Origin of the sequence: Nocardioides sp. (assembly GCF_050246775.1) — a bacterium.
Taxonomy (GTDB): Bacteria; Actinomycetota; Actinomycetes; order Propionibacteriales; family Nocardioidaceae; genus Nocardioides.
Genome location: NZ_JBFWVK010000002.1, coordinates 168,198 through 225,429, shown reverse-complemented (window position 1 = coordinate 225,429; position 57,232 = coordinate 168,198). Strand labels below are relative to the sequence as shown.

At 69.3% G+C, this 57,232-nt stretch carries 49 protein-coding genes (2 of these 49 only partly in view); 36 read left to right on the top strand and 13 right to left on the bottom strand.

The window, feature by feature from the left end; all coding sequences use genetic code 11:
• The 3 genes in view from cutA to AB7I40_RS10945 are tightly spaced (each overlapping or abutting the next) and all read left to right on the top strand, a layout consistent with a single transcriptional unit that may run on beyond the window.
• A protein-coding gene (gene cutA / locus AB7I40_RS10955) for an aerobic carbon-monoxide dehydrogenase large subunit (protein WP_428346240.1) crosses the window boundary here: on the top strand, positions 1-2,311 show its 3' portion. Its footprint begins 80 nt before the window's first position; 2,311 of the gene's 2,391 nt are visible here — the last part of the coding sequence; its start codon lies off the left edge, out of view; the stop codon is at positions 2,309-2,311.
• A complete protein-coding gene (locus AB7I40_RS10950) occupies positions 2,305-2,919 on the top strand; it encodes an SRPBCC family protein (RefSeq protein WP_428346239.1) in 615 nt (204 codons plus the stop codon). Before cutA ends, AB7I40_RS10950 begins: the two co-directional genes overlap by 7 nt.
• Positions 2,916-4,307: an amidase gene (locus AB7I40_RS10945; protein ID WP_428346238.1), complete on the top strand. Its 1,392-nt coding sequence runs from the start codon at positions 2,916-2,918 to the stop codon at positions 4,305-4,307. The genes AB7I40_RS10950 and AB7I40_RS10945 overlap by 4 nt, the downstream gene beginning before the upstream one ends.
• Before the next feature lie 455 nt (positions 4,308-4,762).
• On the opposite strand, the gene AB7I40_RS10940 is transcribed toward AB7I40_RS10945, so the two are convergent.
• Positions 4,763-5,503, bottom strand: coding sequence for a GntR family transcriptional regulator (locus AB7I40_RS10940; protein WP_428346237.1), 741 nt, complete (start codon positions 5,501-5,503; stop codon positions 4,763-4,765).
• A 147-nt stretch (positions 5,504-5,650) separates the two neighbouring features.
• Here AB7I40_RS10940 and AB7I40_RS10935 point away from each other — a divergent pair, with 147 nt between their 5' ends.
• The 7 genes from AB7I40_RS10935 to AB7I40_RS10905 all read left to right on the top strand — a co-directional run bounded on the left by AB7I40_RS10935 (position 5,651) and on the right by AB7I40_RS10905 (position 13,950).
• The gene (locus tag AB7I40_RS10935; protein ID WP_428346236.1) at positions 5,651-6,655 is read left to right on the top strand and encodes a Gfo/Idh/MocA family protein; all 1,005 of its coding nucleotides are present in this window, start codon (positions 5,651-5,653) and stop codon (positions 6,653-6,655) included.
• The gene (gene iolC / locus AB7I40_RS10930; protein WP_428346235.1) at positions 6,652-7,611 is read left to right on the top strand and encodes a 5-dehydro-2-deoxygluconokinase; all 960 of its coding nucleotides are present in this window, start codon (positions 6,652-6,654) and stop codon (positions 7,609-7,611) included. Before AB7I40_RS10935 ends, iolC begins: the two co-directional genes overlap by 4 nt.
• Positions 7,608-8,498 (top strand): Cgl0159 family (beta/alpha)8-fold protein, encoded by an 891-nt coding sequence (locus tag AB7I40_RS10925; protein ID WP_428346234.1) that lies wholly within the window; start codon positions 7,608-7,610, stop codon positions 8,496-8,498. The genes iolC and AB7I40_RS10925 overlap by 4 nt, the downstream gene beginning before the upstream one ends.
• Positions 8,495-9,430, top strand: coding sequence for a 5-deoxy-glucuronate isomerase (gene iolB, locus AB7I40_RS10920; RefSeq protein WP_428346233.1), 936 nt, complete (start codon positions 8,495-8,497; stop codon positions 9,428-9,430). Before AB7I40_RS10925 ends, iolB begins: the two co-directional genes overlap by 4 nt.
• Positions 9,430-11,376, top strand: coding sequence for a 3D-(3,5/4)-trihydroxycyclohexane-1,2-dione acylhydrolase (decyclizing) (gene iolD / locus AB7I40_RS10915; protein WP_428346232.1), 1,947 nt, complete (start codon positions 9,430-9,432; stop codon positions 11,374-11,376). Before iolB ends, iolD begins: the two co-directional genes overlap by 1 nt.
• The gene (locus tag AB7I40_RS10910) at positions 11,373-12,368 is read left to right on the top strand and encodes a Gfo/Idh/MocA family protein (RefSeq protein ID WP_428346231.1); all 996 of its coding nucleotides are present in this window, start codon (positions 11,373-11,375) and stop codon (positions 12,366-12,368) included. The genes iolD and AB7I40_RS10910 overlap by 4 nt, the downstream gene beginning before the upstream one ends.
• Before the next feature lie 79 nt (positions 12,369-12,447).
• Positions 12,448-13,950, top strand: coding sequence for a CoA-acylating methylmalonate-semialdehyde dehydrogenase (locus AB7I40_RS10905; protein WP_428346230.1), 1,503 nt, complete (start codon positions 12,448-12,450; stop codon positions 13,948-13,950).
• 102 nt (positions 13,951-14,052) lie between these two features.
• On the opposite strand, the gene AB7I40_RS10900 is transcribed toward AB7I40_RS10905, so the two are convergent.
• Positions 14,053-14,886 carry a sulfite exporter TauE/SafE family protein gene (locus tag AB7I40_RS10900; RefSeq protein ID WP_428346229.1) on the bottom strand — a complete coding sequence of 278 codons (834 nt, stop codon included), beginning with the start codon at positions 14,884-14,886 and terminating at the stop codon, positions 14,053-14,055.
• On the opposite strand from AB7I40_RS10900, the gene AB7I40_RS10895 reads away from it, so the two are divergent.
• Positions 14,885-15,664: a PIG-L deacetylase family protein gene (locus AB7I40_RS10895; RefSeq protein WP_428346228.1), complete on the top strand. Its 780-nt coding sequence runs from the start codon at positions 14,885-14,887 to the stop codon at positions 15,662-15,664. The genes AB7I40_RS10900 and AB7I40_RS10895 overlap by 2 nt on opposite strands.
• A gap of 6 nt (positions 15,665-15,670) precedes the next feature.
• On the opposite strand, the gene AB7I40_RS10890 is transcribed toward AB7I40_RS10895, so the two are convergent.
• Together AB7I40_RS10890 and AB7I40_RS10885 are read right to left on the bottom strand one after the other, a co-directional pair.
• The gene (locus AB7I40_RS10890; RefSeq protein ID WP_428346227.1) at positions 15,671-16,450 is read right to left on the bottom strand and encodes a TIM barrel protein; all 780 of its coding nucleotides are present in this window, start codon (positions 16,448-16,450) and stop codon (positions 15,671-15,673) included.
• A complete protein-coding gene (locus AB7I40_RS10885) occupies positions 16,447-17,472 on the bottom strand; it encodes a Gfo/Idh/MocA family oxidoreductase (protein WP_428346226.1) in 1,026 nt (341 codons plus the stop codon). The genes AB7I40_RS10890 and AB7I40_RS10885 overlap by 4 nt, the downstream gene beginning before the upstream one ends.
• Positions 17,473-17,751: 279 nt before the next feature.
• On the opposite strand from AB7I40_RS10885, the gene AB7I40_RS10880 reads away from it, so the two are divergent.
• From AB7I40_RS10880 to AB7I40_RS10850, 7 genes are all read left to right on the top strand, one after another.
• The gene (locus tag AB7I40_RS10880) at positions 17,752-18,633 is read left to right on the top strand and encodes a TIM barrel protein (protein WP_428346225.1); all 882 of its coding nucleotides are present in this window, start codon (positions 17,752-17,754) and stop codon (positions 18,631-18,633) included.
• Between the two features lie 106 nt (positions 18,634-18,739).
• Entirely contained in the window at positions 18,740-19,726 is a 987-nt protein-coding gene (locus AB7I40_RS10875) for a substrate-binding domain-containing protein (protein WP_428346224.1), read from the top strand.
• 83 nt (positions 19,727-19,809) lie between these two features.
• Positions 19,810-20,889, top strand: a complete 1,080-nt coding sequence (locus AB7I40_RS10870) for an ABC transporter permease (RefSeq protein WP_428346223.1) — start codon at positions 19,810-19,812, stop codon at positions 20,887-20,889.
• Positions 20,886-21,815, top strand: coding sequence for an ATP-binding cassette domain-containing protein (locus AB7I40_RS10865; RefSeq protein ID WP_428346222.1), 930 nt, complete (start codon positions 20,886-20,888; stop codon positions 21,813-21,815). The genes AB7I40_RS10870 and AB7I40_RS10865 overlap by 4 nt, the downstream gene beginning before the upstream one ends.
• A gap of 91 nt (positions 21,816-21,906) precedes the next feature.
• Positions 21,907-24,006: a hydantoinase/oxoprolinase family protein gene (locus AB7I40_RS10860; protein WP_428346221.1), complete on the top strand. Its 2,100-nt coding sequence runs from the start codon at positions 21,907-21,909 to the stop codon at positions 24,004-24,006.
• A complete protein-coding gene (locus AB7I40_RS10855; RefSeq protein ID WP_428346220.1) occupies positions 24,006-26,003 on the top strand; it encodes a hydantoinase B/oxoprolinase family protein in 1,998 nt (665 codons plus the stop codon). Before AB7I40_RS10860 ends, AB7I40_RS10855 begins: the two co-directional genes overlap by 1 nt.
• 85 nt (positions 26,004-26,088) lie before the next feature.
• Complete coding sequence (locus tag AB7I40_RS10850) at positions 26,089-27,900, top strand: amino acid permease (RefSeq protein ID WP_428346219.1); 1,812 nt, start codon at positions 26,089-26,091, stop codon at positions 27,898-27,900.
• Between the two features lie 89 nt (positions 27,901-27,989).
• On the opposite strand, the gene AB7I40_RS10845 is transcribed toward AB7I40_RS10850, so the two are convergent.
• A complete protein-coding gene (locus AB7I40_RS10845) occupies positions 27,990-28,610 on the bottom strand; it encodes a LysE family translocator (protein ID WP_428346218.1) in 621 nt (206 codons plus the stop codon).
• A 149-nt stretch (positions 28,611-28,759) separates the two neighbouring features.
• Between AB7I40_RS10845 and AB7I40_RS10840 the strand changes: the two genes are divergently transcribed.
• From AB7I40_RS10840 to AB7I40_RS10800, 9 genes are all read left to right on the top strand, one after another.
• The gene (locus AB7I40_RS10840) at positions 28,760-29,332 is read left to right on the top strand and encodes a TetR/AcrR family transcriptional regulator (protein ID WP_428346217.1); all 573 of its coding nucleotides are present in this window, start codon (positions 28,760-28,762) and stop codon (positions 29,330-29,332) included.
• A 25-nt stretch (positions 29,333-29,357) separates the two neighbouring features.
• Positions 29,358-31,604 (top strand): MMPL family transporter, encoded by a 2,247-nt coding sequence (locus tag AB7I40_RS10835; RefSeq protein WP_428346216.1) that lies wholly within the window; start codon positions 29,358-29,360, stop codon positions 31,602-31,604.
• A 17-nt stretch (positions 31,605-31,621) separates the two neighbouring features.
• Complete coding sequence (locus tag AB7I40_RS10830) at positions 31,622-32,368, top strand: SDR family oxidoreductase (RefSeq protein WP_428346215.1); 747 nt, start codon at positions 31,622-31,624, stop codon at positions 32,366-32,368.
• A gap of 100 nt (positions 32,369-32,468) precedes the next feature.
• On the top strand, positions 32,469-32,939 hold the full coding sequence (locus AB7I40_RS10825; protein WP_428346214.1) for a hypothetical protein: 471 nt from the start codon (positions 32,469-32,471) through the stop codon (positions 32,937-32,939).
• Positions 32,939-33,709, top strand: a complete 771-nt coding sequence (locus AB7I40_RS10820) for an ATP-binding cassette domain-containing protein (protein WP_428346213.1) — start codon at positions 32,939-32,941, stop codon at positions 33,707-33,709. The genes AB7I40_RS10825 and AB7I40_RS10820 overlap by 1 nt, the downstream gene beginning before the upstream one ends.
• Positions 33,706-34,953, top strand: a complete 1,248-nt coding sequence (locus AB7I40_RS10815; protein WP_428346212.1) for a hypothetical protein — start codon at positions 33,706-33,708, stop codon at positions 34,951-34,953. Before AB7I40_RS10820 ends, AB7I40_RS10815 begins: the two co-directional genes overlap by 4 nt.
• A 44-nt stretch (positions 34,954-34,997) precedes the next feature.
• On the top strand, positions 34,998-35,522 hold the full coding sequence (locus AB7I40_RS10810) for a hypothetical protein (protein ID WP_428346211.1): 525 nt from the start codon (positions 34,998-35,000) through the stop codon (positions 35,520-35,522).
• Positions 35,523-35,621: 99 nt separating this feature from the next.
• Entirely contained in the window at positions 35,622-36,581 is a 960-nt protein-coding gene (locus AB7I40_RS10805) for a carbamate kinase (RefSeq protein WP_428346210.1), read from the top strand.
• An 18-nt stretch (positions 36,582-36,599) separates the two neighbouring features.
• Complete coding sequence (locus tag AB7I40_RS10800) at positions 36,600-37,694, top strand: ring-opening amidohydrolase (protein WP_428346209.1); 1,095 nt, start codon at positions 36,600-36,602, stop codon at positions 37,692-37,694.
• Positions 37,695-37,784: 90 nt separating this feature from the next.
• Here AB7I40_RS10800 and AB7I40_RS10795 read toward each other — a convergent pair whose 3' ends face one another.
• A complete protein-coding gene (locus AB7I40_RS10795) occupies positions 37,785-38,942 on the bottom strand; it encodes a CaiB/BaiF CoA transferase family protein (RefSeq protein ID WP_428346208.1) in 1,158 nt (385 codons plus the stop codon).
• A 4-nt stretch (positions 38,943-38,946) separates the two neighbouring features.
• Positions 38,947-39,726 (bottom strand): hypothetical protein, encoded by a 780-nt coding sequence (locus AB7I40_RS10790; RefSeq protein WP_428346207.1) that lies wholly within the window; start codon positions 39,724-39,726, stop codon positions 38,947-38,949.
• A gap of 42 nt (positions 39,727-39,768) precedes the next feature.
• Here AB7I40_RS10790 and AB7I40_RS10785 point away from each other — a divergent pair, with 42 nt between their 5' ends.
• Together AB7I40_RS10785 and AB7I40_RS10780 are read left to right on the top strand one after the other, a co-directional pair.
• Entirely contained in the window at positions 39,769-42,999 is a 3,231-nt protein-coding gene (locus tag AB7I40_RS10785; RefSeq protein ID WP_428346206.1) for an ATP-dependent helicase, read from the top strand.
• Positions 42,996-46,178 carry a UvrD-helicase domain-containing protein gene (locus AB7I40_RS10780; protein ID WP_428346205.1) on the top strand — a complete coding sequence of 1,061 codons (3,183 nt, stop codon included), beginning with the start codon at positions 42,996-42,998 and terminating at the stop codon, positions 46,176-46,178. The genes AB7I40_RS10785 and AB7I40_RS10780 overlap by 4 nt, the downstream gene beginning before the upstream one ends.
• A gap of 4 nt (positions 46,179-46,182) precedes the next feature.
• Here AB7I40_RS10780 and deoD read toward each other — a convergent pair whose 3' ends face one another.
• Positions 46,183-46,887 carry a purine-nucleoside phosphorylase gene (gene deoD / locus AB7I40_RS10775; RefSeq protein WP_428346204.1) on the bottom strand — a complete coding sequence of 235 codons (705 nt, stop codon included), beginning with the start codon at positions 46,885-46,887 and terminating at the stop codon, positions 46,183-46,185.
• 35 nt (positions 46,888-46,922) lie between these two features.
• Between deoD and nudC the strand changes: the two genes are divergently transcribed.
• On the top strand, positions 46,923-47,831 hold the full coding sequence (gene nudC, locus AB7I40_RS10770; protein WP_428346203.1) for an NAD(+) diphosphatase: 909 nt from the start codon (positions 46,923-46,925) through the stop codon (positions 47,829-47,831).
• A gap of 24 nt (positions 47,832-47,855) precedes the next feature.
• On the opposite strand, the gene AB7I40_RS10765 is transcribed toward nudC, so the two are convergent.
• The 3 genes from AB7I40_RS10765 to AB7I40_RS10755 all read right to left on the bottom strand — a co-directional run bounded on the left by AB7I40_RS10765 (position 47,856) and on the right by AB7I40_RS10755 (position 52,024).
• Complete coding sequence (locus AB7I40_RS10765) at positions 47,856-49,778, bottom strand: ABC transporter ATP-binding protein (RefSeq protein ID WP_428346202.1); 1,923 nt, start codon at positions 49,776-49,778, stop codon at positions 47,856-47,858.
• Positions 49,771-51,675: an ABC transporter transmembrane domain-containing protein gene (locus AB7I40_RS10760; protein WP_428346201.1), complete on the bottom strand. Its 1,905-nt coding sequence runs from the start codon at positions 51,673-51,675 to the stop codon at positions 49,771-49,773. Before AB7I40_RS10760 ends, AB7I40_RS10765 begins: the two co-directional genes overlap by 8 nt.
• Positions 51,676-51,778: 103 nt before the next feature.
• Positions 51,779-52,024, bottom strand: a complete 246-nt coding sequence (locus tag AB7I40_RS10755; protein ID WP_428346200.1) for a mycoredoxin — start codon at positions 52,022-52,024, stop codon at positions 51,779-51,781.
• 90 nt (positions 52,025-52,114) lie between these two features.
• Between AB7I40_RS10755 and AB7I40_RS10750 the strand changes: the two genes are divergently transcribed.
• From AB7I40_RS10750 to AB7I40_RS10730, 5 genes are all read left to right on the top strand, one after another.
• Complete coding sequence (locus tag AB7I40_RS10750) at positions 52,115-54,154, top strand: ATP-dependent DNA helicase UvrD2 (RefSeq protein WP_428346199.1); 2,040 nt, start codon at positions 52,115-52,117, stop codon at positions 54,152-54,154.
• A gap of 152 nt (positions 54,155-54,306) precedes the next feature.
• Positions 54,307-54,507, top strand: coding sequence for a hypothetical protein (locus AB7I40_RS10745; protein ID WP_428346198.1), 201 nt, complete (start codon positions 54,307-54,309; stop codon positions 54,505-54,507).
• 113 nt (positions 54,508-54,620) lie between these two features.
• A complete protein-coding gene (locus AB7I40_RS10740; RefSeq protein ID WP_428346197.1) occupies positions 54,621-54,947 on the top strand; it encodes a WhiB family transcriptional regulator in 327 nt (108 codons plus the stop codon).
• A gap of 68 nt (positions 54,948-55,015) precedes the next feature.
• The gene (locus AB7I40_RS10735) at positions 55,016-55,180 is read left to right on the top strand and encodes a hypothetical protein (protein WP_428346196.1); all 165 of its coding nucleotides are present in this window, start codon (positions 55,016-55,018) and stop codon (positions 55,178-55,180) included.
• Positions 55,181-55,318: 138 nt separating this feature from the next.
• A complete protein-coding gene (locus AB7I40_RS10730; protein ID WP_428346195.1) occupies positions 55,319-55,480 on the top strand; it encodes a hypothetical protein in 162 nt (53 codons plus the stop codon).
• A gap of 1 nt (position 55,481) precedes the next feature.
• Here the strand turns inward: AB7I40_RS10730 and AB7I40_RS10725 are convergent, their stop codons facing one another.
• Positions 55,482-56,408: a hypothetical protein gene (locus AB7I40_RS10725; RefSeq protein WP_428346194.1), complete on the bottom strand. Its 927-nt coding sequence runs from the start codon at positions 56,406-56,408 to the stop codon at positions 55,482-55,484.
• Between the two features lie 159 nt (positions 56,409-56,567).
• Positions 56,568-56,726 carry a DUF5679 domain-containing protein gene (locus AB7I40_RS10720; protein WP_091026547.1) on the bottom strand — a complete coding sequence of 53 codons (159 nt, stop codon included), beginning with the start codon at positions 56,724-56,726 and terminating at the stop codon, positions 56,568-56,570.
• A gap of 167 nt (positions 56,727-56,893) precedes the next feature.
• On the opposite strand from AB7I40_RS10720, the gene AB7I40_RS10715 reads away from it, so the two are divergent.
• Positions 56,894-57,232, top strand: the beginning of a protein-coding gene (locus tag AB7I40_RS10715) for an enoyl-CoA hydratase/isomerase family protein (protein ID WP_428346193.1). Its footprint extends 459 nt past the window's final position; 339 of the gene's 798 nt are visible here — the first part of the coding sequence; its start codon is at positions 56,894-56,896; its stop codon lies beyond the right edge, outside the window.

Below are 57,232 nucleotides of genomic sequence, written 5' to 3'. Positions count from 1 at the left end.
CGACGTGGCCGTGGGTCCCGACACCTTGCACGCCGCCGTCCTCCGTTCTCCGCACGCCCACGCCAGGATCCTCGACATCGACGTCGACGCGGTGCTCGACCTGGACGGGGTGCATGCCGTCTGGACGTACGACGACCTCCACGGCGCCATGGCCGAGCCGTTGCCGCTGCTCATCCCGCACCCGGCGCTGACCCACGGGCGGACCCAGTTCGCACTGGCCAACGGTGAGGTCAACCATGTCGGCGAAGCCGTCGCGTTCGTGGTCGCCGAGGATCGCTACCTCGCCGAGGACGCTCTGGACCGGATCCGCGTCGACTACGAGATCCTCACGCCGGTCGTCGGGGTCGAGGCTGCCCGCGCCGCCGTCCACCTCGTCCACGAGGATGTGCCCGGCAACGTCGGGGCCCGGATGGAGCAGGAGCACGGCGACGCCCGGACCGCGATCGCCCTGGCGCCCCACCGCCTCGAGCTCGACCTGCGTATCGAGCGCAGTGCCTGCACCCCGCTGGAGGGCCGAGGCACCGTCGCGCGCTGGGACGCCGACACCGGTCGCCTCCAGGTCTGGACCTCCACCCAGACCTCCACGGGCGTCCGCGCCGCCGTGGCCGCGAAGCTGGGACTGGATCTGGGACAGGTCGACGTCATCACCCCCGATGTCGGGGGTGGCTTCGGGGTGAAGATCAACCACCCCTGGCCCGAGGAGCTCCTCGTCCCGCTGGCGGCCCGGCTGCTGCGCCGCCCGGTGAAGTTCACCGAGGACCGTCGCGAGCACTTCATCTCCTCGGCCCACGAACGCGGCCAGGTGCACCACGTCGAGGTCGGCTTCGACGACGACGGACGGCTGCTCGGGCTCGACGTGGAGTTCTGGCACGACCACGGCGCCTACATCCCCTACGGCCTCATCGTGCCGATCATCACCTCGACCCAGCTGCTGGGACCCTACAAGCCAGCCAACTACCGGGTGGTCTTCGAGAGCCTCTACACCAACACGGTGATGGTCACGCCTTACCGCGGTGCCGGTCGCCCCCAGGGGTGTTTCGTGATGGAGCGCACGATGGATGCGATCGCCGCTCATCTGGGCCGGGACCGGACCGAGGTCCGCAGCGTCAACTTCATCCAGCCCGACGAGTTCCCCTACGACCAGGGCCTGATCTTCCAGGACGGCCGCGAGCTGGAGTACGACTCCGGTGACTACCCGGCGTCCCTGGCGAAGCTCAAGGCGCTGGTGGGCTGGGACGAGTTCCCGGCCTTCCGGGCCGAGATGGCGGCTGCCGGACGACAGGTCGGCATCGGGTTGGCCTGCTATGTCGAAGGCACCGGGGTCGGTCCCTACGAGGGAGCCCATGTGCACGTGGAGACCTCCGGCAAGGTCAAGGTCGCGACCGGATTGACCACCCAGGGCCAGGGCCATCAGACGGCCTTCGCGCAGATCGTGGCCGACACGCTCGGCGTACCCCTCTCCGACGTGGAGGTGACCACCGGCGACACCCGCCGGATGCCCTACGCCGTGGGCACGTTCGCGTCCCGCGCGGCAGTGATGAGTGGCTCGGCCATCCATCTGGCCGCGTTGCGGACGAAGGAGAAGGCGCTCCGGATCGCGGCCGACGCGCTGGAGGTCGACGAGGCGGACCTGGAGGTCGTCGACGGACTGGTCCGGGTCAAGGGGTCTCCCGAGCACCACGTGTCCCTCGGCACCGTGGCCGTGCTCTCCAACCCCCTGCGCTATGCCTTCGACGAGGCCTCGAAGGCGGCCACCCAGTTCAGCGTGGGCGACCCCGGCCGACCCCCGGTCGCCGAGGACGACGAACCCGGCCTGGAGGGCAGGGACTTCTACTCACCCGAACGCTCCACGTTCGCCTCCGGGATGCACGCGGTGATCGTGGAGACCGATCCGCTGACCGCCGAGGTGAGCATCCTGAAGTACGCCGTGGTGCACGACTGCGGGCGCCTGATCAACCCGATGATCGTGGAGGGTCAGATCCACGGCGGGGTCGCCCAGGGGATCGGCGGTGCGCTCTACGAGCGGATGGCCTACGACGAGCACGGGCAGCTCCAGAACGCCTCGTTCATGGACTTCCTGATGCCCTTCGTCACCGAGATCCCCGACGGGATCGACATCGATCATCTCGAGACCCTGTCGCCGCTGAACCCGCTGGGCATCAAGGGGGCAGGTGAGGCCGGGGTGATCCCCTCCGCTGCCGTGTTCGCCGCAGCGATCGAGGACGCCGAGGGCCTGAGCATCTCTTCCATGCCGATCTCACCGTCCGAGCTGTTCGAACTGCGCCAACTCCGGAAGGACCCGACATGTTGATCACCGGCGAGAGTTCGCTGCCCTTCCCGGTCGCGCAGGTGTGGGAGGCCCTGCTGGACCCGCAGGTCCTGGTCGCGACCATCCCGGGCTGCGAGCGCCTCGAGACGGCCGGCGAGCATGCCTACGAGATGACGGTGAGTGCGGGGGTCGCTGCGATCAGGGGGACCTACGACGGCTCCTGCGTCCTGAGCGATCTGGTGCCGCACGAGTCCTTGGTGATGTCCCTGCGGGGCGCCGGTGCCCCCGGGACCATCGATGCCTCGGTGCGGGTGCGCTTCTCGGAGTCCGAGGGCTCCCACACCGTGATCGGCTACGAGGCCGACGCGGTCGTCGGCGGCATGGTGGGCGGGGTCGGCCAGCGGATGCTGACCTCGGTGTCGAAGCGGATGGCGGGTGAGTTCTTCGACAACGTGGGGAACGCCCTGGCTCGACCGCCGGTGCCCGGGAGCGCCTCGGCGCCCGAGCCAGGCCACACCGTGCCCGGCCAGGTCTTCACCGCTCCCGCGCCAGCGCACTCCCGCGACGACTTCCTGAAGGGGATCGCGGTGGGTGCCGGGCTGGTGCTGATCGGTGTGGTGGCGGGGTCCGTCCTCGGTCGACGCAGATGATCGAGCTGTCGGTCGACTCCTCGGCCCGCGAGCAGCTGGCCGCGCTGCGTGGACGACGGATCTCGGCGCGCGAGCTGATGGAGCTGCACCTGTCGCGGATCGCCGAGCGCAACCCGGAGCTCAACGCGATCGTCTCCCTGGACCAGGAGCGGGCCCTGGCAGGTGCCCTCGACGCCGACGAGGCGCTCGCCTCGGATCGGCCGCTCGGCACCCTGCACGGGCTGCCCTTCGCCTTCAAGGACACCCACGCTGTCGCGGGCTGGCGCACCACCTACGGCTCGCCGCTGTTCGCCGACAACGTGCCCAGGCGCGACGAGCTCATCGTCGAACGGCTGCGTGGGTCCGGCGTCGTGCCACTGGGACGGACCAATGTGCCGGAGTTCGCGGCCGGTTCGCACACCTTCAACCGGCTTTTCGGCACCACGCTCAACCCGGTGGACCCCACCCGTTCGGCGGGCGGGTCGAGCGGCGGGGCGGCCTGCGCCCTGGGGTCGGGGATGGTGCCCCTGGCCGAGGGCTCCGACATGGGCGGTTCGCTGCGCAACCCGGCGTCCTTCTGCGGGGTGGTGGGCCTGCGGCCTTCTCTCGGACGGGTGCCCGACTGGCCGTCGTCGTTGCAGTCGGTGTCGATGTCCATCGGCGGACCGATGGCTCGCAACGTGGGAGACCTGGCCCTCCTGCTGTCCGTCCTGGCCGGTCCTGACCCGCGCGTCCCGCTGGCGCTCGGCGAGCCGGGCTCCGACTTCCGTCCCCCGTTGACCGGCTCGCTCGCCGGGCTCCGGGTGGCGGTGTCGGTGGACCTCGGAGGAGCTTTCGAGGTGGACGGGGAAGTGGGTGCGGTGGTGGAGCGTGCCGCCGACCAGTTCGCTCGCGCCGGGGCTCACGTCGCCGGGGAGTTCCCTCGGCTGACGTCGGCCGAGGACACGTTCCGCACCCTGCGCGCCTGGGAGTTCCAGGCCTCCCGCGGAGCCCTGCTCGCTCGCCATCCCGGGGAGCTGAAGGCGACCCTGGCCGACAACATCCGCGCCGGGGAGTCACTCACCGGGGCTGACGTGGCCCGCGCACTCACCCAGCGCACCGCCCTCGAGCAGCGGATGAGGATCTTCTTCGAGTCCCACGACGTGCTGGTCCTGCCGGTCTCCCAGGTACCACCGTTCCCGGCCGACCAGGAGTTTCCGACGGTGATCAACGGCAAGCCGATGGCGAGCTACCTGGACTGGATGCGCTCGGCGTACTTCATCACCGTCACGGGCTGTCCAGCCATCTCGGTCCCGGCGGGAACGACCCGCGACGGGTTGCCGGTGGGGATCCAGATCGTGGCGGCACACGGTGCCGACCGGCGCCTGCTCGAGGTCGCGAGCGCCTTCGAGGCGCTCGCCCCTCGTTGAATCGTGCGCGGCGGCCGCTCGAGTGGGGTGTGGTGGCCCCGATCCATGGCCGGAGTCCCCATGGAACGGGCCGGGGACACACGGGTGAACGATCGGGGGAGTTCTCCACAGGAGAGACCACAGCCTGTGCATGAGGGCCCGATTCCTGTGGACGAAGACCCGACTTCTGTGGGTAACCGAAATAGTTGATTCCAAGCCCTTGTGCTGGGCCGAAGACAGGCATACAACTGTCCTACGCACTCCTCCGGGAGCGCGGATCTCTCGGAGACAAAGGCACATCCGGCGGGGCAACTCGTCGCATCGGCAGGATGACATTGTCGGTGGGGCCGGAGTCAACGGGGGATCGATCGGAGTGTCATCGGCCGGTCAAACAGAAGGGCTCCCGCACCTCATACGTGCAGGAGCCCTTCGCCTTTGTCTGACACTGTCAGGCGCGACCAGCGTGACCGATCTCGTCAGCGCTCGTCAACCATGAGATCGATGGTGTAGTCGGCGGCCCGATAGCAGTGATCACCGAACTCGACCGCCCCTCCGGAGGCGTCGAAGGCCATCCGGGTCATGGTCAGCACCGGCTGTGACCCACCCAGCTCGAGGTGTCGCTTCTCCCAGGCCGTGGGCATCCGTGCCGCAATGCTCTGCTGCGCCACCACCGGCTTGATGCCCCGATCCCGCAGGGCCGCGTAGAGGCCCTTGGTCTCGAGTTCGGCGCGGGTGAGGTCCTCGGAGGACGGCGGCAGCCAGTTGTGCAGCAACGCCAGGGGGCGGTCGTCGGCGAGCCGCAGCCGGATCACGTGCAGCAGCAAGGCGTCGGCAGGCAGGTCCAGCCCCGCGGCTGCCCGCTCATCTGTCTCGTGACGGAACTCCAGCACCACCGTCCGTGGGTGCCGACCGTCACGCTTGAGGTCGTCGTACAGGCTGGTGAGCTTGAAGTTGCGGTGCACCTTCTTGTTGGCGACGGTCGTGCCGAGGCCGCGGCGGCGGACCAGGAGGCCCTGATCGACGAGTTCCTGGATGGCTCGACGCACGGTGGGTCGCGACAGCTGGAGACGCTCGGCGACCGCCACCTCGTTCTCGAACGGGTCACCTGGCTGGAGGGTTCCGTCAGCGATGGCGGCGCTCAACTGCTCGGCCAACTGGTGATAGAGGGGCACGGGCGAGGCGCGGTCGATCGTGACGTGGATCTGCTGAGCCTGCATGCCGGAAGGGTAGCGTGAAACCATGCGTAACTCATTAAGTAAGAATGTCAGGACAAACTATTGACGCCACCTCAGGAACCCGGCAAGGTTGTCCCGGACGGCCGACGTGGTCCGTCCTCGACGCGAGACAGAGATAGGACCACCTGAATGCGCATCGGACTGGCCGGGGCGGGGCGCATCGGCGCCTTCCACGCTGCCACACTTGCTGAGCTCTCCGCGGTGGACCAGATCGTCGTCACCGATGCGATGCCCGGGACCGCAGCCCGCCTCGCCGCGGAGCAGGGGTACGTCGAGGCGGCCGACGTCGACGAGCTGCTCGCCCAGGTGGACGCCTTCGTGATCACCACCCCGACCAACAGCCACGCCACGCTGCTGCGCCAAGCCGTGGCAGCAGGCGTCCCCACCTTCTGTGAGAAGCCTCTGGCCTCGACGGTCGAGGAGACCTCCGAGCTCGTGGCCCTGGTGGAGGCCAGCGGTGTCGCGGTCCACGTCGGCTTCCAGCGTCGCTTCGACGCGGGATACCGCCGCGCCCGGGCTGCGGTCCAGTCCGGAGAGCTGGGCTTCGTGCACACGATCCGGGCCAACACCCACGATCAGGCTCCGCCGCCGGCGGCGTACCTCCCGACCAGTGGCGGGTTGTTCCGCGACTGCAGCGTGCACGACTTCGACATCATCCGGTTCGTCACCGGTCGCGAGGTCGTCAGCGTGTTCGGGACCGGCGCCAACAAGGGAGCCTCCTTCTTCACCGAGGCAGGGGACGTCGACACGGCAGCCGCCGTCCTCACTCTCGACGACGACACCCTGGCTGTCGTGACGGCCACCCGCTATGGCGGTGGTGGGCACGACGTCCGCATGGACGTCATGGGCTCCGAGGGCACGCTGGGAGTGGGGTACGACGACTCACTGGCCGTGCTCTCGGCCGAGGCGGACGTCGACTACCCGCGTGGGCCGCAGAAGTGGTCGTTCATGGAACGCTTCCAGCCTGCCTACGTCAGTGAGCTCACCGCGTTCTGCGAGGTCGCCACGGGCGCGATCCCCAGCCCGTGCACGGTGCGGGACGCCTTGGCGGCCTTCCGGATCGCCGAGGCCTGTGACATCTCCCGGCTGCAGGGCCGCCCAGTCCTGCTGGACGAGATCGGAGTCGGGGAGTGAACCCCTACGACCTGGTCGCGATGGGTCGCACCGGAGTCGACATCTACCCCCTGGACCATGGGGTCGGTCTTGAGGACGTGAAGACGTTCGAGAAGTTCCTCGGAGGCAGCGCGACCAACGTGGCGGTGGCCGCCGCCCGCTACGGCCGGACGACGGCCCTGGTCACCCGGACCGGCAAGGATCCGTTCGGCAACTACGTGCGGCTCGAGGCCCAGCGTCTGGGCGTCGACCCGACCTTCATCACCTCCCACGACGGGCCACCGACACCCGTGACGTTCTGCGAGGTCTTCCCACCCGACGACTTCCCGTTGTACTTCTACCGCTATCCCACGGCCCCGGACCTGCAGCTCGAGGTCTCCGACCTGCCACTCGACTCGATCCGGGAAGCCTCGGTGTTCTGGTCCACCGTCACCGGCCTCTCCCAGGAACCCAGCCGAAGCGCGCACTTCGCGGCGTTCGAGGCCCGCGGTCGGCGCGAGCACACCATCCTCGACCTGGACTACCGCCCCATGTTCTGGGCCGACCCGGCCGAAGCAAGCTCCCAAGTGTCGGCAGCCCTCGAGCACGTCACCGTGGCCGTGGGCAACAAGGAGGAGTGCGAGGTCGCCGTGGGGGAGACCGACCCGCAGCGCGCCGCGAGTGCACTGCTTGACCGCGGCCTCGCCCTCGCCGTCGTCAAGCAGGGACCGAAGGGAGTGCTCGCCGCGACCGCTGACGTGCGTGTCGAGGTGCCGCCGTTCCGGGTGGAGGTCGTCAACGGCCTGGGCGCCGGGGATGCCTTCGGCGGCGCCCTGGTCCACGGACTGCTCAACGGCTGGGACCTGCACAGGATCCTCGAGTTCGCGAACGTCGCCGGGGCGCTCGTGGCGAGCCGCCTCGAATGCTCCACCGCCATGCCCGAGGAGGGCGAGGTCCTCGAGGCTCTCGCCCGACGCAACTCCGAGAGGTCGTCATGATCGAGACGCACACGGTGGACCTGACCGAGATCCGCGCTCGCGAGCCGCACCGCATCGGCGAGGCGTGGGCGGCCCGCACCCACCGCCCGTTGCTGGGCCAGGACGGTCGGCTGCTCATCGTCGCTGCTGATCATCCGGCCCGCGGCGCGCTCGGGGTCCGCACCGACGCGCTGGCCATGGCCAGCCGCGGCGACCTGCTCGGACGGCTGGCCACCGCGCTGTCGCGCCCGGGTGTCGACGGGGTGCTCGGCACCCCCGACATCCTCGACGACCTGCTCCTGATGGGCGCACTCGAGGGCAAGCTCGTCTTCGGTTCGATGAACCGCGGTGGCCTGCAGGGCGCCGCCTTCGAGTTCGACGATCGGTTCACCGGCTACTCGGCCGCCGAGATCGCCGCCCGGGGCCTGGACGGCGGGAAGATGTTGACCCGGATCTGCCTCACCGATCCCGGCACCGTGGCGACGCTGGAGGCTTCCGCCCACGCGGTGACCGAGCTGGCCAGCCGCCGGCTGGTCGCGATGGTCGAGCCGTTCCTGTCGGTGCGTGACGGCGGACGGGTGAAGAACCTGCTGGATGCCGAGAGCACCATCAAGTCGATCCACATCGCCTCGGGACTGGGTGCCAGCAGCGCCTACACCTGGCTGAAGCTGCCGGTCGTGGAGGACCTGGCGCGAGTCATGGAGGCGACCACCATGCCGACGCTGCTGCTCGGAGGCGACCCCCAGGGCGACCCGCAGGACACCTACGCGTCGTGGGGCAAGGCGCTGGAGCTCGGTCCGGTCCGCGGCCTGGTCGTGGGGCGAGCACTGCTCTTCCCGCCCAACGGTGACGTGGCCGCTGCCGTCGACATCGCTGCCGAACTGGTCCACGGGATCCAGGCACGATGAGCACGGGAGGCAACCGGTGGGTCCTCCCGGTCGGCTCCACTGGGCGCGATGGGTGGGAGACCGTCATCGACGACACCCCGCACGACTGGCAGCACACCGGGCTGCGCATCGCCGTACTCCGCGACGGCGAGGAGCTGTCGGTGGACGCCGGCCCCTGGGAGTACGTCGTCGTGCCCCTCGCCGGAGCGCTGCGCGTGCGGGCCACCGGTCCCGATGGGGACGTCGGGGTCGCTGAGCTTGCGGGACGTGCCTCGGTCTTCGCCGGTCCGAGCGACGTGGCCTTCGTCCCCGCCGGGTCGCGGATCACCCTCACCGCCACCTCGGGCAGGGTGCGGGTGGCCGTGTGCGCGGCCCGGGTGCCCAGCCTGCCCAGCACCCGGACGTTCCGGCACGTCACGACCGACGAGATCCCGGTCGAGCTGCGCGGCGCCGGCATCGCCTCCCGTGAGGTCCGCAACTTCGGGGTGCCCGCAGTCCTCGACGCCGACGCGATCATCGCCTGCGAGGTGATCACCCCGGCCGGGAACTGGAGCTCCTACCCGCCGCACAAGCATGACGAGGAGCGCCCCGGGGTCGAGACCGAGCTCGAGGAGATCTACTACTTCGAGACCCAGGTCGAGGGTGCCGCAGCGGGTGGCGCCGTACCGCCCGGTGCCGACCCGGTCGGCTACCAGCGCGTCTACGGCACCGAGGAGCGTCCGATCGACGTCTTTGCCGAGGTCCGCACCGGCGACGTCGTCCTCGTGCCGCACGGCTGGCACGGCCCCGCCATGGCTGCGCCCGGTTACGACCTCTACTACCTCAACGTGATGGCCGGCCCAGGGCCCACCCGGGCCTGGCTGATCTGCGACGACCCCAGTCACGGCTGGGTCCGAGACACGTGGGCGGACCAGCCCACCGACGTACGGCTGCCCCTGGGAGGGACGCACTGATGAGCGAGACGATCCGGATGACCGTGGCCCAGGCGGTCGTGGAGTTCCTGGCCGTGCAGTTCTCCGAACGCGACGGCGAACGACAGAAGCTGTTCGCGGGCTGCTTCGGCATCTTCGGGCACGGCAACGTGGCCGGCATCGGGCAGGCGCTGCTGCAGCACGAGACCCGCGCCATCGAGGCCGGCGTCGCCCCCGGCCTGCCCTACGTGCTGGCTCGCAACGAGCAGGCCATGGTGCACACGTCGGTGGCCTACGCACGCCAGAAGGACCGCCTGCAGACCTGGGTGTGTACGGCGTCCGTGGGTCCCGGTTCGACCAACATGCTGACCGGTGCCGCCCTGGCCACCATCAACCGTCTCCCGGTGCTGCTGCTGCCCTCGGGCACCTTCGCCACCCGGCGTTCCTCTCCGGTGCTTCAGGAGCTTGAGGCGCCGTACGGCGGGGACCTGACCGTGAACGATGCCTTCCGGCCGTTGTCGCGCTTCTTCGACCGGGTCACCCGAGCCGAGCAGCTCCCCTCGGCCCTGCTCGCGGCGATGCGGGTGCTCACCGATCCGGCCGAGACCGGTGCGGTCACGCTGGCGTTGCCCCAGGACGTCCAGGCCGAGGCCCACGACTGGCCGGCGGAGCTCTTCGCGCAGCGCACCTGGCACGTCGCCCGACCTCCGGCGGAGGCAGCCCGCATCGCGGGAGCCGCCGAGATCATCCGAAGCGCACGACGCCCCCTGATCGTGGCCGGAGGAGGGGTGCACTACTCCGGCGCGGAGGCTGCGCTCCGGGCCCTGTGCGAGGCCACCGGGATCCCGGTCGGCGAGACCCAGGCCGGCAAGGGCTCGCTGCCGCACGGGCATCCGCAGGAGATGGGGGCGGTCGGTTCCACCGGGACCACGGCCGCCAACCACCTGGCGCGCACCGCTGACGTGGTGATCGGTGTCGGCACGCGGTGGAGTGACTTCACGACCGCCTCACGCACCGCTTTCCAACACGACGGCGTGCGGTTCGTCAACATCAACATCGCCAACTTCGATGCGGGCAAGCACGCCGGCTACTCCGTGGTCGCCGACGCCCGCGAGGCCCTGACCGCACTGGCCGACGCCTTGGCCGATCACCGGGTGGACGAGGCCTACGTGAGTGAGCAGAGCGAGCTCTGGCGATCCTGGGACGACCAGGTCGAGGCGGCGTACCACCCGCCGGCCTCGGTCACCGACGCCCTCGCCGACGGCCTGCTCACCCAGGGCACCGTCCTGGGGTGCGTCAACGAGCTCAGTGACCCCCGCGACGTCGTGCTGTGCGCGGCCGGCTCGATGCCGGGGGACCTGCACAAGCTGTGGCGAGTGCGTGATCGCAAGGCCTACCACGTCGAGTACGGCTTCTCCTGCATGGGCTATGAGGTGCCTGCCTCCCTCGGGGTCCGGCTCGCCGACGAGACCCGCGACGTGTTCGCGCTGGTCGGCGACGGCGGCTACCTGATGATGCCGACCGAGCTGGTCACCGCTGTGCAGGAGCGGATCAAGGTGATCGTCGTCCTGGTCCAGAACCACGGCTTCCACTCGATCGGCTCGCTGTCGCAGGAGCTCGGTTCCCAGCGTTTCGGCACCAGTTATCGCTATCGCGGTGCCCAGGGTCGCCTGGACGGCGACGTCCTGCCCGTCGACCTGGCCGCGAACGCCCGCAGCCTCGGGGTCCACGTCATCGAGGTGGCCTCCCGTGCCGAGCTCGAGGCAGCGATCGGCACCGCCAAGGCAGCCCCTGCCGACGGTGGACCGATCGTGATCCACGTCAACACCGACCCGCTCGTCCACGCCCCGGACAGCGAGGCGTGGTGGGACGTCCCGGTCAGCCAGGTCGCGGAACTGGCCTCGACGCGCGAGGCCTACGACCGCTATCTCGGGCACCGAACGGGCCAACGGACCTACCTCGGCGCCGCTGGTGAGGAGCTGTCGTGACCGGCGCGGCGCTCCGGGTGGGCGTGATCGGCGTGGGGCGGATGGGCGCGGACCATGCACAGCGGGTGGCCCACAGGATCGCGAACGCGACGTTGGTGGCCGTGGCCGACCCGGACCGGGTGCGTGCCGCCGAGCTGGCTGCGCAGTACGACGACGTCCGGGTCTTCGCCGACCCCCTCGACCTCATCGCCGACCCGCGGGTGGACGCCGTGCTCATCGTCTCGCCGGGCTTCGTGCACGAGGAACAGGTGCTGGCCTGCATCGCGGCCGGCAAGTTCGTCCTGTGTGAGAAGCCGCTGACCATGGACGCCGCCTCGTCCCTGCGGGTCGTCGAGGCCGAGCGCGCCGGTGGTCGAGCCTTGATCCAGGTCGGTTTCATGCGCCGCTTCGATCCCGAGTACGCCGCGATGAAGGCGATGCTGGACTCCGGCGACCTGGGCCGGCTGCTGTTGGTGCACAACATCCACCGCAACAAGGACGTCCCCGCCGGCTTCACCTCCGAGATGATCGTGCGCGACTCCCTCGTGCATGAGGTCGATGTCTGCCGCTGGCTGTTCGGTGAGGAGATCACCGAGATCACGGTCCTCTCGCCGGCCCCGACGTCGTACGCCGGCGAGGGCGTCGTCGACCCGCAGGTGGCGATCTTCCGCATGGAGAGCGGCGCCCTGGCCACCACCGAGGTGTTCGCCAAGTCCGGGCTCGGCTACGAGGTCCGCTGTGAGGCGAGCGCCGAGCGGGGCAATGTCACCGTCGGCCTGGGTTCCGGCGTCTTCGTGAGGGCGGCCAACGCCTGGGGCGGTGCCATCCCCGATGACTTCCGGGCTCGGTTCGCCACCGCCTACGACGATGAGGTCCAAGCCTGGGTCGACGCGTCCCGACGGGGCGTCGTGGTCGGTCCGAGCGCGTACGACGGCTACGCGGCCAGCGTGGTCTGCGAAGCCGGGCTCGAGTCCCTGGCATCCGGCTCGCCCATCAAGGTGGTGCTGTCATGACGCCGCCCCCGCCCCTCATCTGAACCGATCGGGACGACGCTCGTCTCGCCTCGACGCCCACCACTGCTAGGAGACCGCCATGTCCCGTCCGTCCCGCATCACCCACCTGATCGCCGGCCAGCCCTGGGAGGGCACGGCCGAGCGCACCAGCGAGGTCTTCAATCCCGCCACCGGCGAGGTCACCGGTCGCCTCGACCTGGCCTCGGCCGACCTGGTCGGCGAGGTCGTCACCGGGGCGAAGCAGGCCTGGGCGGACAGTTGGGGCAACATCTCCCTGGCCAAGCGCACCCAGGTCCTCTTCACGTTCCGCGAACTGCTCAACCGGGACAAGGAGAAGATCGCGGCCCTGATCACCGCCGAGCACGGCAAGGTGCTCGACGATGCCTTGGGTGAGGTCGTGCGCGGCCTGGAGGTGGCGGAGTTCGCGTGCGGCATCCCGAGCCTGCTGAAGGGCGGCTACAGCGAGAACGCCTCGACCAACATCGACGTCTACTCCATCCGGCAGAGCCTCGGCGTGGTTGCCGTGATCTCCCCGTTCAACTTCCCGGCCATGGTCCCGCTGTGGTTCGTGCCGGTGGCGCTCGCCTGCGGCAACGCTGTCGTGATCAAGCCCAGTGAGAAGGACCCCAGTGCCACCATCGCGGTGGCGAGGCTCTGGACGGAGGCCGGGTTGCCGGACGGCGTACTCAGCGTCGTCAACGGTGACAAGGAGGCGGTCGACGCCCTCCTGGTCCACCCCGACATCAAGGCGGTCTCGTTCGTCGGCTCGACGCCGATCGCGCGCTACGTCTACGAGACCGGCACCGCGCACGGCAAGCGGGTCCAAGCCCTCGGCGGCGCGAAGAACCACATGTTGGTGCTGCCCGACGCCGACCTGGACCTCGCTGCCGATGCGGCCATCAACGCCGGCTTCGGCTCGGCCGGTGAGCGCTGCATGGCGATCTCGGCGCTGATCGCGGTCGAGTCGATCGCCGACGAGCTGGTCGCCAAGATCACCGACCGGATGGGCAAACTGCGCACCGGCGACGGCACCCGCGGTTGCGACATGGGGCCGTTGGTCACCGGGGTGCATCGCGACAAGGTGGCCTCCTACGTCGACGCAGGTGCGGCCGCCGGCGCAGACCTGGTCGTCGATGGCCGGGGTGCCCAGGTCGATGCTGACGGCGACGGGTTCTTCCTGGCCCCGACCCTGTTCGACAAGGTCACCACGGACATGTCCATCTACACCGACGAGATCTTCGGCCCGGTGCTGTCGGTGGTGCGGGTCGCGTCGTACGACGACGGCCTGGAGCTCATCAACGCCAACCCGTACGGCAACGGCACCGCCATCTTCACCAACGACGGAGGCGCGGCACGTCGGTTCCAGAACGAGGTCGAGGTCGGCATGGTCGGCATCAACGTGCCGGTCCCGGTGCCGGTGTCCTACTACTCGTTCGGCGGCTGGAAGAACAGCCTGTTCGGCGACACCCACGCGCACGGCATGGAGGGTGTGCACTTCTTCACGCGAGGCAAGGTCGTCACCTCTCGCTGGCTCGACCCGAGCCACGGCGGGCTCAACCTCGGCTTCCCCCAGAACGACTGAGCGCTCGACCGTCGGTTTCCCCGGTCGACCGGGGATCTTCTTGGTTGTCAGCCTTTGCATTGGCTGACAACCGCGAGTTTCCCCGGTCGACCGGTGAAACCTTCACACCACGATCAACGCGACGGCGGAGATCGCGGAGGCGGTCAGGACTGCCACGTCGAACCACGACTGATGCAGGCGGCGTGCGACGCGGATGCCGATGAAGGCGCCCACCAGGACGAGGGGGACGAGCACGGCGGTCCGCACCAGCATGTCCCGGTTGACGAGTCCCAGGCCGATGCTGAACGGCACCTTGCACAGATTGACCCCGAAGAAGAACCAGGCGGCCGTCCCCAGGAAGCGGCGCTTGTCGACGCCCTGCCCGACCAGGTACAGCGTCATCACCGGGCCTCCGGCGTTGGCCACCATGGTCGTGAAGCCGGCCGCGACCCCGGAACCCAGCCGCGCCGGCCAGGGCCATCCGCTGCCCGCCTCACCCACCACCGGCTTCCTCAGCGCCAACTGGAGCCCGACCAGCAGCAGAATCACCACGCCGATGCCGCGGCGCAGGGTGGCGTCGTCGACGGCGCCCAGCACCAGGGTTCCCGCGACGATGCCTGGGACCACGCCCGGGATGAGGTGCCGCAGCAGGGTCCAGTCGCAGTCGTGGCGGTATTTCGAGACCGCCACGACGTCGCCGACCAGGAGCAACAGCAACAGCGCCGCCGTGGACTCCCGGGCCGGCAGGACGCCGGCGTACAGGGCGACGGCGACCGTCCCCAGGCCGCCGATGGCGGTCTTGGCGAATCCGACGACGAGCGCGGCGAGGCACAGGACCAGCCAGACGTACGGCGCGTGCTCGATCAGTGGTCCGTCTCCTCGCGCATCACGGCGACCCCAGAAGGTGGCGCTGGCTGACCCTACTGACCCCTCGGACGGGTCTAGCATGCCGTCCATGGAGCCGAGTGCGATCCCGACGTTCCCCGACGATGCCTTTGCCCGGGTGCTGTGTGTGGTCGCCCATCCCGACGACGTCGAGTACGGCGCCTCGTCGGCGGTGGCGGCCTGGACCGCGGCCGGGGTGGAGGTGGAGTACCTGCTGCTCACCCGCGGGGAGGCAGGCATCGACACGATGTCGCCGGAGGCCACCGCGGAGCTGAGGGTCCGCGAGCAGGTGGCCGGATCGCACGAGGTCGGGGTGTCGAGCGTCGAGTTCCTGCAGTATCCCGACGGGGTGCTGGAGTACTCCCTCGACATGCGCCGTGACATCGCGCGGGCGATCCGCCGGTTCCGCCCTGAGGCGGTGCTCGTCGGTTCGTGGGACGTGGAGTTCGTGGCCGGCCTGAACCAGGCTGATCACCGGGTGGCCGGCCTGGCTGCTCTGGATGCCCTGCGCGACGCGGGCAACCGCTGGGTGTTCCCTGAGCTGATCGACGAGGGGCTCGCGCCGTGGTCGACGCGCTGGTTGCTGATCGCCGGGGACGCCCGCCCCACGCACGGGGTCGAGGTGACCGGTCCGGCCCTGGAGGCGGGGATCAGGTCGCTCGAGGCGCATGCGGAGTACCTGGCCGCGATCCCTGGGCATCCGCCGGCCAGGATGATGATCACGGGGATCACCGCGCTCCAGGGCCGGGCGCTCGGGGTGCCCCATGCGGTGCTCTTCCGTGCGTTCGACTTCCAGGCCCCACCGCCGATCGCGCTCGAGGCGATGAGGGCCGCCCAGGAATCGGAGTGAGATCGGTCAGGTGAGTGTGAACGCGGCACGGAACCGGTCGAGCGCCGCGTCGGTGCCGGCGCTTGCGAAGGCCTCCATCGCGACCACACCGTCGTAGCCGGTCTCGGCCAGGGCGCGGGCCACGAAGGGCCAGTTCACCTCGCCGCTGCCGGGCTCGCACCGCCCGGGGACGTCGGCGACCTGGACCTCGCCGAGGTACGGCGCCGAGCGCCGGATGAGCTCCACCAGGTTCCCTTCGCCGATCTGGGCGTGGTAGAGGTCGAGGTTCATCTTCAGGTGGGGGCTGCCGACGGCTCTCACGAGGGCCAGGGTGTCGGCAGCCCTCGCGAACGGCGTGCCCGGGTGGTCGACCTCGGTGTTGAGGTTCTCCAGGACGAACGTCACGCCGTGTCGTTCGCCGAGCCTGGCGATCGAGGTCAGGGTCCGTTCGGCCGCCAGCCACATGTCACCGGTGACGACCTCGAGCGGACGGTCGGGGAGCCCGCCTTCGCCGAGGCCGGTCCCGTGCAGGTTGAGCGAGGGACACCCGATCGCCTGGGCGAACGGGATCGACTCCTCGGCGGTGCGGAGCAGGTCGGCTGAGCCGTCCGGGGTGGTCAGGTCGCCGCTCAGGTAGCCGGTCATCGAGGTGAACTGCGCCCCGGTCGCGACGAGTTGGGCGGCGTCCTTGCTCGACCAGTCCCAGATCTCCACCGCGAAGCCGGCGTGGTGCAGGCGGGTGACGCGTTCCAGGATCGGGAGGTCGGTGTGGACCATCTCCGCACAGACGGCGAGGGTGAAGCTCATGCGGTCTCTCCCGGGGCGACTGGGGTCCGGGCGCCGGTCTTCATCGACTCGATGCAGGCTTCCGCGATGGCGAAGGCGGCCCATGCCTCGGCGCCGCCGACGCTGGGCGCCCGTCCTTCCTGGATGGACCTGGCGAACTCGGTGAACTCACCGGCATAGGCATCGAGCATCAGCTCGGTGTCGTGGCGGGAGGTGGCGGCCGAGCGTCCGGATGCGTCGTAGAGCCGCATCGAGGAGATCGATCCGTCTCCGGCGGTGACCATGCCGGCGGACCCGAAGACCTCGCCGCGGACGTCGTAGCCGTAGGCGGCGGCGAAGCTGGCCTCGGCCACGGCGATGGCACCGTTGTCGTAGCGGATGACCACGACGGCCGTGTCGAGCAGGCCCGCATCCTTGAAGTCCGGCCTCACCAGGGCGTCGGCCGTGGCGAGCACGTCCACGGCGCGGGCGCCGGGGTTGAGCCAGTTGAGGGCGTCGAAGTCGTGGATGAGGGTCTGGGTGAAGATCGTCCATGCGGGGACTGCGGCGGGGTCAGCGGGACCGGTACCCGGGTCGCGGGTCAGTGAGCGCAGGAGTTGCACCGAGCCGATGCGGCCGGCGCGGACCGCCTCGTGCGCGGCCTGGAAGTCGGTGGCGAACCGGCGGTTGAAGCCGACCTGGAGGTTCACGCCCGCGGTGGCGGCCGCGGCTTGGGCAGCCGAGATCTCGGCCAGCGACGTGCCGCCCGGCTTCTCGCAGAACACGTGCTTGCCGGCCGCGGCCGCCGCAACGACCAGCGCTGAGTGGGCCGGTGTCGAGGCCGCGATGACGACAGCGTCGATGCCGTCGTCGGTCAGGACCTCCTCGATCGACGTCCGGCCGAGCGCGCCGAGGGGCTCGGCGATGGCGGCGGCCGCGCCGGGACGCGGGTCGGCCACGGCGATCAGGTCGGCCTCGGGCACGTGGCGGGCGATGACGGTGGCGTGTGAGGCCCCGATCCGCCCGGCGCCGATGAGTCCGATCCGGACAGGCGGAGTGGTCATCGGCTTCCTTCTCGAGCGAGGCTGGCAGGCACAGGCAATCGGCGTACCTTAAGTAAGAATGTCCGAACATGTCAAGATCGAAACAGTCTGGTCGCAAGCTGCCTTTGCTTAATGTAAGCATGTATGAACAATCTCTTGACAACATCTGGCGGTGCCACAAGGATGTGTCCTGCGTCACGAACCTCGACGCCTCGGTCCACGTCCTCCCAGAGAACCAGGTGAAGTCATGCCATGCCCTCCCCGTGCCGTCGCCGGCCTCCAGTGCCTGGGTGAGAGCCGATGACGACGCCGGCCTTCGCCGATCGGATCGCCGCCGCGCCGATCTCGTGGGGCGTGTGCGAGGTGCCCGACTGGGGGTTCCAGCTCGATCCCGAGCGGGTGTTGAGTGAGATGCGGGCACTGGGGTTCGCGGCCACCGAGTTCGGCCCCGATGGGTTCCTGGCCGAGGAGCCGACGGCCAAGGCAGCGCAGTTGCGCACACACGGCATGACCGCTGTCGGCGGTTTCCTGCCCGTCGTACTCCACGATCCCGACCACGACCCCTTGGGTGAGGTGGAGACCTTCGTGGACGCCTGCATCGCGGCTTCGGCTGGGGTCGTCGTCCTCGCCGCGGCCACCGGGGCCGACGGCTACAACCAGCGCCCGGAGATCGACGAGGGCGGCTGGAAGACCCTGCTGTCGAACCTGGACACGATCCTCGAGTACGCCGAGCGCCGCGGTGTCGTCGCGACCCTGCATCCCCACGTGGGGACGATGGTCGAGCGTGGCCCCGAGGTGGACCGGGTCCTCGAGGGCTCACGGATCGGCCTGTGCGTCGACACCGGTCACCTGATGGTCGGCGGAGTGGATCCGGTGGCGCTGGCGGCCTCGCACACCTCCCGGGTCACCCATGTGCACCTCAAGGACGTGGACGCCACCATGGCCGAGGCCGTCCTCGCCGGTGATCTCCCGTTCGGTGACGCGGTGCGTGCCGGCATCTTCCGCCCCCTCGGAGACGGTGACGTCGACATCACCTCGTTGGTCCGATTGCTCGAGGACGCGGGGTACGCCGGGTGGTACGTGCTCGAGCAGGATGTGATGCTCGAGGCCGCCCCCGAGGGTGAGGGCCCGGTCAAGGACGTCCGTCGTTGTCTGGCGTTTCTGGAAAAGGCCGTGGCATGAGCGTGCCGCGACTCGACATGATCGTCTGTAGTTCCGCTTCCCGGCGTCGTCATGACGTGGGAATCATCGTCTGTTGCGCAGGCAACAGCACACAAGGAGGAAATTGATGTCTATCCGACGCGGGCTCGTGGCGGGACTTGCCGCGGGGGCGATGCTCTTCGCGGCCGCTTGCAGCACCAGTGACGACTCAGGTGGCGGCGGCGACGGTGAGGGCTCGGCGCCCGCCAAGACGGGCGACATCCGCATCGACGTGATCACGCACGGGGCCCCCGGTGACTCGTTCTGGGACGTCGTGAAGGCCGGTGCCGAGCAGGCTGGCGACGACCTCAATGTCGACCTGCATTACCAGAGCGCCCCGGACCCGGGTGACCAGAGCACCCTGATCGACGGTGCCGTCGCCGACGACACCGACGGGCTGGTCATCTCGATGGCGAACCCCGACGGCCTCGAGGCCAGCATCAAGGCCGCGGTGGCGGCCGGGGTCCCGGTCATCACCATCAACTCCGGCATCGACGACTGGCAGGCCTTCGGGGCCATTACCCACGTCGGCCAGAGCGAGACCGTCGCTGGTGAGGCCGCGGGCGAACAGTTGAACGAGGCCGGCGTCACCGACGCCATCTGTGTGATCCAGGAGGCCGGGAACATCGCCCTCGAGGAGCGCTGCCGCGCCGCGGCATCGACCTTCGACGGCACCATGAAGAACCTGCAGACCGATAACACCGACCTGCAGGGCTCACAGGCCACGATCGAGGCGCAGCTCCAGGCCAACGACAAGATCGACGGCGTTCTGACCCTCGGCGGAGACATGGCCGGTGCGGCGGTCGCCGCGGTCGAAGCCTCTGGACGCGAGATCCCGATCGGCACCTTCGACCTCAACGCCGAGGTCGCGCAGAACGTGCTCGACGGCAAGCTGTTGTTCGCCGTCGACCAGCAGCCCTACGTCCAGGGCTACCTGGGCGTGACCGGCATCTACCTGAAGGTGATCAACGGCAACGACATCGGTGGGGGTCAACCGGTGAACTCCGGCCCGGCCATCATCACCGCCGACAACGCCGAGGCAGTCCTGGGCTTCGCCAAGGGCGGCACCCGCTGAGCTGACACCTCGTCGGGGGCTCTGCGAGCACGTGGGGCCCTCGACCCGGTTCAGCCGGCGCCCACTGGACACAGGAGGAAATCATGAGCACCACAACCACGGGACCCGAGGCGTCGAAGTCGCCACCGGCGTCCGACGAACGCCTGGCCGGATCACACCGGCTGTCGACGATCCTGCGCCGCCCAGAAGTGGGCGCCGCTGTCGCCGCCCTCGTGATCTTCGTGTTCTTCGCCACGACGACCAGCGCGTTCGTCAAACCCGGCGGCGCGAGTACCTGGATCTTCACGTCCTCGACCATCGGCATCATGGCGGTGGCGGTGTCCCTGCTCATGATCGGTGGCGAGTTCGACCTGTCTGCCGGCGCCATGATCGGCACCACGGGTCTGACGACCGGCATCCTTATGTCGGAGTACGGCACGAACGTGTGGGTCGCCATCCTCGTCTCGCTCGTGATCGCGGTCGTGATCGGTGCGCTCAACGGCATCTTGGTGATGCGCACCGGACTGCCCAGCTTCATCGTCACCCTGGGGTCGTTCTTCGTGCTACAAGGGGTCAACCTGGCAGTGACCAAGCTGCTGATCGGCAAGGTGTCCGTTTCCGGACTCCAGCGCGAGGACGGATACACCCAGGGCCAGCAGGTCTTCGGCTCGTTCGTGAAGATCAACCTCGGTGGCGACCTGCCGCTCACCATCTACGCCGCCACGTTCTGGTGGATCGCGGTCACCGCGATCGCCACCTGGGTGCTGCTGCGCACGCGAGCCGGCAACTGGATCTTCGCCGTCGGAGGCGCGCAGAACAGCGCCCGTCAGGTCGGCGTCCCGGTGTTCAAGACGAAGGTGGGGCTCTTCATCACCACCGCAGTGGCCGGCTGGCTGGTCGGCATGCTGTCGCTGTTCAAGACCACGACGGTGCAGTCCACCACCGGGGTGGGGCAGGAGTTCATCTTCATCATCTGCGCCGTCGTCGGCGGCTGCCTGCTCACCGGCGGCTACGGATCGGCCGTGGGTGCGGCACTAGGCGCGTTGATCTACGGCATGGTCCAGCAGGGCATCGTCTACGAGGGCTGGGACAACGACTGGCTCTACGCCATCCTCGGCGTGATGCTGCTGGGCGCGGTGCTCGTCAACAACTGGGTCAAGGCCCGAGCGGAGGCAGTCAAATGAGCACGACCGATAACGGCGCGCTGGCCGAGAGCGCCGGCTCCGTCGGCGCCACCGCCCTTGCGGGGACGCCAGCATCGGCGGCTCCCAGCCTGCCCGCGGTCGGCACTCCCATCATCGAGGTCGAGGCCATCGGCAAGAGCTACGGCAGCGTCATCGCCCTACGCGACGTCACCACCTCGGTGAAGGCCGGCGAGGTCACATGCGTGCTGGGCGACAACGGTGCCGGCAAGTCGACCTTCATCAAGATCCTGGCGGGCGCCCACGAGCACACGTCGGGCGAGTTCATCGTGGACGGCGTCAAGCGCCACATGGGCAGCCCGCGGGCCGCGCTGGCGCTGGGGATCGCGACCGTGTTCCAGGACCTGGCCGTCGTCCCGCTGATGCCGGTGTGGCGCAACTTCTTCCTCGGCTCCGAGCTGACCAAGGGTGCCGGGCCGTTGAAGCGCCTGGACATCAAGGCGATGAAGGCGATCACCAAGACCGAGCTGGCCGCCATGGGGATCGACCTGCGCGATGTCGAGCAGCCCATCGGCACGTTGTCCGGTGGCGAGCGCCAGTGTGTGGCGATCGCGCGGGCTGTGTACTTCGGGGCGCGGGTGCTGATCCTCGACGAGCCGACTGCGGCCCTGGGAGTCCGGCAGTCCGGCGTGGTGTTGAAGTACATCGCCAAGGCCCGCGACCGCGGCCTGGGCGTCGTCTTCATCACGCACAACCCGCACCACGCCTACCCGGTCGGTGACCGGTTCATGCTGTTGCGCCGCGGCACGAGCATGGGCGACTTCGCCAAGGCGGACCTGCCCCTGGAGGAACTGGTCAAGATGATGGCCGGTGGCAGCGAGCTCGACGCGCTGACCCACGAGCTCAAGCGTTCGATGCCCGACTCCGAGGTCACCAAGCAGATGCAGGACGAGGTCAACAAACTCTGACCCCGTCCTGGCAGGACCTGCCAACGCGGGCGGGGGTGCACGGCAAGTTGTGCCCTCGCCCGCGCAGGCGGCGTACCGCTTGAATCGGGGCATGGCTCCCGCCCGCAGGATCCGGATCGGCATCGACACCGGTGGCACCTTCACCGACGTCGTGGCCTTCGACGAGGACTCCGGCGAGGTGGTCACCACCAAGACCCCCAGCACTCCTGCCAACCCCGCCGACGGATTCATGGCAGGCATCGACAAGGTCCTCGGGCTGCTGGGCCTGGACCGTCTCGAGCGGCAGGCCCAAGGCGAGGCGATCAGCGCCGTGAGCCACGGCACCACCGTGGCCACCAACCAGCTCCTCGAGGGCAAGGTCGCCGCGCTCGGCTACATCACCACCGAGGGCTACGAGGCGATGCTGGAGATCGCCCGTCAGAGCGTGCCGGACGGCTACGGCAACTCCTACTTCTGGGTGAAGCCGCCGCGGATCGTCCCGCGGGATCTGGTCAAGGCGGTCGGCGGACGGCTCGACTTCACCGGCTCCGAGATCCGTCCCTTCGACGAGGTGGGCGCCCGGGCGGTCGCACGCTGGTTCCGGGCCCGCGGGATCGACACTCTCGGCGTCTGCTTCCTGCACTCCTACGCCGACCCCCGGCACGAGCAGCGGATGCGCGACATCCTGCTCGAGGAGCACCCCGACGCCGTGGTCTCGATCTCCAGTGACGTGCTGCGTGAATACCGGGAGTACGAGCGCGCCATGACCACGCTGGTCGACGCCGCGGTCAAGCCGAACCTCAGCCGCTACGTGGGCACGATCACCCGGCGCCTGGCGGAGTACGGCGGCCGCCCGATCCCCTTCTACGTGATGAAGTCCAACGGGGGAGTGCTGAGCGCGCGCGAGGTGGTGCACCAGCCGATCACCACCGTGCTGTCGGGGCCCGCGGCCGGTGCCCTCGGGGCGGCGCTGATCGCCCGGGTCGCCGGCTTCGACCGGGTGCTCACCAGCGACGGGGGAGGCACCTCCACCGACGTCAGCGTCGTGATCGACGGTGAGCCGACCCTGACGACCGAAGGCAGCGTGGGGGCCTATCCCAGCAAGATCCCGATGATCGACGTGGTGACCGTGGGAGCCGGGGGCGGCTCGATCGCCTGGCTCTCACCCGAAGGCACCTTGAAGGTGGGTCCCCGCTCCGCGGGGGCGGATCCCGGGCCCCTCTGCTACGGCCGCGGCGGTCAGGAGGTCACCGTCACTGACGCCCACGTGGTCCTGGGCCGCATCCCCCCGCACCTCCTGGGCGGGGAGATCCCGCTCGACGTGAAGGCTGCTCGGGCCGGGATCGCGGTGCTCGCCGAACGGCTGGGCATGTCGCCTGCGGCCTGCGCGACGGGCATCCTGGAGATCTCGGCGTGGAACCAGGCCAACGCGCTGCGCCAGGTGACGGTCAAGCGGGGACTGGATGTGCGCGACTTCACGCTGACGACATTCGGTGGTTCCGGCTCGCTGTTGCTCTGCCGGCTCATGGACGTGCTGGGCCTGCCGCGTGTGCTGGTGCCGCCCAACCCCGGCAACGTGTCGGCGTACGGCCTGCTGACCGTCGACGTGCGCAATGACTATGTGCAGACCCATGTCGTCGCGCACGCGGAGGTGTCCCTGGTCGACCTGGCGGCCGTCGTCGGCGACCTGCTGGCACGGGCCCAGGAGGCCTTGGCCGCCGAAGGGTTCCTGCCCTCGCAGCAGCGCTTCCAGCGCAGCGCCGACCTGCGCTACGTCGGTCAGGCCTTCGAGGTCCGGGTCCCGCTTCCGGACGGGGAGCTCAGCGCCGCTCTGGTGGATGGGGTGGCAGCGGCCTTCCACGAGCAGCACCGCCTGCTCTACGGCTACGACTTCCGGGCCGATCCCCGACAGCAGGTGGAATGGGTCAACGTCCGGGTGTCGGGCATCGGGCCGATCACCCGCCCCGAGATCCGAGCCGCGGACGTCGGACCCCCCGAGCCTCCGGGCGAGGCCACCCGGCGCCCGGTCTGCTTCGAGGCCGCCGAGGGGTACGTCGAGGCCGCCGTACTGCAGCGGGCCGACCTCCGGCCCGGTCATCGGATCGAGGGGCCCGCGATCATCGAGGAGTTCGGGTCCACGGTGCCGCTGCATCCAGGGTTCAGCGCGCGGGTCGATGAGTTCGCGAACCTGATCGTGACGAGGAGTGGGTAGTGGTCTCGACAAGCTCGACCACCGAGGACGGCGGCTCGACCACCGAGGACGGCGGCTCGACCACCGAGGACGGCGGCTCGAGGACCGGGAGCAGGCGCGCGCCGACCGACTTCCCGTTCGGCCACCTCACCGCGGACGCTGGTGCCGGGGCCGACCCGGTGCTCGTCGAGATCGTCCAGGGGACGCTGGCCAGCGTCGAGATGGAGGTCGAGACCGCGATCGGCCGGACCTCACGCAGTCCGATGATCCGCGACGCGCACGACTTCCGCGCCGGCATCCACGACCGCCTGCTGCGCAAGCTCACCGGCCGGTCCTACTCGGCACTGGTGCATCCGGTCGCTCGCGACTTCCCCATCGCCGAGATGAACCCGGGTGACGTCTTCTTCCACAACGACGTCTACCGCTCCGAGGGCGGGATCGGTCACCTGCCGGACCTGTGCGTCACGGTCCCGGTGTTCAGCGAGGGCCGGGTCGTGGCTTTCGTCCAGGCCTTCGGCCATCACGACGACATCGGGGGTGCGGTGCCCGGATCGATGCCCTCGCACGCGACCAGCGTCTTCGAGGAGGGCCTCATGGTCCCGCCCATCAGGCTCTGGGACGCCGGGGTGCCGAACCGTGCGGCACTCGCGATCATGACGCGCAACTCACGGATGCCCGAGTCCCTGGCCGCCGACCTCGATGCCGAGTGCTCGGCATGCCTGATGGGTGCGCGCCGACTGGGCGAGCTCTTCGACCGCTACGGCGTGGCCACGGTCGAGTCCTGTTTCGACGCCATCATCGAGCGCACCACGCTCACCTATCGTCGCGAGATCCTCTCCCAGATCCCCGTGGGCCAGTGGGTGTGGGAGGACTACGCCGAACACGACGGCGTCGACGAGCCGAGACTGCACACCCAGCGGATCACCTTGACCCGCACCGACGCCAAGGACCCGGGGGGCGAGCGGATCATCCTCGACTTCGACGGCACCTCGCCGCAGGCGAAAGGACCCATTAACCACTGCGGTGACTACGCCGACGGTGTCTTCCTCAAGAAGTGGCTGGCGCCGATCCTGCGCAACCTGGCCGACTCCCCGGAGCGGATGGCCGAGCTCGACGTCAACGAGGGCATCGTGCCCCTCATCGAGATGCGATTCCCAGCTCCGGGCACGTTGCTCACCCCGGTGTTCCCGGCGCCGACCAACGCGCGCACCTTCGTGATCCTGCGACTGCTCGGCGTCCTCGCCGGGGTGGTGGCCAAGGCCGTCGAGGGGCGGATGCCCGCGGACCAGGAGACGATCCGCTACACGGGGGTGTACGGCGACGACCTGGCCGGCAACCCCTACCTGATGCGCGAGGTGCTGGGTGGCGGGTCGGGCGGTCGCTACTACGCCGACGGCGAGGACACCATCCATGTGGTGCCCGACTCCCGCAACCTGCCGACCGAGTTCACCGAGGCGCGCTTCCCCTTCCGGGTGGAGGCGCTGCGCTTGGCCATGGACTCCGGTGGCGCCGGTCAGTTCCGTGGCGGGCTGGGCTACGAGAAGGACCTCAGGATGCTGGCCGACGCACACTTCATGTCGATCGCCGACCGCTCGATCCTCGCCTGTTGGGGCGTCAAGGGCGGGAAGGCGGGTCAGCCGTTCCGAGTCGTCGTCGACCCCGGCGGTCCAGCCGAGCGCGAGGTCGACGCACTTGCCGATGCCGAGCCCGTGCGGGCCCGTGAGCTGATCCGGATCCGCACCACCGGCGGAGGTGGATGGGGCGATCCGCTGGCGCGCGACCCCGCGCTCGTCGTACGCGACGTCCTCTGGCAGAAGGTCTCGGCGCACGCCGCCCTGGCCGACTACGGCGTGGTCCTGACCGGGTCCACCGATGACGACACCCTCGGCTTCGACGCGGCACGCACCGAGGCCGAGCGCGGCTCGCGCCCGAGAAGGAGTACGCCGTTCTTCGACCGTGGTCCCGGCTACGCCCGCCTCTCAGGCGGACCGACCTCGGCGGAGCTCGACTGGGTGTGACCTTGTCACCCCGGTGCCGGGTGCACGATGCTGGCCGGACAGGCCGGATCCTCGGGGTTCCGGCCACGTCGACGGGAGCACCCGGATGTCAGCTTCTCCTGAGCTTCACAAGGGCCTCAAACAACGCCACCTGACGATGATCGCGATCGGCGGCGTCATCGGCGCCGGCCTATTCGTCGGGTCCGGGGTCGTCCTCCAGACGACCGGCCCGGGAGCCTTCCTGACCTACGCCATCACCGGCGTGCTCGTCATCATGGTGATGCGGATGCTCGGTGAGATGGCCACTGCCAACCCGAGCACGGGTTCGTTCTCGGACTACGCGCGCGCTGCCCTCGGCGACTGGGCAGGGTTCTCGGTCGCCTGGCTGTACTGGTACTTCTGGGTCGTCGTCGTCGGCTTCGAGGCGGTGGCCGGGGCGACCGTCGTCCAGTTCTGGGTGCCGGACGTGCCGCTGTGGCTGATGGCTCTCGGCCTGATGTCCCTGATGACCGCGACCAACCTGGTCTCGGTCAGCTCCTACGGCGAGTTCGAGTACTGGTTCGCCGGGATCAAGGTCGCGGCCATCATCGTCTTCCTGATCCTGGGCAGCCTCTACGTGTTCGGCATCATCAGCGGCGACGGCATGCACCTGTCCAACCTGACGGCGCACGGAGGCTTCCTTCCCAACGGGTTGTCGGCGATCTTCTCGTCGGTGGTCATCGTCGTCTTCTCGATGGTCGGTGCCGAGATCGCCACGATCGCCGCGGCCGAGTCGCACGATCCCGAGAAGGCGATCGCCAAGGCGACCAACTCCGTGGTGATCCGAGTCGGCACCTTCTACGTCGGGTCCCTGTTCCTGCTGGCCTGCATGATCCCCTGGAACAGCGATCAGCTCGATGCGTCGCCGTACGTGACGGCCTTCCAGATCATCGGCATCCCCGGTGCCGACGACCTGATGAACGCGGTGGTGCTCACCGCCGTGCTCTCCTGCCTCAACTCCGGGCTCTACACCGCGAGCCGGATGCTCTTCGTGCTTGCCGCCCGGCGCGAGGCTCCCGTCTCGCTGCTGACGGTCAACGCCAAGGGGGTGCCGGTGCGCGCGATCCTGTCCTCGTCGGTGATCGGCTTCCTGTGCGTGGTCGCGGCCTACATCTCTCCCGACCGAGTGTTCGCGTTCCTGCTGAACTCCTCCGGTGCCATCATCCTGTTCGTCTACCTGCTGATCGGGATCTCGCAGTTCGTGTTGCGCCGTCGCACCCCGAAGGCAGCGTTGAAGGTGCGGATGTGGGGATTCCCGGTCCTGACCCTCCTGACGGTCGCCGGCATCCTGGCCATCCTGATCCAGATGGGCCTGACCGACGAGACCCGCTCGCAGCTGTTGCTGAGCCTGCTGGCGTGGGCGATCATCCTGGTGGCCTTCGGCCTCAACCGGGTCGGCCGTGCCTCGTCCGCGGTCAGCCTCGAGTCGCCCGAGTCCATCAGCAAGGTGCTGGTGGTGGCCAACGAGACCATGGCCGAGGAGGCGCTGCTCGCCGAGCTCCGGGCGGTGCACGCCGAGACCGGGGCGCGGATCCACCTCACGGTGCCGGCCAACCCGGTCGACACCGGCCAGGCCGAGGTGGAGGGCGCGGCCTTCGTGTGGGAGGCCACCCGGCGCGTGGCGCAGGAGCGACTGGACACCATGCTCGCGGCTCTGCGGGCCGACGGCATCGAGGCCAGCGGAGCCCTGGGCGACTATCGGCCGCTGGTGGCACTGCGCGAGGCCGCTGCCGACTTCCATCCGGACCTGGTCGTCATCTCGACGCACGCGCGCGAGGAGTCGACCTGGCTGCGCAAGGACATCGTGAGTGCTGCTCGAGAACAGCTGACGGTCCCGGTGCGACACGTCGTCCCCAGCGAGCTGGACACGACGTCCTGACCCTCGATAGTCCCGAACGTTCGGCACCGCGACACTCCGGTGAGACGTGCCGAACGTTCGGGACTATCTGGGTCTGGCGGGAGGCCGAGTCACCCCAGACCGGCGAGGACGGCGAGGCCCAGGAAGGCGGCACCCGAGGCACGTCGCATCCCCGAGGACAGTCCGGGGGTGAGCTGCCGGCGGCGTACGGCTCCGGCAGCCAGGACGTACCCGGTGTCACAGACCACCGCCATCACCACCACGACCATGCCGAGCAGCAGGGACTGGACGGCTACCGGGCCTCGGTCGGGTGCGACGAACTGGGGCAGCAGGGCCAGGAAGAACAGCAGCGTCTTGGGGTTGAGCACGTCGATGACCAAGCCGTCTCGGAAGACCCGGGCCCGGCCGCGCGCGGTCCGGCTCGCGGTGGGAACCGGCTGTGACGGCGTACGCCGCGCCAGTTCGCGCATCCCGAGCAGGGCCAGGTAGCCGGCGCCGGCGTAGCGCAGGGTGATCAGGGCCTCGGGGGAGGAGGCGGCCAGTCCCGAGACCCCGAGACTGGCCGCGGCGACGTGGACCAGCAGCCCGGTCTCGAGGCCGGCCACCGCGAACATCCCGACCTGACGTCCCTGCTCGAGGGTCCGGGTGAACGCGTAGAGCGCGGTCGGCCCCGGGACGAGCAGCATGGTCAGCGTGACCCCGACAAAGAGGGCCAGGGTCGTGGTGGACATGGCGGGCGATTCTGTGAGTGGACCGGTTGTCGGGGAGGAGGGGCGTGAACCGTCACCAGATACCCGGGATTGGCGGTCTGGGGTTCATGCCCTAGCATCGAAACCGAATCGTTTCGAAACGATGTGGTTTCGATTGGACAGGGAGAGGGATGACGCGACTCAGCACCGAGCGGCTCGACGAGCTCTATCTCGGCACGCTCCGACTGGTTGCGCGCGACGGCTTCGACAAGATCACGATGGACCAGATCGCCGAGGCCACCCACAGCAGCAAGGCCACGCTCTACCGGCAGTGGGGCAGCAAGGCAGGGTTGGTCGCAACAGCTCTCAACTGCGTCACCGCCACACCTGACGACCCACCCGACACCGGGAGCCTCCGAGGTGACCTGATCGGCATGCTCGCGGGGCGCCATCAGGCTCTCGAGCAGGAGGCCGATCTGGTCGGCTCGATCCTGCACGCGGTGAAGACCGACGCAACGCTGCGCACTGCCCTGCGCGACCAGATCATCAGCACCCTGCACGGAAGGCTCGCCGCCGTCGTCGAGCGTGCCGTCGACCGCGGCGAGGTCGCCACAGCCAACCCCGCCCTACGACACATCGATCTCGTCCTGATCGCCCCGTTCGTGTTGCGCCTGCTCATCGACGACCGACCCGTCGACGACGACTACCTCATCGACTACCTCGACGCGGTGCTGCTCCCCGCGCTCGGCGTCGTTCCCCGCTGACCCACCCTCATCAGGAGATCACCCCATGGCTTGGTACCTCTACCGTCTCGGCCGCTGGTCGTTCCGACACCGCTTCGTGGTCACCGCCTTCTGGTTGGTGCTGCTGGTGCTGGCCGGCGTCGGCGCCAACACCCTGTCGGGCAAGACCTCCGACCAGTTCACCCTGCCCGGGGTCGAGTCGATCAAGGCCTTCGACCTGATCAAGGAGCGCACGCCCGAGGCCTCGCCGGACGGTGCCACCGCCCGGATCGTCTTCCAGGCACCCGCCGGGTCGACGCTGGCCGACGAGAAGCCGCTGGTCAACCAGACGCTGGCCGACATCGACTCGGCCCACGTCGCGACGGTGATCAGCCCCTTCGACTCGGGTTCGATCTCGGAGGACGGGCGCACCGGCATCGCGACGGTCACCTACACCAAGCAGTCGATCGAGCTCGACCAGGCAGACAAGGACGTGCTCGAAGCTGCACCGGAGGCAGCCCGTGACGCCGGTCTGCGGGTGGAGATCGGCGGTGACGTGCTGCAGGAGATCCCCGAGACGGGCAGCTCCGAGTTGCTGGGGATCCTGGTCGCCATCGTCGTCCTCGTCATCACCTTCGGGTCCCTGCTCGCCGCCGGCATGCCGCTGCTCACCGCGCTCATCGGCGTCGGTATCGGGGTCTCCAGCATCACCACCGCAACCGGTTTCATCGACCTCGGGTCCACCGCTCCGGTGCTCGCCAGCATGCTGGGGCTGGCCGTCGGCATCGACTACGCGCTGTTCATCGTCTCGCGCTACCGCCATGAGGTCGGCCTCGGCCGCGAACCGGAGGAGGCTGCCGGACGAGCCGTCGGTACGGCGGGCTCGGCCGTCGTGTTCGCCGGCCTGACCGTCATGATCGCCCTGGTCGGACTGTCCGTGGTCCGCATCAACTTCCTGACCCAGATGGGCATCGCTGCCGCGGTCACCGTGTTCCTCGCCGTGCTGATCGCCCTCACCCTGCTGCCGGCGCTCTTCGGTTTCGCCAAGCGCCGGATCGTGTCGGGCAAGCTGCCCTTCCTCAAGGCCCGCGACCCCGAGGACCAGTCCGGCAAGCGCACCTTCGGTCGGCGCTGGGCCGACTTCGTCACCCATCACAAGGCCCGGACCTTCGTCGGCGGGTTGTTCGTGGCCGTCCTGGTCGCGCTTCCCGTGACCTCGATGAACCTGGCCCTGCCCGACGACGGGACCGCGGCGGTCGGCAGTGGTCCCCGTGAGGCTTACGACCTGATCGCTGCGAACTTCGGAGCAGGCACCAACGGCCCGCTCGTCGTGGTGGTCGACACACAGGGTGTCGAGGACCCCGAGGCCGCCGTCGCAGCCGTGACCGATGCCGTGACCGCGGTCAAGACCGATATCGCCACCGTCGTGCCTGCCGTACCGGCCGACGCCGACGACGCGGCCCGCGAGGCGTTCGCCAAGCAGCTGGAGACAGCGCAGTACGCGACCATCACCGTCATCCCGACCGGGGGCCCGTCCGAGGCCTCCACCCAGGCGCTGGTGGACACGATCCGCACCGAGATGACCTCGGTCGAGGCTGCCACCGGTGCGACCGTGTTGGTCACCGGACAGACCGCCGTCGGTGTTGATGTGTCCGAGGCCCTCTCCGACGCCTTCCCCCGCTACCTGCTCGTGGTCGTCGGGCTGGCGTTCCTCCTGCTGATGCTGGTGTTCCGCTCCATCCTGGTGCCCCTGAAGGCCGTCCTGGGCTTCTTGGTCTCCGTCCTGGTCTCGCTCGGCGCGACCGTGGCGGTGTTCCAGTGGGGCTGGCTGGCCGGACTCATCGGGGTGAGTCAGACCGGGCCGGTGCTCAGCCTGCTGCCGCTGCTGCTGACCGGGATCCTGTTCGGGTTGGCCATGGACTACGAGGTCTTCCTGGTGTCGCGGATGCGCGAGGAGTGGGTGCACGGACGGCCGGCGGCCGAGGCGGTGGTCCACGGGTTCCAGTACAGCGCCCGGGTCGTGACCGCGGCGGCCATCATCATGATCGGGGTGTTCGGCGGGTTCGCACTCGGCGACGACGCGATCGTGAAGTCGATCGGGTTCGGTCTCGCCACCGGCATCCTGGCTGATGCGTTCCTGGTCCGGATGACCCTGGTGCCAGCGTTCATGGCGTTGCTGGGTGAGCGCATGTGGTGGCTCCCGGGCTGGCTCGACAAGCTCCTGCCGAACCTCGACATCGAGGGCGAGTCCCTGGCCCGCCACACCGGCGAGTCCCCACAGGCTGAACCCGAGCTGGAGCCGCTGTCCAGCTGACCTGCTTGACTGGGGGCATGGCTCGTGCGCTCACCCTGGTGACCGGCGGCACCCGTGGGATCGGGGCTGCGACCGCGGTCCGGCTCGCCGCGGACGGGCACGACCTGGTGCTCGGTTATGCGCGTGACGACGCTGCTGCCCAGGAGTGCCGGTTGGCGGTCGAGGAGGCCGGTGCTCGGTGCCTCGTGGTGCGTGCCGATGTCTCGACTGCTGCGGGTGTCGACCTGCTCTTCGCCCGTGCGGCCGAGCACGGCCGGCTCAGCGGGGTGGTCAACAACGCCGGGGCCACGCTGCACATCGGCGCGCTTGCCGAGACCTCGGTGGCGGTGATCCAGCGCACCGTCGACCTCAACCTCACCGGCGCCCTCTTCGTGGCCCGGGCCGCGGTGCGCGTGCTGGGGACGACGTACGGCGGCGCCGGCGGCGTCCTGGTCAACGTGAGCTCCGGGGCGGCGACGCTCGGTGCTCCGGGGGAGTACGTGCAGTACGCCGCGGCCAAGGCCGGTGTGGACGCCCTCACCACGGGTCTGGCCCAGGAGGTGGCTGACGAGGGGATCCGAGTCGTCGGGGTAGCCCCCGGCCTGGTCCGCACCCGCATCCACGCCGATGCCGGGGACGGTGACCGGGTGACGAGGGGGGCCTCGCGCATCCCGCTCGGACGCGCCGGCGAACCGTCCGAGATCGCGGAGGCGATCACCTGGCTCCTGAGTCCTGCGGCGTCGTACGTGACCGGGACGACCCTGCGGGTGGCCGGAGGGCGTTGAGAGGTGGAGTGGCGCTGTTTCCACAGCCTTTCTAGCAGGTTGTTGACGTAGATGTACCGAACTGTCAAGGTAATGCCCTTCTAGCAATCGGGGGATCACCATGACACTGAAATTCAAGCCAGCCCTTGCTGCACTCGCGCTCAGCGTGACGAGTGTGGCCCTCGCCGCACCGGCTTCGGCCGTCTATTGGAAGTCGTCCTCGGACCCGCTCTACGTCTACGAGGACGGCGTCCCGCAGGGCAAGACCTACGGCCACTTCTACAACGACGGCCAGGTGAGTGCGATGAGCACCTCGTGGCAGTACGACATGAAGCCGGGCGGCAACAACGTCCGTGTTGAGACCGACTTCCTGTTCTACGGCACTCACAGCGGCTGCGACGGCACGTGCTGGTACAACAGCATCTCGAAGCAGACGATCGAGACCAACTCCGCATGGTGGGTGAAGGACGCGCGCGCCAGGAATCTCGAGGCGGGTGGTGAGAAGGCCCGAGGCAACATCGACATCTGTGAGATCCAGGCCTTCCACAACGACCCGTGCAGTGCCAAGGCCCTGCCGACGTTCAGCTACTGATGGCTCCGACGGTGCTCCTGGAGTCGATCGCTCGCGCCGAGGGTCTCGGTCATTCCTACGCACAGCACGACGTCTTCAGTGATCTCACCTTCGACCTCGTCCCCGGGGTCACGGGGTTGATCGGAGTCAACGGTGCGGGCAAGTCGACCTTGCTCTCCATCATGAGCACGGCACTGAGCCCGGCCCGGGGGACCTTCAGTCTGTTCGGAGCTGACGCGGGTTCCCGGACCAGAGCCCTGCGCAGGCGCATCGGCTATATGCCCCAGAGCCTGAGTCTGCCGACGCACCTGTCGGTCACTGACTTCCTGGCCTATATGGGATGGCTGCGGGGGATCCCTCGCAGACTGAGGCCAGAGGCCATCCGCCTTGCCCTGGTGGATGCGGACCTGACGTCCGTCGCGAGCTCACGCGTGGGACAGCTGTCCGGAGGCATGCACCGTCGGCTGCTGTTCGCACAGGCGCTGCTGGGGCATCCGGACCTGCTGCTCCTCGACGAGCCGACCGCCGGGCTCGACCCAGAACAGCGACTGCGCTTGCGAGCCCTGGTCGGCAACCTCGACTGGGCCCGGAGCGTCGTGGTCAGTAGTCATCTGATGGAGGACCTCACCCCCATCGCGGATCGGGTGATCATGCTCGACCAGCAGCGCATCGCCTTCGACGGCACGGTCGGGGAGCTCAACGAGATCGGTCGTGAGACGTCTCACGACGCTGGTGTCTCGGTCTACGAAGCCGCCTTCATGGCCCTGCGGGCCCACCAGGCACCACGGTGAACCGGTTCAGCGGCTCGCTCTTCGTCCCCCCGTTGCTGGCCACCACGGTTTTCGTGTTCGTCAGCTACGGGGCGCAGTGGCGAGGTCAGTGGAACTGGACGATCGACACCATCACGGGAAGCACCGTCCTGACCGGTCCGCTCACGGCCGCGCTGGGGGCCTACCTCGCGGTGGGGCAACGGCGGATCGCCGCTCTGTCGGACAGCGCGCCACTCGGGTGGTTGGTGCCCTATCGGGTGGGTCTGCAGGCGTTGATGCTGTCGAGCGTGGTCTACGTCGCGGGTGCTGCGGGCGCCCTGCTGGTCACGGCGCTGGGCACCCATGGTGGCCCGATCAGCTGGTGGGCGCTGATCATCGGGTTCCCGGTGCTGGGCGTCTGCGCCCTGTTCGGAGCCGCGGTCGGACACTGGTGGCCCTACCGGGTCACCGTCCTGGTGGTGGCTCCGGTGGTCTTCCTGTTCGGCGCGTTCGGGCCGCACCCGGCCGCCGATCTCCTCAGGCACGGACCAGAGACGGGTTCACTGGCGGGCCTGGCATTCGACGAGCAGGTCTGGTCGGCGCAGGTGGCAGCGCTCGTGGCCGCCGGCTGCTGCCTGGCCGCGTCGGTGCTGCCGTGGCGTGACCCGGGCAACACGATCGTCCGGTTGTCGGTCGCCGGCGTCAGTGTCGTCGGGTTGGTGGCGGCTCTCGTCGCCGCCGACCAGGTCGGCACCGAACGCTTCGTGGCCTCTGACGAGCGGCCTACAGCGTGTGCAGGCAGTCGGCCCCGCGTGTGTCTTGCGCCGTCGGACCGCACCGAGCTGGTCCGAGCTGCCCGAGCGATGGACCGGGCCGCCGCGGTGCTGGCCGCCGGAGGCGTCGCGGTCCCGGACGTCTACGAGGAGCTGCTGCCGGGCTACCAGCCGCCGGTGGGCGTGGGCATGACCGGAAGGTCGTCGGGCTTCCAGGACGGGGACGAGTTGCGCTCAGGAGCCGCCAATCTCACCGTCCCCAGCGCTTGTCCCGCCTGGACCGACCCCGCGTTGCCACCTCCGGACCCGGCCTTCGATGCCCGGATGCTCATCACCGAATGGATCGTGCTGCGCGGCGGTGGGACTCCGGCGCCGTTCAGTCACGAGTCGCAGGTGTGGCTCACGAAGGTCGAGGGCCAGGATGCCAACGCCTGGGTGACCGTGACGTTCGCGGCGTTGCGGGCATGCGACCTGGAGTCGATCCGGTTGCCCTGGCAAACCACCGCCTCGTGACGGGGAGTGTGGTCCGGGCCTGGGCAGTCGGTCACGGTGCAGCCGTGACGCTGACCAGTCTGGTCGCCGTCGGTTGCCTGGCCTCGGTCTACGCCACGAAGCTCGTGCCCAGCGTCGACGGTCCCATGCCGATCCCGATCTGGGTCCTCGTCCCTCCCACCCTGGCTATGTTCTCCAGCCTGGGTGTCGCCAACGCCCTGCCGGCCCCGCAGCCGCCACCGGCGGTGCTTGTCGCAGCCCGCCTGCTGTGGCTGGCCGTCGTCGTGGGCAGCGCTGCCGCCAGCGCCGGCCTCGTCGCGGCCTCGACGGGCTACGGCGGACTCGTCGAGGCCACGCTGCTGCTGACCGCGCTGACCTTCGCCACCTCCACGGTCGTGGGCCGAGGCTCGGTCGTTGTTGGCGCGGCAGTCGTGGTCTTCGTGCTCACCTACAGCCGTGAGTTCGCGCACCTCACTGCTGACTCCGCGCTGCTCTACGTCAGGCCCGCGTGGCACTGGGCGGCAGCGGCGCTGGCCGCCTGCGGTTGTGCCGGTTTCCTCCACCGAGGCGCCCGCAGCGCCGCCGAATGAGCACCGCGCCCGCTGTTGGCACAACCTGCCTGCACCGGAGGGTTTCGTTGGCCGATTGTGCCGGTGCCCGACTCTCGCCGTCGCCCTAGGTTCAAGCACATGAGGGTCCTGCTGGCGCTGGGTGGAAACGCCATGACGAACGCCGAGGGACGGGCGCGGCCCGAGGACCAGATCGCGGCCGCCGCGACCGCGGCACGAGCGGTGGCCGAGCTGGTGCAGGACGGCCACGAGGTGGTGATCACCCATGGCAACGGCCCGCAGGTCGGCAACCTCCTGGTCAAGAACGAGCTCGCCGCTGCCGTCGTACCTCCGGTGCCGCTGGACTGGTGTGGAGCACAGACGCAGGCCACCTTGGGGTTCGTGCTGATGAACGCCCTCGAGGCCGAGTTCGCGATGCGCGGCGTGCAGCGGCGTACCGCCACGGTGGTCACCCGGACCCTGGTGGCCTGGGATGACCCCGGGTTCGTCCACCCCACCAAGCCCATCGGCCGCTACCTGGCCGCGGACGAGGCAGCCGTGTTGATCGAGCATGGCGAGACCTGGGAGGACCGGGGGGTCAAGGGATGGCGTCGGGTGGTGGCGTCGCCCGAGCCGCTCGAGATCGTCGATGCACCCGCGGTCGTCGCGCTCATCGGCGCAGGCTTCCTGGTCATCGCCAACGGCGGCGGGGGAGTGCCGGTCGTGGTCGATGCCGACGGCGCCCTGCACGGCGTCGAGGCGGTCATCGACAAGGACCTCGGGGCTGCCCTGCTGGCGCAGCGGGTCGGGGCCGACGTACTGGTGATCGCCACCGACGTACCCCACGTGGTCGAGGGGTACGACACCCCCGATCCCCGACCCCTGCACCACGTGCGGCAGCGCCGGCTGCGTGAGCTGGCCGACCGCGGAGAGTTCGCAGCAGGGTCGATGGGGCCCAAGGTCGAGGCGGTCCTGCGCTTCACCGCGGCTACCGGCAGCCACGCCGCCATCTGTGCGCTGTCCGACATCGTCGAGGCGGTCGACGGCACTGCTGGCACGGTGGTGGCGGCCGATGACGAATCCACAGCTGTCGAGATCTGATCCAACCGAGAGGAAGCCATGCCCAGCGCCATCGAAGTACGCAAGGTCCCGATCCACTCCGTCGCAGACGCCTCCGAGCTCACGAAGCTGATCGACGACGGGGTGATGGCCGCTGATCGAGTGATCGCGATCATCGGCAAGACCGAGGGCAACGGTGGGGTGAACGACTACACCCGCATCATCTCCGACCGGGCGTTCCGCGAGGTGCTCATCGCCAAGGGCGCCCCTGCCGAGCAGGTGAGCCAGATCCCCATCGTGTGGTCCGGGGGGACCGATGGAGTGATCAGCCCGCACGCGACGATCTTCGCCACCGTCGATGCCGAACCGGTCGACGATCCTCGCCTGACCGTGGGCTTCGCCATGAGTGAGCCGCTGTTGCCCGAGGACATCGGACGGACCCCGATGATCACCAAGGTCGCAGCGGCCGTGAAGGTGGCCATGGATCGGGCTGGCATCACCGACCCGGCTGACGTCCACTACGTGCAGACCAAGACCCCGCTGCTCACCATCCACACGATCCGCGACGCCAAGTCGCGCGGCAAGACCGTGTGGACCGAGCACACCCACGAGTCGATGGACCTGTCCAACGGGTGCACGGCGCTGGGCATCGCCGTGGCGCTCGGGGAGATCCCGATGCCGAGCGACGCCGACGTGATGCACGACCGGTCGCTGTTCTCCTCGGTCGCCTCGTGCTCCTCGGGGGTGGAGCTCGATGTCGCCCAGGTGATCGTGGTGGGCAACGCTCCGGGAGTCGGCGGTCGCTACCGGATCGGTCATTCTGTGATGGCCGATGCGCTCGACCAGGATGGTCTGTGGGCAGCGATCCGCTCCGCCGGCCTCGACCTGCCCGACCGACCCCACCACACGGACCTCGGCGGCCGCCTGGTGAACCTGTTCCTCAAGTGCGAGGTCTCGCAGGACGGTCAGGTCCGCGGCCGGCGCAACGCCATGCTCGACGACTCCGACGTGCACTGGCACCGCCAGATCAAGGCTGCCGTCGGCGGGGTGACCGCCGCCGTGACCGGTGACCCGGCTGTCTTCGTGTCCGTGTCCGCTGCCCACCAGGGACCGGATGGCGGCGGGCCGGTGGCCGCGATCGTGGACGTGGGCTGACCGGCTGGTTTCCCCGGTCAGCCGGGGAAACCCGCGGTTGTCAGCCCGTGCAACCCCTGACAACCACCAACACTCCCTGACAACCTCGGCTCACGAGTCGAGCCAGGCCCGGATGGATTCGTTGTGCTGCCCGAGCGTCGGGGGCGCCAGATGCGTCGACCGCCCACCGGAATAGGTGTTGTCGTCGAAGCGCAGGGCCGAGCCCGGCAGCATCAAGGTTCCCTGAGTGGCGTGCTCCACCTCGAGCACCAGTCCCTGCGACAGGGTCTGGTCCCAGGTGTAGACGTCGTCCAGCGAGCGCACCTTCCCCGCAGGCACCCCGGCCTCGGCCAGCGCCGCCAGCCACTCCTCAGCCGGTCCGGTGGCGAAATGGGCTTCGATGAGCGCGATCAGCTCATCGCGATGGGTGACTCGGTCCAGGTTGGTGGCGAACCGAGGGTCGTCAGGGTCGAAGTCGAACGCCCCGCAGAACGCCCTCCACAGACCCTGCGATCCACACGACAACTGCACCGGCGCCGTACCCGTCTCGAACATGCCGTAGGGCGCGATCGCCGGGTGATGGTCGCCGGCCAGCCCGGGCACCTCGCCGGCCACGGTCCAACGGGTGCCCTGGAAGGCATGGACACCGATCATGCCGGCCAGGAGCGAGGTGCGTACGACGCGTCCGGTGCCGGTGGTGTTCCGCTCGTGCAGCGCCGCGAGGACGCCGTACGCGCCGTTCATGCCGGCCAGCAGATCGGCGATCGGCACCCCGACCTTGGTCGGCTGCTCGGTGCCGGTCATCGACATCAGCCCGCCCTCGCCCTGCGCGATCTGGTCGTATCCGGCGCGAGTCCCCTCGGGTCCGTCGTGCCCGAAGCCGGTGATCGACAGGACCACCAGCCGCGGGTTCAGCTCATGCAACCGCGACACCGGGAAGCCGAGGCGATCCAGGACCCCGGTCCGGAAGTTCTCCATGAGGACGTCGGCCCGCTCGACGAGTCGTGCGAGGACATCCTGGTCGGCCGGGTCCTTGAGGTCGAGGACCAGGGACTCCTTGTTGCGGTTGGCCGAGAGGAAGTACGTCGACTCGCGTTCCTCGGCACTGCCCACGAACGGGGGACCCCAGCCGCGGGTGTCGTCACCGGCGGGGGCCTCGACCTTGATCACCCGAGCGCCCAGGTCGCCCAGCAGCATGGCGGCATGGGGCCCGGCGAGCGCCCGGGTGAGGTCGAGGACCAGGAGGTCCGAGAGTGGTCCGTCGGTCATGCGATCAGGCACCTGACTTCTCGAGGATGGTGCGGGCCACCGAACGGCGGTCCGAGGACGTCTCGCCGAGAGGGCCGGCGAGGGCCTCCTCGACCGCTGCGAGCACAGCCTGGCGTTCGGCGGTGGGCAGGTGCTCCACACTGCGTTGGGCAGCCACGAGTGCCTGGTACTGCTCGAAGGCGGATCGTGGGTGCGCGATGGCCTCCACCAGGGGCCCGGGCTCGGCCAGCGCGGGATTGCCCTGGATGAGCGCGAGGGCGTAGACCCGGTTGCCGTCCCCACCGGTGGCGAAGAGCTCGGAGACCAGTTGTGGTTGGGAGAGTCCGGCTGCCTGTTCTCGGCCCACCCGCATGAGGTCCTCGAACCGTGAGGTCCGATCCCAGCCGGAGGGCTGCGTCAGGCGCAGCGCCTCGTAGCGACTGGCGACAGCTCCCGAGGCCAACAACAACCGTTCCGCCTCGCGGCGATCAGCTTCTGCCTGTTCGACGTCGCCGCTGGCTGCGGCTGCCCGTGCGTTCGCCAGGGCCTCACCGGCGCGCTCGCGCATGCTCAGTTTCACTCCCGCGCCCTCGATGGCACTGATGTGGTTCGCGAAGACCGCCAACGTGGAGATCAGCAGTCCTGCGGTCACGAGCGACGCGGAGCCCACGGCATTGTCGGTGGTGAACACCGCGACTGCGCCGAGGATCAGTACGCCGAACCCGAGGACGACTCCGAATCCCTGCCAGCCACCGGTGATCACCGGCTTCGCCAGCAGTGCAGGCTCCGTGCCCCCGGCATCCATGCCGTCATCCTAGGTGTCGGTGGCGGATGGTTGGCTAGCACCATGACCTCGACGCCGACGTACCGCCTGGTCCGTGACCACGCGCCCGTCGGGCGGCCCTCGCTCGACGAGCACCAGCAGCGCGTGGTCGATCATCCGGGTGGTCCGTTGCTGGTGCTGGCCGGCCCCGGCACCGGCAAGACCACGACCCTGGTCGAGGCCATCGTCGACCGCATCGAGAACCGTGGCGCCTCGCCCGACCAGATCCTCGCACTGACCTTCTCGCGCAAGGCCGCCGAGCAGTTGCGTGACCGGGTGACCGCCCGACTGGGGCGCACCACCTCGACCCACCTGAGCTCGACGTTCCACTCCTTCGCCTACGGCCTGATCCGGCATTACAGTCCGGCGGAGCTCTACGAGGCCCCGCTGCGCTTGCTGTCGGCACCTGAGCAGGACGTGGTGCTGCAGGAACTGCTGTCCAACGCTCCCGAGTCGGTGGCCTGGCCCGAAGCTCTCCGGAGCGCCGTGGGCACCCGCGGTTTCGCCAGTGAGGTCCAGGCCGTCCTCTCGCGGGCCCGCGAGAAGGGGTACGACGGTCGCGACCTGCACCGGCTCGGCGTGGAGCACAACCTTGCGGAGTACGTCGCCGCCGGGCTGTTCCTGGACCAGTACCTCGACGTGCTCGACAACCAGGGGGCCGTCGACTACGCCGACCTGATTCGCCGAGCCGTGATCGAGGCCGAGGCCCACCGCGACGAGCTGCGACAGCGCTACCGGCACGTGTTCGTCGACGAATACCAGGACACCGATCCTGGTCAGGTGGCGTTGCTCCGCGCGATCGCCGGTGACGGTCTGGATCTCACGGTGGTCGGTGACCCCCACCAGTCGATCTACGCATTTCGCGGGGCCGACGTGACCGGCATTCTCGACTTCCCTCGTGAGTTCCCCGCGCGCGACGGGAGCCGGGCAGCTGTGCTGGCGCTCCCCACCACGCGCCGATTCGGCCCCCGGCTGCTGCGAGCCTCGCAACGCGTGGCGGCCAACCTGCCATTGTCGGGCAGCATCGATCCGCTGGCGCGCGACGCCTTCCTGCATCCGGTGGCTCAGGCTGCTGGTCAGGGGGAGGGGCAGGTCGAGGTGCTCACCTTCGACACCGAGCGGGCCGAGGCCGAACACCTGGCGGACCTGCTGCGTCGAGCGCACCTCGAGGACGGCGTGCCCTGGTCCGACATGGCGGTGCTGGTGCGTTCGGGGCGGGGTTCCATCCCGGCCCTGCGCCGGGCACTGGGCGGTGCCGCGGTGCCTGTCGAGGTGGCCAGCGATGAGACACCGTTGGTGCAGGAGCCAGCGGTCCGGGCCCTGGTCGACGCCCTCGGGGCGGTCGTCAACCTGACCAACGACGACCCTCAGTCCGCGGGTTACGTCGATCCCCAGCGGGCGCACGGCGTGTTCCAGTCTCCCCTGGCTGGGCTCGACGCCACGGACCTGCGCGCACTGGCCCGCATTCTGCGAGTGCGCGAGAAGCGGGTGGCGCAGGCGGAGGCCCGGGCGCCTCGGTCGTCCCCGGAGCTGCTGCGCTCCGCGCTCGTGGACGTGGACCTCATCGAGACCCTGGAGAGCGATTCCGCCGCGATCATCAAGGCCGCTGCACTGACTCGACTCCTGGCCCGGGTCCACTCCCACCTGGTTGATGGATCGACCGCAGAGGAGCTTCTCTGGGAGTTGTGGTCCGGGACCTCGTGGCCCTCGCGCCTGCAGTCCGCGATCACCCGAGGTGGTCCAGGGGCCCGACTGGCTCATCGCGACCTCGACGCGGTGTGTGCCTTGTTCGAGGCAGCTGCCAAGGCGGAGGAGCAGCGCGGGCACACGTCGGTCCAGGCCTTCCTCACCACCTTGGCGGCACAGCAGATCCCCGCAGACACGCTGGCCGAGCAAGGCATTCGGGGCGAGGCGGTCCGATTGCTCACCGCCCACCGGTCCAAGGGTCTCGAATGGCCGCTGGTGGTCGTGGCTCATGTCCAGGAGGAGGGATGGCCCGACCTCAGGCGCCGGGCAACGCTGCTCCAGGCTGACCGCATCGGCACCGAGGGCCTGGTGCCGCCGACCACGCTGCGCCAGCTCCTCGCCGACGAGCGTCGGCTGTTCTACGTGGCTTGCACGCGGGCGCGCCAGCGCTTGATCGTGACGGCTGTCGCCTCGAGCGACGACGACGGCGACCAGCAGTCCCGCTTCCTCACGGAGCTCGGACTCCGTGTCACCCACCGTCAGGGACGCCCGGCCCGGCCGTTGTCCCTCGCCGGCGTGGTCGCAGAGCTGCGCCGCACCGTCGCGGACGACCGTCTCGCCGAACCGCTGCGTAGGGCCGCAGCTGCCCGTCTGGCGAGCTTGGCCACCCAGCACCGGGCCGGCACGGCCTGGGTGCCGAGCGCCGACCCGGCGTCGTGGTGGGGCACGCGCGCGTTCACTGTGAGCGACCGGGCGCTGCGTCCACCCGAGGAGCCGGTCCGGCTGTCGGCCAGCGCACTCACGAGCCTGGCCCAGTGCCCTGCACAGTGGTTCCTGGAGAGCGAGGCCGGCGGCGAACGTGCCTCCACGCAGGCACAGGGATTCGGCAACGTCGTCCACGCGCTGGCCGACCGGATCACCCGCGGAGAGCTCGACCGGCCCGATCTGATCGACGACCTCATGAGCCATGTCGACTCGGTCTGGGCCCAGATCCCCTTCCGCACCCCGTGGTCGAGCGGACGCGAGCGCGACGAGGTGCGCAAGGCGCTCACGCGGTTCCTGGAGTGGCACCAGCGCCCGGGTGCCCGGACCGTCATCGGGACGGAGCACCGCATCAGTGCCGAGGTCACGCTCCCCGACGGGCAACAAGTCTCCCTCTACGGTTACGCGGACCGTCTCGAGGTCGACGACAACGGCAATGTCGTCGTGATCGACCTGAAGACCAGCAAATACGTTCCCACCGGGGAGGAGATCAAGGTCCATCCCCAGCTCGGGCTCTATCAGCTCGCGGTCGAGAACGGCGCTGTGGATGCGATCGTCCCCGATGCCCAGGTCGGAGGCGCCGAGCTGTGGCAGTTGCGCCACGAGGCCTACCAGAAGCTGAAGGTGCAGGCCCAGGAACCACAGGTTCCCGATGAGTCCGGGCACCGCACTATCGAGCGCCAGCTCATGGCGGCAGTCCGCGCCGTGCGCGACGAGGAGTTCCCGGCCCGGCCGGGTGGCCACTGCGATCACTGTGACTTTCACGCCCTGTGTCCCGCTCAGAACTCAGGCACGGTCCTGTCATGACCGCGGCCACGATCGCAACGCCCGCGGACCTGCAGCGGGTGATGGGCACCGACTACCAGGTGAGCTCCCAGCAGTGGGCTGCGATCTCGGCGCCGCTCCAGCCGGCGGTCGTCATCGCCGGCGCCGGATCGGGCAAGACGTCGCTGATGGCGGCCCGGGTCGTCTACCTCGTGGCAACCGGACAGGTGACTCCCGAGCAGGTGCTCGGACTGACGTTCACGACGAAGGCGGCCAGTGAACTCGCGGGCCGGATTCGCGAGTCGCTGACCAGCGCCGGCTTCGGTCGGGCAGCGACTGGAGCCGAAGCCGACGAGATCCTCGAGCCGGTGGTGGCCACCTACAACGCCTACGCCGCCTCACTCCTCAGCGAGCACGGGCTGCGGATCGGCCACGAGCCTGACACCCGGGTGATGGCCGATGCCTCCCGTTACCAACTCGCGGCACGCGTGATCGATCGCCACACGGGTCACGTCGATCAGCTCTCCGACAGCCCCAAGCACGTGATCGACTACATCCTGCGTCTCGAGGCAGCGATGAGTGAGCATCTCGTCGACTCCACGCGGCTGCGCGAGTTCGACGCCCACGAGCGCCCGCTCTTCGCCGATGCGCTCGCCAGTGGCCCCAAAGGACTGCGTGACGACGTGGAGCGGGCCTTCGCACGGCGCGTCGAGGCCTTGCGGCTGGTCGACGAATACCGGGCCTTGAAGGCGACCCTCGGCCTGATGGACTTCTCCGACCAGATCGCCCTGGCCGCCCAGTTGGCCGACGCCCATCCGGCGGTGGGGGAGGCGGAGCGCGCGAAATACCGGATCGTGCTGCTCGACGAATACCAGGACACCTCGGTGGGCCAGGCCATGATGCTGCGTCGGCTCTTTCCCGCTGGACATCCGGTGACGGCCGTGGGTGATCCCAACCAGGCCATCTACGGGTGGCGTGGAGCCTCGGTCTCCAACATCCTGCACTTCGGCGATGACTTCCCTCGCCTCGACGGCCAGCAGGTGAGCGTCTTCCCACTGACGGTCAATCGACGATCCGACCGGCGGATCCTCGAGGTGGCCAACCGGCTCGCCGCTCCGCTCTACGCGCACTCCACCCAGGTCGCCCCGCTCGAACCCGGCAACGACCAGGAGGGTGAGGTGCAGACGATCGTGCACGAGTCGTACGCCGGCGAACTCGCCTGGCTGGCTGACGAGGTCCGATCCACCCATGGGCTCATGTCGACACCGGCGTGGCGAGAGATCGGGGTCCTGGTGCGCGACAACGCCCATGCCGCCGACGTGTTCGACGCGTTGACCGCCGCCGAGATCCCGGTCGAGATCGTGGGACTCAAAGGACTGCTCCGGCTGCCCGAGGTCTCGGAGGTGCTGGCCACCTTGACCCTGATGCACGACCTCACGGCCAACGCCGAGCTGCTCACGCTGCTCACCGGACCCCGCTGGGCCGTGGGCCCGCGCGACCTGGCGCTGCTCGGTCAGCGGGCCGACGAGCTCGCCGACTCCCGGCGAGGGCATCAGCAGTCGCACGACACCTCGCCCAGCCTGGATGAGGTGCTGGCCCATGCAGTCGCAGGAGCCGATCCGACCGAGGTGCGTGCCCTCTCCGATGCGCTGGAGGATCCAGGCGACCTGCCCTACTCCCCGTCCGCCCGGCAGAGGTTCGCGCTCCTGTCCACCGAGCTGCGACAGCTGCGCGCGCATGCAGGGGAGTCCCTGCTCGACCTGGTCCGCCGCATCATCGACGCCTGCGGGATCGACATCGAGCTCGCTGCGTCCGTGAGTGAGGCCGCGCGGGCCCGCCGCGACAACCTCGATCTGTTCGTCAAGGCGGTGGCTGAGTTCCAGGCCATCGACGGCACCGTCACCTTGGCCTCGCTCCTTGCCTGGCTCGAGGCCGAGGACGAGCTCGGCAACGGTCTCGACGTAGCGACTCCCACTGAGGCCGACTCAGTCAAGCTCCTCACCGTGCATCGCGCCAAGGGCCTCGAATGGGACATGGTCTTCCTGGTGGGAGCCTGTGCGGAGAAGTTCCCCAACACCCGCAGCCGAGGTCTGTGGCCGACCCGCGTGGAGATCCTGCCCTCACCCCTGCGAGGCGACCAGCGGGACCTGCCCAGGTTGCGCAGCCGCGACAAGGACGGCTTCGCCAGCTTCAAGCAGGACTCCGCGGATCACGCGGCCGCCGAGGAGCTTCGTCTCGGCTACGTGGCCTTCACCCGGGCTCGACATCGCCTGACTGTTTCCTCCTACCTCTGGAACGAGGAGCGCAAGACGCCGCTCGGGCCCTCGCCCTATCAGGAGACCGTGCGCGAGACCCTCTCCGGCTGGGGGTTGGAACCGCTGGCCTGGCTGGACAAGCCCGCCAAGGGCACCCCCAACCCGTTGCGGATCGGCGTCAAGGAGTTCCCCTGGCCGGTCACCGTGCACACGGCCGAGGCCTTGCGTCGCCTCGCGGCGGCCGAGCTGGTGGCCGAGGCGATGGCGGCCACCCCCGAGTCGCGGACCGACGATGCCCTCGACCTCGTGGAGCGTTCCCTGGTCGAGGAGTGGGACGCCGAGCTCGAGCGCCTGCTCGAGGAGGCACGGCGTGAGCAGTCGGGCCACGTCGACGTACCCCTGCCTTCGAGTCTGTCGGCCACCGCGGTCGCCCGACTGCGCGAAGATCCGGAGGCATTCGCCAAGGAGTTGGCGAGGCCGTTGCCCCGCAGGCCATCGGCTGCGGCCCGCTTCGGCACGCGATTCCATGCCTGGGTGGAGGCGCGGTTCGGACAGCAGGATCTGTTCGATCCCGAGGATCTGCCCGGCCAGGGCGATCGGGGCATCGACTCGGAGTCCGACCTCAAGGAGCTGATCGCCGCGTTCGAGGCGGGCCCGTTCGGCGATCGCCGACCTCATCAGGTGGAGGCGCCGTTCGCTCTGGTGCTGGGTGGGCAGGTGGTCCGTGGTCGGATCGATGCGGTCTACCCCGATGGCGAGGGCTATCTGGTGGTGGACTGGAAGACCAACAGGTCCGCGACCGCCGATCCGCTCCAGCTGGCGTTGTACCGGCTGGCCTGGGCCGACCTCACCGGTCTGCCGCTGGACGACGTGCGTGCGGCGTTCTACTACGTGCGCACCAACGAGCTCATCGAGCCCGACGACCTTCCCGGTCGCAGCGAACTGGCGGCCATCTTGGCCGGGTGAGGCCTCAGCTGCTGAACGCCGCCCGCAAGGCGATCTCGATCATGGCGCCGAAGGTCTGCTCGCGTTCTTGGGCTGTGGTCTCCTCACCGGTGACGACGTGGTCGGAGACGGTGCAGATCGCCAGCGCGCGGCGGCCGTACTTCGCCGCCAGGGTGTAGAGCGCGCTGGCCTCCATCTCGACTGCCAGCACGCCGTACTCCACCATCCGCGCGAGCAGTTCGGGCCTGGCTGCGTAGAACGAGTCTCCGGAGAAGATCAGTCCGACGTGGACGTCGGTCCTCTCGTCGGACGCATCGGCGGCGGCGCGCAGGAGCCCGAAGTCGGCAACCGGCGCGTAGTCGAGGCCTTCGAAGCGGACCTTGTTCATCGACGAGTCCGTGCAGGCGCCGGACGCGATCACGATGTCGCGGACGGCGAGCTTCTCGGTGAGCGCGCCGCAGGAGCCGACCCGAATCACCGACTGCACGTCGTAGTCGCTGAACAGCTCGTTGGCGTAGATGGACAGGGATGGCTGGCCCATCCCGGAGCCCTGGACCGAGACCCGCCGCCCCTCCCAGGTTCCCGTGTAGCCCAGCATGCCGCGCACCTCGGTGTAGCACTCTGCCTCCGCCAGGAAGGTCTCGGCGATCCATTTGGCTCGCAGGGGGTCTCCGGGCATCAGGACGACGGGGGCGATCTCGCCGGGGGCGGCGCCGATGTGGGTGCTCATGCCGCCATCGTAGGGGCGCGGGTAGCCTGCGAATCGTGACCTACCCGCACATCGTCATGGCCCAGGGCGCCCACGACCGGGCCGGCGTACGCCGCAGTGACCAGGCGTGGCTCGATCGCACCTGGGCCGACCCGGCGACCCGAGTCCTGGTGATCGCGGCAGGTCGTCTGCGGCCCGCCAACGGTCGGCCCGACTGGATCTCCACGGCCGAGGCCCCCGACGGCCTGCGCCTGCTCCTCGGTGAGCACGAGGGAGTGTGGCACTTCGCCCTGCTGCTCGACGAGGTGCCGGCGCCGCCGGAGTTCTGGGTCGGCCTGCGCACCATCATCCAGGCCCTGGCCGAGGGCTCACCGGGTGAGGCACCGCTGGTCTTCCACGCGATGGGGTTGGCCGAGTGGCATCAGGCGACGAGGTTCTGTCCTCGTGACGGCACCCGACTCCAACCTCGGGCCGCGGGACACGAGCTGGCTTGTACGTCGTGCGGGCGGGCGCAGTTCCCGCGCACCGACCCTGCAGTGATCATGCTGGTCTCGGCCGGTGAGCCCGGGAGCGCGGAGGAGAAGTGCCTGCTCGGACGCAGCCCCGCCTGGCCGGCCGGCCGGTACTCGACCCTCGCGGGGTTCGTCGAGCCGGGGGAGAGCCTCGAGGATGCTGTGCGGCGCGAGGTCGCGGAGGAGACCGGCGTACGCGTCGGTGAGGTGGAGTACTTCGGCAATCAGCCGTGGCCGTTCCCGGCCAGCCTCATGCTGGGCTATTTCGCCAGAGCCACCAGCACCGACGTGGCGGTCGATGGCCACGAGATCGAGGACGCACGCTGGTTCACCCGTGCCGAGATCCTGGCCGAGGCCGAGGCTGGGACGGTCGTTCTGCCCGGCGGGGTCTCCATCTCCCACTCGTTGATGGAGCACTGGTACGGCGGTCCGCTGCCCGGCAACTGGCGCTGACCCCTTCACCGGCCGGGGAGGGGATCAGGAGGTCCAGGCCCGCCACAGAGCGGCGTACTCCCCGTCCCTCTCCACCAGGTCGTGGTGACTGCCCAGCTCGGCGATGCGGCCGTCGATCACGACCGCGATCCGGTCGGCGTCGTGGGCCGTGTGCAGACGGTGTGCGATGGCCACCACGGTCCGCCCGGACAGCAGGGCGTTCATCGAACCCTCCAGCGTGCGGGCGGTGCGCGGGTCGATCAGCGAGGTCGCCTCGTCGAGCACGAGGGTGTGGGGGTCGGCCACGATCAATCGTGCCAGCGCGATCTGCTGGGCCTGCGCAGGCGTGAGCGCCTGATTGCCCGAGCCGAGCAGGGTGTCGAGTCCGGCGGGGAGTCGGCGTACCCAGTCAACCGAGCCCACCGCCTCCAGCGCGTCCCACACCGCGGACTCGGTGCTGTCCTCACGGGCCAGGATGATGTTGTCGCGCACGGAACCCACGAACACGTGGTGCTCCTGCGTCACCAGCGCCACCTCGGTGCGCAGCACCTCGAGCGGGAGCGCCACCAGCTCGACGCCACCGACACGAGCAGAGCCGGTCCGCGGCGCGTTGATCCCCGACAGCAGGCGCCCGAGGGTCGACTTCCCCGACCCACTCGGGCCCACGATGGCGAGCCGTTCCCCTGGTTCGAGTGACAGGTCGATGCCGTGCAGGACGTCGTGGCCCTCGCGGTAGGCGAACCGCAGGTCGTCACCGACGAGATCGGAGCCCTCAGGCAGGTCCGGTCCGGCGATCCGGTCCGGCGGCACCTGCGCGATGCCCAGCAGTCGGCTGGTCGAGGCCGCGCCAACCTGGAGCCGGTCCACCTCGCCCACCAGCCGGTCGAGCGGACCGGCCAGCGCCTCCACGTAGAGGATCGCTGCGGTGATCTGCCCGAGGCTGACCCAGCCCCGGCTGTAGCCGTAGGCCCCGGCGAGGACGGTGATGACCCGAGGGGCGTTGAACGCTATGTCGATCACGGCGAAGAGCAGGTTGCGCAACGTCATCCCGTAGCGCTCGGCCTGTGCCGAGACCGCCAGGTCGTCCTCGGCGGCCTTCAGTCGCTGTTCACTCAGGCGCAGCGACTCCACGGTGCGCGCACCCTCGACCGTCTCGGTGAGCGTGGTGTTGATCTGCGAGTACGTCGCGCCCTCGGTGATGTAGCACTTCTGGGCCCGCTGGAGATAGCGGCGGACCTGGAAGGCCGAACTGGCGATCAGGACCAGTGCCGGCAGGGCGAGGAGCAGCGAGTTCAACAACATCGCCACGATGGACAGTGCGACGGTCAGCAGGGTGATGATCGCCATGGGCAGGCCGTACTGCACCGACCGGCTCATGGTGCCCACGTCGCGGGTGACGCGGGTGACGAGGTCTCCGGTGCTGGCCCCTTCGACCCGTCCGAGGGGCAGTCGGAGGATCGTGTCGACGATGTACTCGCGCGCCGAGGACAGCAGGTCCTGTCCGAAGATCGTGGACGTGCGCTGGCCGAGGTAGGTGAACAGGGCCTGGGCCGAGACCACCACCACGACGAGCAGCGCCAGCACATTGAGCGACATGCCGCCCGGGGTGTCTGCCACCGTCCGGTCGATGAGCCCCCCGAGGAGTCGGGGGACCAGCAGTCCGGTGGCTGCTGCGAGGGCGTTGAGGACGACCACCGCGGCGAACATGCCTCGGCGTTGGCGCAGCAGCCGACCGAGGAACGCGAAGACGGCCGCGTTGTCGGCCACCGGCCAGCCTCTGGCCGGGCTGCGCGAGTCGGCGTACACCTTCTCGGCGCGCTGCTCACGCAGGCGGTGACGACTGCGCAGGGCCTCGAGCCGGACCCGCCAGGGGGCGTCGACCGGAGCGATGAGCTCGGCTGGGATGGCCGGGGCGTCGCTGGCGCGGTCGCGCCAGGTGTCAGGGGAGGTGGCCAACAGGTCAGACATGGCTCTCCTCCCAGTCGGGGACGTCGACGGCGCGCGCAACCACTCGGCGGTAGTCCGTGCTCTCCTCCAGCAGGCGCTGGTGGGTGCCGGTGACAGCCACCCGGTCGCCCATGAGCAGCACGACCTGGTCCGCGTGGTGCAGCCAGAGGGGCGAGACGGTGGCCACGATCGTCGTACGCCCGGCGCGGTGGGCGGCGACCCGCTCCGCGATCCGTGCCTCGGTGTGGGCATCCACCGCGGAGGTCGGCTCGACGAGCACGAGGACGTCGGCGTCGGTGGCGAGGGCACGCGCCAGGACCACGCGCTGGCGCTGTCCACCGGACAGCCCGCGCCCGCGCTCGTCAAGGACTCCCTGCCAGCCGCCGGGCAGCGAGTCGTAGACGTCCTCCGCGTTGGCCACCCGCAGGGTCTCCTCGGCCTGGGTGCGACTGAGGCGTCCGTGCGGGTCGATCGCGTCCTGCAACGTCCCTCCGAACAGCTGGCTGCCGGTGTCGCTGACGACGATCCGCGCGCGGATGTCGGCCAGGCGCACCTGCCCCAGGTCGACCTCGCCGAGCCGCACACCCCAGGGCCGTGAGGCTCGGTCCTGGTCCTCTGCAGCGATCCTGGCCCGCTCGGCCAGTCGTTCGGCACGGGCCTGTCGGGCCGCGCGCCCCTTCAGTCCGCCTTCGCCCTGGACCGCGACCGGCTCGGTGTCCGCGGGCAGGTAGCGTCCCAGCCGGTCGGCCAGGGCAGCCGAGTCCTCGGGTACGGCGCTGACCACCACGGTCAACAGCCCGGGGGCAGCGACCAACCCGGAGTGGTCGTCGTGGAGGGCGCCGTTCGAGGGGAGAGCCAGGGGCGTGGCCGGTTCGATCCAGGGGGGTTCCTGCTCGAAGATCCCGATCGCGCGACGTGCACTGACCAGGGCGCGGGTCAGTTTCTGGGCGAACTCGAAGAAGGTCTGGATGGGACCGATCATGAACAGGCCGTAGCCCAAGAAGCTGATGAGCTGGCCGATGGTCAGGTCACCGGACTGCACCTCGCGGGTGCCCATCCACATGAGCAGCACCAGGAACCAGCCGGAGAACAGCACCCCGATGGCTTCGATGCCCGCCTGCCAGATCCCCGCTGACACGCCTGCTCGGCGGGTGCGCTGCGACTGCGTGGCGTAGTTGCGACCGAAGGTGCGCTCGCCGCCGATGCCGCGCAGGATGCGCAATCCCCCGACGATGTCGGTGGCCATCGAGGTGAGCTCGGCATTGCGCGACCGCTCGACCTCCTGGCGCCGGTGCAGAGGCCGGAGCAGCGGCAGGGCCACCCCGACCAGGACCGGTGCCGCGCCGAGGAGCAGCACCCCGAGGGGCAACGAGGTCGAGAGCACGATGGTGGCGACCACGAGGTAGGCGACGAACTGGGCCGATGCCCGCGCGGTGATCTCGGTGAGGGCGCCGAACTCGTCTGAGTCGCTGGAGGCGACGCTGAGCACCTCACCGGTGGGTGCCCTGCGTGGCAGGACGTGGCCCATCTGCACGGCCTTGCGGGCGACCATCAGTGTGGTGCCGTAGAGCGCGATCAGCCAGCTGCGCACGATCAGCGTGTGCATGGCGATGCCGAACACGGCGCCGATGACGGTGACCAGCAGCAGCCAGCCCGTCCAGGTGAGGGTGGAGGACGTGTCGCCGGGCAGGATCCCGTCGTCGATCGCCTTGCCCACGAGCCAGGGACCGACTGTCAGGGGGAGTTGCCACAGGATGCCCACGAGGCAGGCAGCCACGATCACCGCGCGCTGTTGGCCCAGCTTCCAGCGGAGGAACGCTCCCGGCGTACGCAGGTCGGGCTGGCCCGAGTCGGTCTGGGGGCGCGCGTCGGAGCGTCCCGTCGGGAACGCTGTGATGGCTGGTGGAAAATCGCGCATGACTCCACGACCCTAGTTGTGGGAGAGGGCTCCTCGCGAACGCATTTCCGGGTCGCCAGGGCGTTGCCCACCACGTCGGGTGAGCCCGCAGAGACCGGACGGCTCAGAGCGCCGCCAGCTTCTCCTTGACCTGGGCCAGCGACGGGTTGGTGACTGCGGATCCGTCCGAGAAGACGAGGGTGGGAACGGTCTGGTTGCCGTTGTTCACCTGCTCGACGATCAGCGCCGCATCGGGCACCTGCTCGATGTCCACGATCTCGTAGGCGATGCCCTCGCGGTCCATCTGGCTCTTGAGGCGGTGGCAGTAGCCACACCACGGGGTGGTGTACATCGTGATCGAACTGCTCATCGCAGCGGTGTCCCCTCTGACGTCTAGGGTTGTGTCCGCGGGGCTTTCCCGCTCGTCGCACTCAACCACGTCCGCCAGGAGTTTCTTCCCATGCACCCGCTGCTCGAGTCGCTGGATCCCGAGCAGCGATCGGTTGCGCAGGCGCTGCGGGGACCGGTGCGGGTGCTGGCCGGCGCCGGGACCGGCAAGACGCGAGCGATCACCCACCGCATCGCTCACGGTGTGGCCACGGGCGTCTACCAGCCGACCGAGGTGCTGGCGGTCACCTTCACCACCAAGGCGGCCGGGGAGATGCGCGAGCGGTTGCGGGCGTTGGGGGCGGCCGGTGTGCAGGCGCGCACCTTCCACTCGGCCGCTCTGCGCCAGCTGCGATTCTTCTGGCCCCAGGTCCACGGCGGCGACCTGCCCCAATTGACCGCGTCCAAGCTGGGCATGCTGGCCAACGCGACGAGCCGGCTGCGGGTGCGAGCCGACCAGGCGACGCTGCGCGACCTGGCCTCGGAGATCGAGTGGGCCAAGGTGAGCAACGTCTCGCCCGACAAGTACGCCGCGATCGCGCCCGGCAGGGGCAGGTCGGTCACCGGGATCGACGCGGAGCTGGTGGCCCGCATCTTCGCCGGCTACGAAGATGTGAAGAGGAACCAGGGTCGCATGGACATGGAGGACGTGCTGCTCCTCGGTGCCGCTCTCCTGGCTGACGACGAGCGGGTGGCTGCCCAGGTCCGGCGGCAGTACAAGTTCTTCACCGTCGACGAGTTCCAGGACGTCTCGCCCATTCAGTCCGCCCTGCTGGATCTCTGGCTGGGCGGTCGAGACGAGCTCTGCGTGGTGGGCGACCCGGCTCAGACCATCTACAGCTTCGCCGGCGCCAGCCCGGCCTACCTGCGCGAGTTCACCAGCAGGTTCCCCTCGAGTACGTCGGTCGAGCTGGTGCGCAACTACCGCTCGAGTCCCCAGGTCATCGCCGCGGCCAACACCCTTCTCGCCGGCACCAGCAGCCGCGGCGTTCAACTGACGGCCCAGCAGGGCCCCGGGCCCGACGTCGTCTACCAGCCGTTCCCCGACGAAGTGGCCGAAGCGAGCGAGATCGCCCACCAGCTCAATGGGCTGCGGCAGCAGGGCGTGCCGTGGCGCGAGATGGCTGTGTTGTTCCGGATCAACGCCCAGTCCGAGGCGTTCGAGGATGCGTTGTCGGCCGCGGGAGTTCCCTATGTCATCCGTGGGGCTGCTCGCTTCTTCGAGCGTCCCGAGGTTCGCTCGGCGGTGACTCTGCTGCGGGGCACCGCGCGTGGCGGTGAGCTCGCCGACGACCCCGTTCAGGACGTGCGGGCGACTCTTGCGGGTCTGGGGTGGAGCGCCACGGCGCCCGAGGGGCGTGGCGAGGCCCGCAACCGCTGGGAGTCCTGGCAGGCCCTGGTCAGCCAGGCCGAGGAGTTCTTCCTCTCCGGGGTCGGCGCCACCCTCGGCGAGTTCGTGGACGACCTCGATCGTCGCGCCAGCGAGCAGCATGCGCCAGTGGCCGAGGGGGTCACGTTGGCCACTCTCCATGCGGCCAAGGGGCTGGAGTGGGATGCCGTGTTCCTCTCCGGGGTGCAGGAGGGGTCGATGCCGATCACCTATGCCGCCACGCCGGCTGAAGTCGAGGAGGAGCGTCGCCTCCTGTATGTCGGGATCACCCGCGCCCGTCGACACCTGAGCCTGTCGTGGGCGGCCGCCCGCAACCCCGGAGGGCGCGGCTCCCGCAAGCCGTCCCGATTCCTCGACGGGCTCCGTCCAGAGGGTCTGGGCGACCCTGTCCTGGCTGGGAGGCCCAAGAAGTCCGGGCGGGCGGCTGTGTGCAAGGTGTGCGGCCACCAGTTGGTCACGCCGGCCCAGCGCAAGAAGGGCCGGTGTGCGGACTGCCCCGTGGACTACGACGAAGCACTGTTCGAGCGACTTCGCGAGTGGCGCCTGGTCCGGGCCGGGGCAGAGAAGGTGCCGGCCTATGTGGTCTTCACCGACGCGACCCTCGAGTTGATCGCCGAGGTCAAGCCGGGCGACGAACAGACGCTGCTGAGGATCAGCGGCATCGGCAAGTCCAAGCTCGAGAAGTACGGCGACGAGGTGCTGGCACTGGTCACTGACCAGTGACCTGATCGATAGAGAAGAAGTTTGAAGAAATACCCAGAAAATCGTTTGCCCATTACAGGGTGGGGACGGTAACTTCTTCTCAACCGCACAAGCACGCGCACCATGACCCTGGCACGGTCAGCGCACGAGGCACTGAAGGAGGGGATGAGCACATGAGCAACTACACCAACACCATGACGACTGCGAACCAGTCGGCTTTCGCCATGCCCATCTCCGGCGGCACGCTGCGCGCTTTTGGCACGCCTGTGTGCGCCATCCAGGGCATCGACGTCCCGGTTCGCGATCGGCACGTGGCGGCTTCCCTCAAGGGAGCCACCCAGGGGACCTCTGTCTGGAGACCACCAAACTGTTGACACCAACACTTTGGCAGCCTCCAGGCCGCGGAACCCGAGAACCGGGATCCGCGGTCTTTTTGTTTGACCTTTTACCTGCAACCCAGCGATCAAGGTGACGAAGGAGGTGACATATGAGCATCCACGTACTCGACCGGAGCGATGAGTTGAGCCTCGGTGAGCTGCACAACGCAGCGACGGGTATCGATGAGGAGCTGCTGCCGTGTCGGGTCAACGACCCGGAGCTGTTCTTCGCCGAACTGCCCAGCGACGTGGAGTACGCCAAGACGCTTTGCCAGGACTGCCCAGTCCAGGCGATGTGCCTTTCCGGCGCACTCGAGCGGCGTGAGCCGTGGGGCGTGTGGGGCGGTGAGCTGTTCCTTCAGGGAGTGGTGATCCCCCGCAAGCGCCCACGCGGACGTCCTCGCAAGAACGACGTCGACAACCACGCTGCCGCGTGACCTCCCTGTCAGGCGACACCCATCCAGGAAAGACCTCAATGAACTCGAACTCGAAGCGGAGCAATGACATGAATCTGATCCACGAAAACCTGGCGCGATCACAAATGGCCGAGCGCCTGGGAGAGGCGCAGGAACTGCGACGAGGCAATCGCCTCGTCCGTGCCCGTCGCTTGAGCCGCAAGGCTGAGCGAGCCGCACAGCAGGCGCGCCTCGCCCTGGCTCGCGCCCTGTAGGTCCCCCTCCATCGGAGGGTGACGCACCCAGATCGCGGGTGCAGGTGAAACAAGGAAAGGCCCGGCAGGACCCACGGTCCCGCCGGGCCTTTCCGCTGCCCCTGTGCGGACGGCCGCTCCGGGCCTATCGTGGGCGACGTGGTGACCTGCGACCTGTGTGGGACAACGGCCGAGGAGGACGTCGCGGTCCTGACGTGGACCACGGCCGTGGAGAACGGCCGCCCCCGACGGTTCTGCGCCCGGTGCTCGCGCGAGCACCTGCGGGCGATGGAGAGCAAGCTCGACAGCGAGTGGTGGTAGGTCAGCCAGTTGCTTCGATGCCGTTCTCGTCGTACGGCGGGGGCTGGACCTGTGCCCACGAGCATCCGCAGCGCGCATGGCGCTGCCAGGGAGTGTGTGCCTGCTGCATGCCCGGCCCGAACCGGATCGTGCTCGACCAGGTGGTGGGCATCTCGTCGTCCACGAAGCTGACCACGTCGCGGATCGCCCAGGCCACAGCGGCTGTCATGACAGCGGGGTCAAGCGGCATCGGGAGGCCGTCCGGCCTCGGGCCGCGGGCGTGGGCGTGTTGCTCCACCACCAGTGCGCGACGCGGATCCAGCTCACCCCGGTGCGCATCGACACAGCGCAGACAGGCGGTCACGCCGGGAACCACGAAGGGGCCGAGGTTCACGAACCCCTCCGAGGCCGACAGCAGGAGGTGTGGCTGCTCGGTGCGGGCGAACTCATCGACGCGTTCACGGTCGGGTTCACCGCCGTGGATCACGAGATGCACCACGGGGGTGCCAGCGTCGGGCACACCCTGGAGGGAGAGCAGACCGGTGGCGAGACCGAGCCAGTCGAGCCCAGCGTCGGCCGGCGGCAGGCACACCTCCACCCGGACCGGGCGTTCGGCCCTCCGGGTGAGGAGCCGACCGCCCTCGAGGTTCCCGTGCGCGAAGGTCGCGGCGACGCTCTGGGCGGCTTGCGGCCGCTGATCGAGGGACGCGCGGAAGTCGACGGCATCGATCAGGAGCCCATGCTCCAACAGGGCGTCAGCAAGCCTGGCCACCATCGGGGTCACCTCTGGAAAGCCGCCTGAGGCGAGGCCGTCGAGGAACCTCCGGGTGTCACCGTCGTCGGGCACCACCATCGCCCGTGGTGCGTCGAGCCCGATCTGAAGGTGCCCGTCGCCTCGTCGGGTGACCAGGGTCCCGGGTCGTAGGAGCGGTCGCTCGGGGAAGGCCATGCTGCAGCCTGCCACGCTCGGGCGTCAGGCTGCCTCGTTCCTCCACAGGGCCCTTGGGGGGCAGGCAGTCTGCTGTTGGGCCCCCGGAGACAGAGCAGCGGCGGCGCCGTACGACCGAAGTCGCACCGGCGCCGCCGCGGCAGCTGTGTCGGGCTGGCTCTACGCCTTGCCCAGGATCCGGTTCAGGTTGGTGCTGCAGACGGGGCAGACAGCCTTGGCCATCCGGGTGCCCTTGTCGTTGACCCTGACCTCGCCCTCAGCCTCGCGCTTTTCCTTGCACTTCACGCAGTAGAACTCGCCGCTCCAGGTCTCAGCCATGAGGGCCTCCTTGCTCATTTCACTTGGTCGTCGCGACGGGGGGAAGGGGAAGCCCGTCGGGGTCGAGGCAACTGATGCCACCTCCACCGCCTGAAACCCTACACAGAGCGCAACTCAGGCGTGGGAGGCGCACCGGTGAGCGGGGATCGCTCGGTAGTCTGCCGGGCATGTCCACGACTTCGTTTCCGCACCTCACCCTGGATCGTCCGAGCCCCGGGGTCGCGGTCCTGACCCTCGACAATCCCGACCAGCGCAACATGATGTCGGAGGAGATGACAGCCTCCTGGGTGCGCGCGATCGACGTACTCGCCCATGACCCGGAGGTCCGCGTGGTCGTCGTGACCGGCAGCGGAACGGCGTTCTGCTCGGGCGGCAACACCAGCTGGATCGCCAGTGAGCCGGACGCCTCGGTGGACCGGCTGCGCACCCGGATGATGGCGTTCTACCGCGCGTGGCTCTCGATCCGGAAGCTCGAGGTGCCGACCATCGCCGCGATCAACGGTCCC

Bases quoted from the DNA above. Each gene is read 5' to 3' on its own strand.
- AB7I40_RS10950 (WP_428346239.1), top strand. From the start codon at position 2,305: ATGTTGATCACCGGCGAGAGTTCGCTGCCCTTCCCGGTCGCGCAGGTG.
- AB7I40_RS10945 (WP_428346238.1), top strand. From the start codon at position 2,916: ATGATCGAGCTGTCGGTCGACTCCTCGGCCCGCGAGCAGCTGGCCGCG.
- AB7I40_RS10940 (WP_428346237.1), bottom strand. From the start codon at position 5,503: ATGCAGGCTCAGCAGATCCACGTCACGATCGACCGCGCCTCGCCCGTG.
- AB7I40_RS10935 (WP_428346236.1), top strand. From the start codon at position 5,651: ATGCGCATCGGACTGGCCGGGGCGGGGCGCATCGGCGCCTTCCACGCT.
- AB7I40_RS10925 (WP_428346234.1), top strand. From the start codon at position 7,608: ATGATCGAGACGCACACGGTGGACCTGACCGAGATCCGCGCTCGCGAG.
- iolB (WP_428346233.1), top strand. From the start codon at position 8,495: ATGAGCACGGGAGGCAACCGGTGGGTCCTCCCGGTCGGCTCCACTGGG.
- iolD (WP_428346232.1), top strand. From the start codon at position 9,430: ATGAGCGAGACGATCCGGATGACCGTGGCCCAGGCGGTCGTGGAGTTC.
- AB7I40_RS10905 (WP_428346230.1), top strand. From the start codon at position 12,448: ATGTCCCGTCCGTCCCGCATCACCCACCTGATCGCCGGCCAGCCCTGG.
- AB7I40_RS10895 (WP_428346228.1), top strand. From the start codon at position 14,885: ATGGAGCCGAGTGCGATCCCGACGTTCCCCGACGATGCCTTTGCCCGG.
- AB7I40_RS10900 (WP_428346229.1), bottom strand. From the start codon at position 14,886: ATGGACGGCATGCTAGACCCGTCCGAGGGGTCAGTAGGGTCAGCCAGC.
- AB7I40_RS10890 (WP_428346227.1), bottom strand. From the start codon at position 16,450: ATGAGCTTCACCCTCGCCGTCTGTGCGGAGATGGTCCACACCGACCTC.
- AB7I40_RS10885 (WP_428346226.1), bottom strand. From the start codon at position 17,472: ATGACCACTCCGCCTGTCCGGATCGGACTCATCGGCGCCGGGCGGATC.
- AB7I40_RS10880 (WP_428346225.1), top strand. From the start codon at position 17,752: ATGACGACGCCGGCCTTCGCCGATCGGATCGCCGCCGCGCCGATCTCG.
- AB7I40_RS10875 (WP_428346224.1), top strand. From the start codon at position 18,740: ATGTCTATCCGACGCGGGCTCGTGGCGGGACTTGCCGCGGGGGCGATG.
- AB7I40_RS10870 (WP_428346223.1), top strand. From the start codon at position 19,810: ATGAGCACCACAACCACGGGACCCGAGGCGTCGAAGTCGCCACCGGCG.
- AB7I40_RS10865 (WP_428346222.1), top strand. From the start codon at position 20,886: ATGAGCACGACCGATAACGGCGCGCTGGCCGAGAGCGCCGGCTCCGTC.
- AB7I40_RS10860 (WP_428346221.1), top strand. From the start codon at position 21,907: ATGGCTCCCGCCCGCAGGATCCGGATCGGCATCGACACCGGTGGCACC.
- AB7I40_RS10850 (WP_428346219.1), top strand. From the start codon at position 26,089: ATGTCAGCTTCTCCTGAGCTTCACAAGGGCCTCAAACAACGCCACCTG.
- AB7I40_RS10845 (WP_428346218.1), bottom strand. From the start codon at position 28,610: ATGTCCACCACGACCCTGGCCCTCTTTGTCGGGGTCACGCTGACCATG.
- AB7I40_RS10840 (WP_428346217.1), top strand. From the start codon at position 28,760: ATGACGCGACTCAGCACCGAGCGGCTCGACGAGCTCTATCTCGGCACG.
- AB7I40_RS10835 (WP_428346216.1), top strand. From the start codon at position 29,358: ATGGCTTGGTACCTCTACCGTCTCGGCCGCTGGTCGTTCCGACACCGC.
- AB7I40_RS10830 (WP_428346215.1), top strand. From the start codon at position 31,622: ATGGCTCGTGCGCTCACCCTGGTGACCGGCGGCACCCGTGGGATCGGG.
- AB7I40_RS10825 (WP_428346214.1), top strand. From the start codon at position 32,469: ATGACACTGAAATTCAAGCCAGCCCTTGCTGCACTCGCGCTCAGCGTG.
- AB7I40_RS10820 (WP_428346213.1), top strand. From the start codon at position 32,939: ATGGCTCCGACGGTGCTCCTGGAGTCGATCGCTCGCGCCGAGGGTCTC.
- AB7I40_RS10805 (WP_428346210.1), top strand. From the start codon at position 35,622: ATGAGGGTCCTGCTGGCGCTGGGTGGAAACGCCATGACGAACGCCGAG.
- AB7I40_RS10800 (WP_428346209.1), top strand. From the start codon at position 36,600: ATGCCCAGCGCCATCGAAGTACGCAAGGTCCCGATCCACTCCGTCGCA.
- AB7I40_RS10795 (WP_428346208.1), bottom strand. From the start codon at position 38,942: ATGACCGACGGACCACTCTCGGACCTCCTGGTCCTCGACCTCACCCGG.
- AB7I40_RS10790 (WP_428346207.1), bottom strand. From the start codon at position 39,726: ATGGATGCCGGGGGCACGGAGCCTGCACTGCTGGCGAAGCCGGTGATC.
- AB7I40_RS10785 (WP_428346206.1), top strand. From the start codon at position 39,769: ATGACCTCGACGCCGACGTACCGCCTGGTCCGTGACCACGCGCCCGTC.
- AB7I40_RS10780 (WP_428346205.1), top strand. From the start codon at position 42,996: ATGACCGCGGCCACGATCGCAACGCCCGCGGACCTGCAGCGGGTGATG.
- deoD (WP_428346204.1), bottom strand. From the start codon at position 46,887: ATGAGCACCCACATCGGCGCCGCCCCCGGCGAGATCGCCCCCGTCGTC.
- AB7I40_RS10765 (WP_428346202.1), bottom strand. From the start codon at position 49,778: ATGTCTGACCTGTTGGCCACCTCCCCTGACACCTGGCGCGACCGCGCC.
- AB7I40_RS10760 (WP_428346201.1), bottom strand. From the start codon at position 51,675: ATGCGCGATTTTCCACCAGCCATCACAGCGTTCCCGACGGGACGCTCC.
- AB7I40_RS10755 (WP_428346200.1), bottom strand. From the start codon at position 52,024: ATGAGCAGTTCGATCACGATGTACACCACCCCGTGGTGTGGCTACTGC.
- AB7I40_RS10750 (WP_428346199.1), top strand. From the start codon at position 52,115: ATGCACCCGCTGCTCGAGTCGCTGGATCCCGAGCAGCGATCGGTTGCG.
- AB7I40_RS10745 (WP_428346198.1), top strand. From the start codon at position 54,307: ATGAGCAACTACACCAACACCATGACGACTGCGAACCAGTCGGCTTTC.
- AB7I40_RS10740 (WP_428346197.1), top strand. From the start codon at position 54,621: ATGAGCATCCACGTACTCGACCGGAGCGATGAGTTGAGCCTCGGTGAG.
- AB7I40_RS10735 (WP_428346196.1), top strand. From the start codon at position 55,016: ATGAATCTGATCCACGAAAACCTGGCGCGATCACAAATGGCCGAGCGC.
- AB7I40_RS10725 (WP_428346194.1), bottom strand. From the start codon at position 56,408: ATGGCCTTCCCCGAGCGACCGCTCCTACGACCCGGGACCCTGGTCACC.
- AB7I40_RS10720 (WP_091026547.1), bottom strand. From the start codon at position 56,726: ATGGCTGAGACCTGGAGCGGCGAGTTCTACTGCGTGAAGTGCAAGGAA.